59 protein-coding genes, 1 tRNA gene and 2 pseudogenes (2 of these 62 only partly in view) are annotated in these 53,989 nt (G+C 65.6%); 29 read left to right on the top strand and 33 right to left on the bottom strand.

From position 1 onward, the window contains the following. Window positions 1-60: transfer RNA gene (locus ACIBG0_RS24890), tRNA-Ala, on the top strand; it begins 13 nt to the left of the window's first position. A 166-nt stretch (window positions 61-226) separates the two neighbouring features. Here ACIBG0_RS24890 and ACIBG0_RS24885 read toward each other — a convergent pair. From ACIBG0_RS24885 to ACIBG0_RS24870, 4 genes are all read right to left on the bottom strand, one after another. After that, window positions 227-604, bottom strand: a complete 378-nt coding sequence (locus tag ACIBG0_RS24885) for a hypothetical protein (RefSeq protein WP_397035367.1) — start codon at window positions 602-604, stop codon at window positions 227-229. A 48-nt stretch (window positions 605-652) separates the two neighbouring features. After that, a complete protein-coding gene (locus ACIBG0_RS24880; protein WP_397035366.1) occupies window positions 653-1,033 on the bottom strand; it encodes a hypothetical protein in 381 nt (126 codons plus the stop codon). After that, the gene (locus ACIBG0_RS24875) at window positions 1,030-1,701 is read right to left on the bottom strand and encodes a type IV toxin-antitoxin system AbiEi family antitoxin domain-containing protein (protein WP_397035365.1); all 672 of its coding nucleotides are present in this window, start codon (window positions 1,699-1,701) and stop codon (window positions 1,030-1,032) included. Before ACIBG0_RS24875 ends, ACIBG0_RS24880 begins: the two co-directional genes overlap by 4 nt. Before the next feature lie 267 nt (window positions 1,702-1,968). After that, window positions 1,969-2,364, bottom strand: coding sequence for a tyrosine-type recombinase/integrase (locus tag ACIBG0_RS24870; RefSeq protein WP_397035364.1), 396 nt, complete (start codon window positions 2,362-2,364; stop codon window positions 1,969-1,971). Window positions 2,365-2,576: 212 nt separating this feature from the next. Between ACIBG0_RS24870 and ACIBG0_RS24865 the strand changes: the two genes are divergently transcribed. Further along, window positions 2,577-3,458: an aldo/keto reductase gene (locus ACIBG0_RS24865; RefSeq protein WP_397035363.1), complete on the top strand. Its 882-nt coding sequence runs from the start codon at window positions 2,577-2,579 to the stop codon at window positions 3,456-3,458. Continuing rightward, window positions 3,431-4,108 carry a flavodoxin gene (locus tag ACIBG0_RS24860; RefSeq protein WP_397035362.1) on the top strand — a complete coding sequence of 226 codons (678 nt, stop codon included), beginning with the start codon at window positions 3,431-3,433 and terminating at the stop codon, window positions 4,106-4,108. Before ACIBG0_RS24865 ends, ACIBG0_RS24860 begins: the two co-directional genes overlap by 28 nt. A gap of 150 nt (window positions 4,109-4,258) precedes the next feature. Here the strand turns inward: ACIBG0_RS24860 and ACIBG0_RS24855 are convergent, their stop codons facing one another. After that, entirely contained in the window at window positions 4,259-5,140 is an 882-nt protein-coding gene (locus ACIBG0_RS24855) for a helix-turn-helix domain-containing protein (protein WP_397035361.1), read from the bottom strand. Window positions 5,141-5,335: 195 nt separating this feature from the next. Here ACIBG0_RS24855 and ACIBG0_RS24850 point away from each other — a divergent pair, with 195 nt between their 5' ends. Then, window positions 5,336-6,181: an SDR family oxidoreductase gene (locus ACIBG0_RS24850; protein WP_397035360.1), complete on the top strand. Its 846-nt coding sequence runs from the start codon at window positions 5,336-5,338 to the stop codon at window positions 6,179-6,181. Between the two features lie 22 nt (window positions 6,182-6,203). Here ACIBG0_RS24850 and ACIBG0_RS24845 read toward each other — a convergent pair whose 3' ends face one another. Next, window positions 6,204-7,427: an FAD-dependent monooxygenase gene (locus ACIBG0_RS24845; protein ID WP_397035359.1), complete on the bottom strand. Its 1,224-nt coding sequence runs from the start codon at window positions 7,425-7,427 to the stop codon at window positions 6,204-6,206. A 257-nt stretch (window positions 7,428-7,684) separates the two neighbouring features. Further along, window positions 7,685-8,665, bottom strand: a complete 981-nt coding sequence (locus ACIBG0_RS24840) for a zinc-dependent alcohol dehydrogenase family protein (protein ID WP_397035358.1) — start codon at window positions 8,663-8,665, stop codon at window positions 7,685-7,687. Between the two features lie 87 nt (window positions 8,666-8,752). Between ACIBG0_RS24840 and ACIBG0_RS24835 the strand changes: the two genes are divergently transcribed. From ACIBG0_RS24835 to ACIBG0_RS24825, 3 genes and pseudogenes are all read left to right on the top strand, one after another. Beyond that, the gene (locus ACIBG0_RS24835) at window positions 8,753-9,136 is read left to right on the top strand and encodes a winged helix-turn-helix transcriptional regulator (RefSeq protein WP_397035357.1); all 384 of its coding nucleotides are present in this window, start codon (window positions 8,753-8,755) and stop codon (window positions 9,134-9,136) included. A 386-nt stretch (window positions 9,137-9,522) separates the two neighbouring features. After that, a pseudogene (locus ACIBG0_RS24830) lies at window positions 9,523-9,957 on the top strand (EamA family transporter); the annotation flags it as partial. A gap of 310 nt (window positions 9,958-10,267) precedes the next feature. After that, window positions 10,268-10,537 (top strand): EamA family transporter, encoded by a 270-nt coding sequence (locus ACIBG0_RS24825; protein WP_397035356.1) that lies wholly within the window; start codon window positions 10,268-10,270, stop codon window positions 10,535-10,537. 137 nt (window positions 10,538-10,674) lie between these two features. Here ACIBG0_RS24825 and ACIBG0_RS24820 read toward each other — a convergent pair whose 3' ends face one another. From ACIBG0_RS24820 to ACIBG0_RS24805, 4 genes are all read right to left on the bottom strand, one after another. Beyond that, window positions 10,675-11,493 carry a class I SAM-dependent methyltransferase gene (locus ACIBG0_RS24820; RefSeq protein WP_397035355.1) on the bottom strand — a complete coding sequence of 273 codons (819 nt, stop codon included), beginning with the start codon at window positions 11,491-11,493 and terminating at the stop codon, window positions 10,675-10,677. A gap of 187 nt (window positions 11,494-11,680) precedes the next feature. After that, window positions 11,681-12,361 carry a polysaccharide lyase family 7 protein gene (locus ACIBG0_RS24815; RefSeq protein ID WP_397035354.1) on the bottom strand — a complete coding sequence of 227 codons (681 nt, stop codon included), beginning with the start codon at window positions 12,359-12,361 and terminating at the stop codon, window positions 11,681-11,683. 529 nt (window positions 12,362-12,890) lie between these two features. Then, a complete protein-coding gene (locus ACIBG0_RS24810; RefSeq protein WP_397035353.1) occupies window positions 12,891-13,736 on the bottom strand; it encodes an alpha/beta fold hydrolase in 846 nt (281 codons plus the stop codon). A 583-nt stretch (window positions 13,737-14,319) separates the two neighbouring features. After that, entirely contained in the window at window positions 14,320-14,697 is a 378-nt protein-coding gene (locus ACIBG0_RS24805) for an IPT/TIG domain-containing protein (RefSeq protein ID WP_397035352.1), read from the bottom strand. 974 nt (window positions 14,698-15,671) lie between these two features. Here ACIBG0_RS24805 and ACIBG0_RS24800 point away from each other — a divergent pair. Together ACIBG0_RS24800 and ACIBG0_RS24795 are read left to right on the top strand one after the other, a co-directional pair. Further along, complete coding sequence (locus tag ACIBG0_RS24800) at window positions 15,672-16,112, top strand: hypothetical protein (RefSeq protein WP_397035351.1); 441 nt, start codon at window positions 15,672-15,674, stop codon at window positions 16,110-16,112. Beyond that, window positions 16,109-16,414 (top strand): hypothetical protein, encoded by a 306-nt coding sequence (locus ACIBG0_RS24795; RefSeq protein WP_397035350.1) that lies wholly within the window; start codon window positions 16,109-16,111, stop codon window positions 16,412-16,414. Before ACIBG0_RS24800 ends, ACIBG0_RS24795 begins: the two co-directional genes overlap by 4 nt. A gap of 193 nt (window positions 16,415-16,607) precedes the next feature. On the opposite strand, the gene ACIBG0_RS24790 is transcribed toward ACIBG0_RS24795, so the two are convergent. Further along, entirely contained in the window at window positions 16,608-17,222 is a 615-nt protein-coding gene (locus ACIBG0_RS24790; RefSeq protein ID WP_397035349.1) for a class I SAM-dependent methyltransferase, read from the bottom strand. Window positions 17,223-17,621: 399 nt separating this feature from the next. After that, window positions 17,622-18,224 carry a TetR/AcrR family transcriptional regulator gene (locus ACIBG0_RS24785; protein ID WP_397035348.1) on the bottom strand — a complete coding sequence of 201 codons (603 nt, stop codon included), beginning with the start codon at window positions 18,222-18,224 and terminating at the stop codon, window positions 17,622-17,624. A 134-nt stretch (window positions 18,225-18,358) separates the two neighbouring features. Here ACIBG0_RS24785 and ACIBG0_RS24780 point away from each other — a divergent pair, with 134 nt between their 5' ends. Continuing rightward, complete coding sequence (locus ACIBG0_RS24780; RefSeq protein ID WP_397035347.1) at window positions 18,359-19,123, top strand: class I SAM-dependent methyltransferase; 765 nt, start codon at window positions 18,359-18,361, stop codon at window positions 19,121-19,123. Between the two features lie 233 nt (window positions 19,124-19,356). Here ACIBG0_RS24780 and ACIBG0_RS24775 read toward each other — a convergent pair whose 3' ends face one another. The 6 genes from ACIBG0_RS24775 to ACIBG0_RS24750 all read right to left on the bottom strand — a co-directional run bounded on the left by ACIBG0_RS24775 (window position 19,357) and on the right by ACIBG0_RS24750 (window position 23,118). Next, window positions 19,357-19,788, bottom strand: coding sequence for a hypothetical protein (locus ACIBG0_RS24775; RefSeq protein WP_397035346.1), 432 nt, complete (start codon window positions 19,786-19,788; stop codon window positions 19,357-19,359). A gap of 146 nt (window positions 19,789-19,934) precedes the next feature. After that, on the bottom strand, window positions 19,935-20,654 hold the full coding sequence (locus tag ACIBG0_RS24770; protein ID WP_397035345.1) for an MspA family porin: 720 nt from the start codon (window positions 20,652-20,654) through the stop codon (window positions 19,935-19,937). Window positions 20,655-20,689: 35 nt separating this feature from the next. Then, window positions 20,690-21,295 carry an MspA family porin gene (locus ACIBG0_RS24765; protein ID WP_397035344.1) on the bottom strand — a complete coding sequence of 202 codons (606 nt, stop codon included), beginning with the start codon at window positions 21,293-21,295 and terminating at the stop codon, window positions 20,690-20,692. 447 nt (window positions 21,296-21,742) lie between these two features. Continuing rightward, window positions 21,743-22,591 (bottom strand): class I SAM-dependent methyltransferase, encoded by an 849-nt coding sequence (locus ACIBG0_RS24760; RefSeq protein WP_397035343.1) that lies wholly within the window; start codon window positions 22,589-22,591, stop codon window positions 21,743-21,745. A 3-nt stretch (window positions 22,592-22,594) separates the two neighbouring features. After that, window positions 22,595-22,939: a VOC family protein gene (locus ACIBG0_RS24755; protein ID WP_397035342.1), complete on the bottom strand. Its 345-nt coding sequence runs from the start codon at window positions 22,937-22,939 to the stop codon at window positions 22,595-22,597. Window positions 22,940-22,959: 20 nt separating this feature from the next. Then, the gene (locus tag ACIBG0_RS24750) at window positions 22,960-23,118 is read right to left on the bottom strand and encodes a CopG family transcriptional regulator (protein ID WP_397035341.1); all 159 of its coding nucleotides are present in this window, start codon (window positions 23,116-23,118) and stop codon (window positions 22,960-22,962) included. 129 nt (window positions 23,119-23,247) lie between these two features. Between ACIBG0_RS24750 and ACIBG0_RS24745 the strand changes: the two genes are divergently transcribed. Beyond that, entirely contained in the window at window positions 23,248-23,835 is a 588-nt protein-coding gene (locus ACIBG0_RS24745; RefSeq protein WP_397035340.1) for a hypothetical protein, read from the top strand. A 3-nt stretch (window positions 23,836-23,838) separates the two neighbouring features. On the opposite strand, the gene ACIBG0_RS24740 is transcribed toward ACIBG0_RS24745, so the two are convergent. Continuing rightward, window positions 23,839-24,231, bottom strand: coding sequence for a cupredoxin domain-containing protein (locus ACIBG0_RS24740; RefSeq protein ID WP_397035339.1), 393 nt, complete (start codon window positions 24,229-24,231; stop codon window positions 23,839-23,841). A 389-nt stretch (window positions 24,232-24,620) separates the two neighbouring features. On the opposite strand from ACIBG0_RS24740, the gene ACIBG0_RS24735 reads away from it, so the two are divergent. Beyond that, window positions 24,621-25,640: an ArsR/SmtB family transcription factor gene (locus tag ACIBG0_RS24735; RefSeq protein WP_397035338.1), complete on the top strand. Its 1,020-nt coding sequence runs from the start codon at window positions 24,621-24,623 to the stop codon at window positions 25,638-25,640. 24 nt (window positions 25,641-25,664) lie between these two features. Then, entirely contained in the window at window positions 25,665-26,267 is a 603-nt protein-coding gene (locus ACIBG0_RS24730; protein WP_397035337.1) for a vancomycin high temperature exclusion protein, read from the top strand. 3 nt (window positions 26,268-26,270) lie between these two features. Here the strand turns inward: ACIBG0_RS24730 and ACIBG0_RS24725 are convergent, their stop codons facing one another. The 3 genes from ACIBG0_RS24725 to ACIBG0_RS24715 form a co-directional block, all read right to left on the bottom strand. Continuing rightward, window positions 26,271-26,798 (bottom strand): hypothetical protein, encoded by a 528-nt coding sequence (locus ACIBG0_RS24725; protein WP_397035336.1) that lies wholly within the window; start codon window positions 26,796-26,798, stop codon window positions 26,271-26,273. A gap of 236 nt (window positions 26,799-27,034) precedes the next feature. Beyond that, window positions 27,035-27,565, bottom strand: coding sequence for a phenolic acid decarboxylase (locus tag ACIBG0_RS24720; RefSeq protein WP_397035335.1), 531 nt, complete (start codon window positions 27,563-27,565; stop codon window positions 27,035-27,037). Between the two features lie 104 nt (window positions 27,566-27,669). Further along, on the bottom strand, window positions 27,670-28,551 hold the full coding sequence (locus ACIBG0_RS24715) for a LysR family transcriptional regulator (RefSeq protein WP_397035334.1): 882 nt from the start codon (window positions 28,549-28,551) through the stop codon (window positions 27,670-27,672). A 129-nt stretch (window positions 28,552-28,680) separates the two neighbouring features. On the opposite strand from ACIBG0_RS24715, the gene ACIBG0_RS24710 reads away from it, so the two are divergent. Then, on the top strand, window positions 28,681-30,021 hold the full coding sequence (locus tag ACIBG0_RS24710) for an MFS transporter (RefSeq protein WP_397035333.1): 1,341 nt from the start codon (window positions 28,681-28,683) through the stop codon (window positions 30,019-30,021). 164 nt (window positions 30,022-30,185) lie between these two features. Continuing rightward, entirely contained in the window at window positions 30,186-31,139 is a 954-nt protein-coding gene (locus ACIBG0_RS24705; protein ID WP_397035332.1) for a DNA polymerase domain-containing protein, read from the top strand. Between the two features lie 4 nt (window positions 31,140-31,143). On the opposite strand, the gene ACIBG0_RS24700 is transcribed toward ACIBG0_RS24705, so the two are convergent. After that, entirely contained in the window at window positions 31,144-32,181 is a 1,038-nt protein-coding gene (locus ACIBG0_RS24700) for a DUF4389 domain-containing protein (RefSeq protein ID WP_397035331.1), read from the bottom strand. A 283-nt stretch (window positions 32,182-32,464) separates the two neighbouring features. Between ACIBG0_RS24700 and ACIBG0_RS24695 the strand changes: the two genes are divergently transcribed. Together ACIBG0_RS24695 and ACIBG0_RS24690 are read left to right on the top strand one after the other, a co-directional pair. Continuing rightward, window positions 32,465-33,688, top strand: coding sequence for an acetyl-CoA carboxylase biotin carboxylase subunit family protein (locus ACIBG0_RS24695; protein WP_397035330.1), 1,224 nt, complete (start codon window positions 32,465-32,467; stop codon window positions 33,686-33,688). A gap of 16 nt (window positions 33,689-33,704) precedes the next feature. After that, window positions 33,705-34,937 carry an MFS transporter gene (locus ACIBG0_RS24690; protein WP_397035329.1) on the top strand — a complete coding sequence of 411 codons (1,233 nt, stop codon included), beginning with the start codon at window positions 33,705-33,707 and terminating at the stop codon, window positions 34,935-34,937. A gap of 4 nt (window positions 34,938-34,941) precedes the next feature. Here the strand turns inward: ACIBG0_RS24690 and ACIBG0_RS24685 are convergent, their stop codons facing one another. From ACIBG0_RS24685 to ACIBG0_RS24670, 4 genes are all read right to left on the bottom strand, one after another. Beyond that, the gene (locus ACIBG0_RS24685; RefSeq protein ID WP_397035328.1) at window positions 34,942-36,981 is read right to left on the bottom strand and encodes a LuxR C-terminal-related transcriptional regulator; all 2,040 of its coding nucleotides are present in this window, start codon (window positions 36,979-36,981) and stop codon (window positions 34,942-34,944) included. A gap of 221 nt (window positions 36,982-37,202) precedes the next feature. Next, window positions 37,203-38,114 carry a hypothetical protein gene (locus ACIBG0_RS24680; RefSeq protein WP_397035327.1) on the bottom strand — a complete coding sequence of 304 codons (912 nt, stop codon included), beginning with the start codon at window positions 38,112-38,114 and terminating at the stop codon, window positions 37,203-37,205. A 3-nt stretch (window positions 38,115-38,117) separates the two neighbouring features. Further along, window positions 38,118-39,188: a 3-oxoacyl-ACP synthase III family protein gene (locus tag ACIBG0_RS24675; protein WP_397035326.1), complete on the bottom strand. Its 1,071-nt coding sequence runs from the start codon at window positions 39,186-39,188 to the stop codon at window positions 38,118-38,120. A 50-nt stretch (window positions 39,189-39,238) separates the two neighbouring features. Continuing rightward, a complete protein-coding gene (locus ACIBG0_RS24670) occupies window positions 39,239-40,075 on the bottom strand; it encodes an SDR family oxidoreductase (protein ID WP_397035325.1) in 837 nt (278 codons plus the stop codon). A 382-nt stretch (window positions 40,076-40,457) separates the two neighbouring features. On the opposite strand from ACIBG0_RS24670, the gene ACIBG0_RS24665 reads away from it, so the two are divergent. From ACIBG0_RS24665 to ACIBG0_RS24640, 6 genes are all read left to right on the top strand, one after another. Then, on the top strand, window positions 40,458-41,822 hold the full coding sequence (locus ACIBG0_RS24665) for a glutamine synthetase family protein (protein WP_397035324.1): 1,365 nt from the start codon (window positions 40,458-40,460) through the stop codon (window positions 41,820-41,822). Beyond that, window positions 41,803-42,543: a gamma-glutamyl-gamma-aminobutyrate hydrolase family protein gene (locus ACIBG0_RS24660; protein WP_397035323.1), complete on the top strand. Its 741-nt coding sequence runs from the start codon at window positions 41,803-41,805 to the stop codon at window positions 42,541-42,543. Before ACIBG0_RS24665 ends, ACIBG0_RS24660 begins: the two co-directional genes overlap by 20 nt. Continuing rightward, a complete protein-coding gene (locus ACIBG0_RS24655) occupies window positions 42,540-43,898 on the top strand; it encodes an aldehyde dehydrogenase family protein (protein ID WP_397035322.1) in 1,359 nt (452 codons plus the stop codon). Before ACIBG0_RS24660 ends, ACIBG0_RS24655 begins: the two co-directional genes overlap by 4 nt. 13 nt (window positions 43,899-43,911) lie before the next feature. Continuing rightward, window positions 43,912-44,676, top strand: a complete 765-nt coding sequence (locus ACIBG0_RS24650; RefSeq protein ID WP_397035321.1) for a 3-oxoacyl-ACP reductase — start codon at window positions 43,912-43,914, stop codon at window positions 44,674-44,676. Window positions 44,677-44,756: 80 nt separating this feature from the next. Beyond that, a complete protein-coding gene (locus tag ACIBG0_RS24645) occupies window positions 44,757-44,921 on the top strand; it encodes a hypothetical protein (RefSeq protein WP_397035320.1) in 165 nt (54 codons plus the stop codon). A gap of 85 nt (window positions 44,922-45,006) precedes the next feature. Next, window positions 45,007-45,663: a TMEM175 family protein gene (locus ACIBG0_RS24640; RefSeq protein ID WP_397035319.1), complete on the top strand. Its 657-nt coding sequence runs from the start codon at window positions 45,007-45,009 to the stop codon at window positions 45,661-45,663. A 107-nt stretch (window positions 45,664-45,770) separates the two neighbouring features. Here the strand turns inward: ACIBG0_RS24640 and ACIBG0_RS24635 are convergent, their stop codons facing one another. Next, the gene (locus ACIBG0_RS24635) at window positions 45,771-45,977 is read right to left on the bottom strand and encodes a hypothetical protein (RefSeq protein WP_397035318.1); all 207 of its coding nucleotides are present in this window, start codon (window positions 45,975-45,977) and stop codon (window positions 45,771-45,773) included. Between the two features lie 418 nt (window positions 45,978-46,395). Here ACIBG0_RS24635 and ACIBG0_RS24630 point away from each other — a divergent pair, with 418 nt between their 5' ends. Beyond that, window positions 46,396-46,542, top strand: a complete 147-nt coding sequence (locus ACIBG0_RS24630; RefSeq protein ID WP_397035317.1) for a DUF1059 domain-containing protein — start codon at window positions 46,396-46,398, stop codon at window positions 46,540-46,542. Window positions 46,543-46,604: 62 nt separating this feature from the next. Here the strand turns inward: ACIBG0_RS24630 and ACIBG0_RS24625 are convergent, their stop codons facing one another. Further along, window positions 46,605-47,324, bottom strand: a complete 720-nt coding sequence (locus ACIBG0_RS24625; RefSeq protein WP_397035316.1) for an SDR family oxidoreductase — start codon at window positions 47,322-47,324, stop codon at window positions 46,605-46,607. Between the two features lie 169 nt (window positions 47,325-47,493). Here ACIBG0_RS24625 and ACIBG0_RS24620 point away from each other — a divergent pair, with 169 nt between their 5' ends. The 4 genes from ACIBG0_RS24620 (at window position 47,494) to ACIBG0_RS24605 (ending at window position 50,773) form a co-directional block, all read left to right on the top strand. Then, window positions 47,494-48,078 (top strand): TetR/AcrR family transcriptional regulator, encoded by a 585-nt coding sequence (locus ACIBG0_RS24620; protein WP_397035315.1) that lies wholly within the window; start codon window positions 47,494-47,496, stop codon window positions 48,076-48,078. Window positions 48,079-48,185: 107 nt separating this feature from the next. Beyond that, the gene (locus ACIBG0_RS24615; protein WP_397035314.1) at window positions 48,186-48,563 is read left to right on the top strand and encodes a hypothetical protein; all 378 of its coding nucleotides are present in this window, start codon (window positions 48,186-48,188) and stop codon (window positions 48,561-48,563) included. Between the two features lie 470 nt (window positions 48,564-49,033). Beyond that, window positions 49,034-50,302, top strand: a complete 1,269-nt coding sequence (locus ACIBG0_RS24610; RefSeq protein ID WP_397035493.1) for an MFS transporter — start codon at window positions 49,034-49,036, stop codon at window positions 50,300-50,302. Between the two features lie 120 nt (window positions 50,303-50,422). Further along, complete coding sequence (locus ACIBG0_RS24605; RefSeq protein ID WP_397035313.1) at window positions 50,423-50,773, top strand: HPF/RaiA family ribosome-associated protein; 351 nt, start codon at window positions 50,423-50,425, stop codon at window positions 50,771-50,773. A gap of 120 nt (window positions 50,774-50,893) precedes the next feature. Here ACIBG0_RS24605 and ACIBG0_RS24600 read toward each other — a convergent pair whose 3' ends face one another. Further along, on the bottom strand, window positions 50,894-51,256 hold the full coding sequence (locus ACIBG0_RS24600; protein WP_397035312.1) for a hypothetical protein: 363 nt from the start codon (window positions 51,254-51,256) through the stop codon (window positions 50,894-50,896). 37 nt (window positions 51,257-51,293) lie between these two features. Then, window positions 51,294-51,857 carry a TetR/AcrR family transcriptional regulator gene (locus ACIBG0_RS24595; protein WP_397035311.1) on the bottom strand — a complete coding sequence of 188 codons (564 nt, stop codon included), beginning with the start codon at window positions 51,855-51,857 and terminating at the stop codon, window positions 51,294-51,296. A gap of 99 nt (window positions 51,858-51,956) precedes the next feature. Between ACIBG0_RS24595 and ACIBG0_RS24590 the strand changes: the two genes are divergently transcribed. Continuing rightward, window positions 51,957-52,394 (top strand): DoxX family protein, encoded by a 438-nt coding sequence (locus tag ACIBG0_RS24590; RefSeq protein WP_397035310.1) that lies wholly within the window; start codon window positions 51,957-51,959, stop codon window positions 52,392-52,394. Between the two features lie 620 nt (window positions 52,395-53,014). On the opposite strand, the pseudogene ACIBG0_RS24585 reads toward ACIBG0_RS24590, so the two are convergent. After that, window positions 53,015-53,989, bottom strand: a pseudogene (locus ACIBG0_RS24585) (transcription termination factor Rho, short form) (its annotated part continues 132 nt past the right edge of the window); the annotation flags it as partial.

Genomic DNA, 53,989 nt, shown 5'->3' with positions numbered 1-53,989 from the left:
AGCTGGTAGCGCACCACACTGGCAGTGTGGGGGTCAGGGGTTCGAGTCCCCTTAGCTCCACCCAAAATATCCGCAGGCGAGAAGGCCTGCGGATATTTTGTTGTGCAACAGCATCCAAACCGCGTAGTGGTTGCCCTGCCACACCTGCTCGGCCGGCTGACAAAGCCTTCGGCAAGCGAACCGGATGTGCCCGGCTGATCGCCCGGTGCGTGCCTTCTGGTTTCGATCAAAGCCCCAGCGCCGGGTCCTGGTTGGCCAAGATAGCCAAGGCGGTCTCGCCCTGAGTTCGATGCTGGCGTGGCAGCGCGCGCCACGCGGAGTGTTCGGGTACGAGATGGGTGGCCAGCATGGCGATCCGGCCTCGGTCGGAGCCGGCGAAGTCTGCACGTTCCGTGAACGGATCCTCGATGCATGCCAGCAGCGCGGCGGCGTCGTAAAGGTGCCGGTCCCGATCTCGGGAATCCGTCGTGTAAGCCGCTGCTTTGAGGATCACGGCACCGAATGGGCGCGGCACGGAGATGTCGGCGACTACCCCTGCTGATATCTCGATGCGTGCGTTGATGGTTCGGCGCAGTGCTTGGGTACCACCTTCGATGCGAACCATTTCGCGGCCGCGGAGTCGTTCGACGACTCTGGGCCGGATGATCGGAGATCAGGACGTCTTCGTGTTCTCTGTCGGGGTACCCGCGACGAGGTCGACGGTCGTGGTTCCTCGAACGAACCGGTGTGCGGTGTTATTGCGTGGGTCGATGGATGGCTGCAGTCGATAACCGAGGCTTTCGAGTGCGGTCGCCGAGGCGGCCGGAATGCCACGCTGGGTCTCGATGTGCAGCACGATGTCGACGTCGTTGGTCGGGCGGACGATGCCGATACCGTGACGGATTGTGTGCAGCTGGGTCATGAGCCCGCCGACCAGAGTCCAATTGTCACGCGGGAGCGTGTCGGCCAGTTCGGCGACATTGGGCCACGGTTGTGGCCAGCCACCGGGCAGGGAAGCGATGTCGATTGTCGGTCGCCGTGGTTGCTCGCTCATCGGTATGTCTCCAGCATCTCGGTGAGAGCGCGTTGTCCGACCCCCCGGATGCGCGGATCGAGTGCGGTTGCGGCGTCGAGCGCCGCGACGACGGCGCTGGTGGAAACGAGCTTGCCGACCTGGTCGAAGTCGAATCCTGTGACACGCAGGGTGATGTCACCGGAGGGCTCGGTCCGGAGCCCAAGAGTCCGAATCACGTTGTCGAGTTCTCGAGCGGCGATGTAGCCGTCGATTCGGTCTGCGCCGCTGTCGACGATGCCGAGAGCGTTCATATTGGGGCGCAAGACAGTTGCGCGAAGCCGAGGCAGCGCGGCGCGGTGGGCTGTGAATGTTCGCACGCGCGCGCGGTCACGGACCCGTGAAACCAGTTCACTCGGGTCTGCCAGTTCTCGGAGCGTACGTCGGACCCGCGAGATCTGGGTCGGGCCGAGCCAGTCGGCCTCTCCTCCGGACAGGACTGCGATCGCTCCCCACGCCGTATGCTCGGCCCACGAGCGAGTTCGACCCTGGCGCTGCGACATCAGGTAGCGATCCACGGAGTCACGTTCGAGCACTCCACGGGCGACTTGGGTCAAGCTTCCAGAATTCACGAGGCGACGAACGTGCCGAACGGAAATGCCGAGCACGGTTGCTGCTGCTTCCAGACTGACGAAGTCACTCTCGGTCATGACAGATAATGTCCCATTTCGGACCTATTCCGTAAAGGTCATCGTCTGTTCATCGGATCTCACCGTTGACCGGCTTGCCGGGCGCCGACCGCGCGGATCATGATGTCGGCCCGTCTACCAGCACCGCGCGGTTCGTATGCTGGTCCGTCAGGTCCACTTCATTTATGCAGTTCAGGGCCGGTATCCGTATAGGTCCTCTTTCCTATTTCAGAGTCAGTGTGCCAACGGGCGGGAGAACTCTCGATTCTCAACCGGCCCGGATTACCCTCAGACGGCCTTGTCGGCCGGGCCGAACATCGCCGACGCGGCGGCGGTCAGACCTTCGTCGTACACCCGGTTGTAAACGGCGGTGGTCATCCGAACATCGTGCCCGTGCCAGGCGGCGACGGTGGACGCCGGGATGGCCGCGTGCAGCATCACCGATACCGAGGAGTGCCGCAGGTTCCGCAAGGTGATCCGGGGCAACTCGGCCGCGATTCGAGTGCGATGGAACCAGCCGGTGAAGGTCCGGGGCAAGACCGGCTTGCCGTCGATGGTGGAACACATGTGCATGTCGTCGTCCAAGGGTTTACCCAGGGCCAGCCGTTCCCGCTTCTGCCGAGTCTTCAACTCCCGTAAGGCCGTAGCCGATGTATTGCGCGCATGCCAAATCCTCCTCGGCACATCCGTCACCTCCGGTGATCACCGCCGCGAAGGAGCTGACAGAGGGTGTGAACAAGGGATACCGCGGGGTGCATCCTGACGATGTACAGCTATGTCTGGAGGTCGACGCTCACGCATTCGCAATGACCGCAAAAGGCTGCTTTGGACGGCCCGAACTGAGGGGTACTGGCAGACACTCCCACGCATGCCAGTCGGGGTCATACCGTGGTTTCATGACCAAGCGCAAGATCACTCTGAACAACGGTGCGGAGATGCCGATCATTGGGCTCGGCGTGTTTCAGACCCCTCCCGAGGAGACATCCGCCGCGGTCGCGGAGGCGCTGAGGGTCGGCTACCGCCATATCGACACCGCCGCCGGGTACGCCAACGAGCGTGAGGTCGGCGAGGGGATTCGGCGCTCCGGGATCCCGCGCGATGACATCTACGTCGAAACGAAGGTCTGGATCAGCGACTACGGTTACGACGCCACCCTGCACGCGTTCGACAAAAGCGCCGCCAAGCTGGGTGTTGACCAGATCGACCTGCTGCTCCTACATCAGCCGCTGCCGACCCGCTTCGATCTCACCCTCGATGCCTACCGGGCACTCGAGAAACTTCTCGAAGACGGCAAGGTGCGCGCCATCGGCGTCAGCAACTTCATGCCCGAGGACCTCGACCGCCTCCTTGCCGAGACGTCCGTGGTGCCCGCCGTGAACCAGATCGAGCTGCACCCGTACTTCCAGCAGACCGCGTTGCAGAAGGTCAACGCCGCCCACGGCATCGTGACCCAAGCATGGTCACCTATCGGCGGAATCACGTCCTACCGCGAGAGCGAAAAGCGCAGCTTCGACGACCCGACGCTGCTGGACATCGCGCAGGAGCACGGCAAGTCGGCCGCGCAGGTAATGCTGCGCTGGCATCTTCAGGAAGGCCGCTCGGCCATCCCGAAGTCCACCAAACCCGCCCGCATCGCCGAGAACTTCGACGTCTTCGACTTCGAGCTCACCGCCGAGCAGCTCGCCGCGATCGACGCCCTCGACACCGGAGTGCGCGGCGGACCGGAACCGGCCGACATCACCCTCGAATCGTGGGGCCGCGAAATCCCGGAGGCGTGATCGGGCGACGCGCGTTCCTCGCGGGTGCCGTTGGTGTGGCTACCGGTGTCGTGGCGACCGGCTGCGCCACTTCCCCGTCGGCGGGGAACGAGTTCCTGGCCAAGACCGATCGCCCGCCTTCCGGTTCCCCAGTGCTGCTGGCGTACTTCTCCCGTCCGGGGGAGAACTACTACTACGGCGGCCGCAAGCGCCTGACCGTCGGCAACACCGAGGTCGTGGCGGAGATGATCTACCAGTTCATCGGTTGCGACGTGCACCGCATCGAGGCCGCCGACACCTATCCCGACGACTACACCCCGGCGGTCGAGCGCAACGTCCGGGAGCAAGACACCGATGCCCGGCCCGCCATCGCCAACCCGCTGCCGGGAATCGAGCGCTACGGCACTGTGCTGCTGGGCAGTCCGATCTGGAACGTGCGAGCACCGATGATCATGTCGACCTTCACCGACAGCCTCGACCTCACCGGGAAGGTCATCCACCCGTTCACCACCCACGCGATGAGCGGTCTCGGTAACACCGAACGCGACTACGCCGCATCGTGTCCGGGTGCGACGCTCGGGGAAGGTCTCGCGGTTCGCGGCGAAGAAGCCGCCGACGCCAGGGCGGACGTCGAGGCGTGGCTACGCCGCATCGGTCTGCTCACACGATGATCGAAGACCCCAATCCGTTGGACGCCCAAGAGAATTCGATAAATTCGCCGATGCCACCGTGCGGAATACCCAAGCCGGGCACGCTCATTCGCCTGCCAGGGACTGCAGGTCCGTGGTTTGGCCGAGGCGGTGTCGGTCCGTGGCCGCGGATCAGCTGTCTGGGGCCGTGGCACGTGCGGCGTCGTCGACGGTGGCCGCCCATGTGGTGAGCAGTTTGACGGCGTCGTGCGATGGCGACCCAGGTTCGGCGGTGTAGGTCAGGATGGCAAGGTCGGGATCGGTGTCGAGCCGCAGTATTTCGTAGGTGAGATCGAGACGCCCGACCACCGGATGGTTGATCCGTTTGAGGCCGCCGCGATGGAGAAACACATCTTGACTGGCCCATAACTGGCCGAATCTGTCACTGCGAGTGGCGAGTTCGCCGATCAGATCGGTGAGATCCCGATCGAAGGGATCGCGCGCGGCGGCCGCGCGCAGCGAGCCGACAACCTCGGCCGTGATGGCCTCCCAGTCCACCCAGAACGCCGTCGCTCGCGGATCGAGAAAGGCGAACCGGGCCTGGTTCGCCGCGATGTGAGGAGCGTCGAACAGTGGCGCGTAGAGCGCCCGGCCGAGACGATTGGCCGCGATGACCTCCATACGGCCATTGGTGACGGTTACCGGCAGGTCGGCCAGGCCGTCGATGATCGCACGTACGCTCGCGCGTAGCGGCTGCCGTGCTGGCCGGCGGCGCGTAGGCGCACGGCGTGATTCCGCGGCCTGTGCGAGGGCGAACAGGTGGATCCGCTCGGCCTCCTCGAGGCGCAAGGCGCGGGCGATGGCTGCCAGCACGCTCTCGGAGGCGCCGCGCAGATTGCCGCGCTCCAGGCGGGTGTAGTAATCGACTGAAATGCCCGCGAGCAACGCGACCTCGTCGCGCCGCAGGCCCGGCACCCGGCGGTTGCCGCCGTAGTGCGGCAGTCCCACCTGTTCAGGGGTGATCCGTGCACGCCGAGAGGACAGGAATTCGCGCACCTCGCTCCGGTTGTCCACGACACGACGGTACGTCCGCTGATCGCCATCAGACAGGTACTGCCAGTGCCTGTCGCGCGCCGCCTCCAGCCAGCACGCTTGGTGAGGTCGCAAAAGCCACGTATGCGCGCCACCACTCTCGGCCCGTACCGGGGCCGCCGCGATTGCCAGCGACGCGAATCTCACCGAACTCCCACCTTTACCAAAGGACAGACCATGAAGAAGGAAGTAGCCGTTATTGTCGGCGCGGGCAGCATCGGCCTCGCCATCGCTCGTCGCATCGGTAACGGTCGCGCCGTGCTCCTCGCCGACTACAGCCAGAAGACCCTCGATGCCGCATCCGAACTATTCAGCGGCGAAGGCTACGACGTCGCCACGCGGGTCACCGACGTCTCCGAGCCCGCGGCGGTCGCCGCCCTCGCCGACGCGGCCGCCGAGCTGGGTCCCGTCACCCAAGTCGTGCATACCGCCGGAGTCTCCCCCGTGCAGGCGACCACCGAACGGGTCCTCCAGGTCGACCTCCTCGGCACCGCACTCGTTCTCGAAGCGTTCGCCCGCGTCATCGCACCCGGCGGAGCCGGTGTCGTCATCGCCAGCATGGCGGGCCACATGCAGGGCCCCTACGCACCCGAGATCGAGCACGCGCTCGCGAACGCCGAGACCTCCGAGCTGCTCGCCCTGCCGTTCCTGCAGGCCGACCAGGTGGGCGACTCCCTCGCGGCCTACTCCCTGTCGAAACGGGCGAACGCGCTGCGTGTGCGGGCGCAGGCCAACATTTGGGGCGAGCGTGCGGGCCGCGTGAACAGCCTCAGCCCCGGCATCATCCTGACCCCGCTGGCCCGCGAGGAGATGTCCGGCCCCGGCGCCGAGCTGTACCGCAGCATGATCGACAACTCGGCCGCGAAGCGGGTCGGCACGCCCGACGAGGTTGCCGAGGCCGCGGCGTTCCTGCTCGGACGGCAGGCCGCCTTCATCATTGGCTCCGATCTACTGATGGACGGCGGCGTGATCGCGGCGATGAGCGCCGGAAGGGTGTCGCTGCCGGCACCAGCGGCGAGCTGATCCGCAGCTAATTATGTGACGCCTACGGCCTGGCCGACGAGGTGATCAGCGGTCCGGCCGTGGCCCCGGAGTCCGGCACCCCTGCGTAGTCGGGTAGCTCGACGCCGTTGATCGCACGATCGATCAGTTCGGTGAACCATTCGCTTTCGAAATCGATGCTCGGCTCGGCGTCCGGCCCGGGGACGGCGCGGCTGCGCGCGTGCAACCGGCCGATCTCCTGGTTGGCCTCGACGAACGAGCGCATCCGCCGCTCGTAGCCGGCGAACCCGGCTTCCGGGTCCCACTCGGCGGCGGCCAGCTCTCCGGCCAGTATGTAGGCGCCGACCAAGGCCAGCCCGGTGCCCGCCCCGGACATCGGCGACGAGCTGAACGCGGCGTCCCCGAGCAGCCCCACCCGCCCGCTCGACCAGCGGTCCATCACCACCTGGGCGACCTGGTCGAGGTAGAAGTCCGGGGTGTCGTCCAGATGCGCGAGGATGTCCGGGGTCAACCAGCCCATACCGGCCATCCGCTCGCGCAGCAGGCGCTTCTGCGCCGCGACATCGCGGTAGTCGACGTCGAGGTCTGCCGAGGAGAAGGAGAACATGGCCATCGCCCGGGTGGCATCCGGGATGGGCCGCAGCCCGGCGGAGCGCCCGGACTCCTGGTAGTCGATCAGCCAGCGGTCCAGCCCGAACTCGTTGGGCACACTGTAGAAAGCCAGCACGAGCCCAAGGTGGCGGACGAACCGCTCGCGCGGCCCGAAGACCATCGCTCGCAGCGCCGAGTGCAGCCCGTCCGCACCGACCACCAGGTCGAAGCGTCGCCGGTCGCCGCCCGCGAACGCCACGTCGACCCCGTCCGCGTCCTGGGTGAGCTCGGCGATCCAGTCGCCGAAGATGTACTCGACACCGTCGCGGGTGTCGTCGTGGAGCACCCGGGACAAGTCCCCGCGCAGGATCTCGATTTCCGAGATGTATCCGTCGCCGCCGTCGTCGTCCGCGCGGTAGGTCTCCAGCACCTTCCCGTCCACGTCCACGGTGTACGCGCCAGCGGTCTCGGTGCGGGCCGCGCGCACCGCCGCGTCGAGCCCCATGCGCCGGATGACCTCCTTGGCAACCCCGCGCGCGTCCACCGCCTGCCCACCGGGACGCAGCTCGGGGGCCCGCTCCACCACGGTCACCTCGGCCCCCCGCCGGCGCAGCCAGTGGGCCAGCGCGGGCCCAGCGATACTCGCCCCTGCCACCAACACCCTGGTACCGCTCATTATTGCGCCTCCTGCTCGCCCGTCCGGATCACTGTCCGGATCGTTTGCTCGTGCTCTGACCCACCGCTGTCGGTGTATCCAGAGTTATGGACGTCGGATCCACGCGAAAGTCATCGGTGCAGCCGAGATCGTGTCCACGCTCCTGCGAACATCCCGAACTTGGCATTACCGAGCGTTCGAGGTAACTCGCGGTGCAGTCGTTTGGTGGCGGTTCGCGGGTATGGGCACAGACTCGGGCCGGCCCCACGGTTACCCACTTAGACCGTAACGACGATCTTGCCGGCGTGAAGCCCCTTTTCGAGGTGGCGGTGGGCGTCGACGACGTCGTCGAGGGCGAACACCTTGTCGATGGCGGGCCGCAGTGCACCGAGGCGTACACCGGCGTTCAGGAAGGCCGCCATGCGCTTCACCACGACGGTGTCGAGGGTGTGCTCGAAGCTCCGGTAGCTGAAGATCGTCAGTGGCGTGCTTGTCGGGAAGGGTGTGGGCCGAGGGTCCAGAAAGCCTGCGGCGACCAGTGTTCCGCCGGGGCGGGCCGCCTTCAGGAGGTCCTGTTGGCCGGGGCCCATGACAACGTCGAGGACGATGTCGGCGCCGGTATCGCTGGTGTGGTGGCGGACGGCCTCGACGACGTCTACGTCGTCGGTGGCGATGACCGCGGCGGCGCCGGCGGCGAGCAGGTCGTCCTTTTTTGCAGTGTGCCGAGTGATGGCGATGGGCACGGCACCGATTTGATTGGCGATCTGCATTGCCGCGCGGCCGACGCCGCCGGACGCGGCAGTGATGAGGACGTGGTCGCCGGGCCGCATCCTCGCCTTCTCGACGAGCGCGCCGTAGGCGGTGGAGTACGCGACCCAGATCGCCGCCGCCTCCGTGATTGCGAGACCGACGGGCCGGGCGAGGACCCGGCTTGCGGGGACTGTGGTGTATTCGGCGTAGCTGCCCCTGACCCTCGCGTCCGGAATGGCCGTGAGGATGACCGGATCTCCGACCTTCAGCCCGGTGATCTCGGGGCCCAGCGCATCAACGACACCGGTTCCTTCGACGCCGAGGCGAGCGTGTGGCAGGGGAACGGCTGTGGGCGACGTGCCGGAACGCATCATCTGGTCGAGCGGGTTGACGGCGAACGCTTCTATCCTGACCCGTACCTCGCCGGCTGCCGGCTCGACGACCGGTTCCTCGACGATGTGCATGACATCCGGCCCGCCGAACTCGTTGAACACGACGACTCGTGGCATGGTGGCTCCTCCGCATCTGATGCTGGTTTCGTTGCTCGCGGATGACGTTACGGAGTCGTGGGTTACCGCCTGGTACCTTTGATTTTCATGCAGAACGCGGCTGGACCTGCCTTCCTGGCCGACTGTCCCACGCGCTTGGCGGTCGAGATCATCTCCGACAAATGGGCCGTGCTCGTGCTCTTTGGGCTCAGCCATCAGCCTCGCAGGCACGGCGAACTCGTTGAGCTCATCGGCGGCATCTCGCGCAAGGTCCTCACCCAGACGCTGCGCAGGCTTCAGCAGTACGGTCTGGTCGAACGCCATGCCGAGGCGCCACGGCGAGTCGAGTACAGCCTCACCGACCTCGGCCGGACCCTCGTCGAGCCGATCGAGGTCCTGACGAACTGGGCGAGGAACTACGGCGGGGCCATCATCGACTTCCAGGAGGCGGCGGAAGCCGGTACTTCTGCTCGGCCACGCGCGGCGGGGTGATCTCGGCGGGGCGGCCTCGCAGGCGGGGCCGCGACCGTCGATCTCGTGGTGACTTGTCGGCCGGCGGATTGTCAGTGGTGGTCGAGGGCTCGGCGGGCCGAGCCGCCCGTCGGTGGGAGTTGGGGGACAGCCCAACCTCGACAACCGGGATTCCCAGGTTGGTCAGCGACCGGGCGAGGCTCCAGCCCCCGGGCCTTTTTGTGTTCCAGGGTCATCGTGTCTAGTTCTTGGCAACGCAGGAGAACTGCTTAACAGAAAGCCAAAAACTGTCTGTGCCCAGCGGTTTGGGACCGGTCATCCGACACTCACCGCGCCGGGTAGCTCGGCCAGGACCTGGGTAAGGCAAGAGCGTGCCCAGACGAACCCAACTATGGAAGGGGCGTGAGATGCTCGACCGGCGCGATGACGTCGCAAGGCCGGACCGCGCGGACACCGCGCGACGCGGGTCCGGATCGGGCGTCGATCTCCTCAACAAGGTCGCCACGCTGATGCCGGTACCCACCATGCTGGCGGGCGCCGTCTGTGTTGCCCTGTCGTCCGTCTTCGTGCCTCTCACGCACGTCTCGACCGGAACGGTGACCTTATTCCGCAGCCTCCTGTCGATGCCGCTGCTGATTCCGATGGCGCTCTCCGAGGCTCGGACGGCGTCCGCCCGGCCGCCGCGCTCACGCTGGATGGCCATGGCCGCAGGGGTTCTCCTGGCGGGTGACGTCCTGCTGTGGAACCAGGCGATCGCCGACAGCGGCGCCGGAATCGCAACCGTGGTCGTGAACGCCCAGGTGGTCCTGGTCCCCATCCTCGGATGGATCTTCCTCCGGGAGCGCCCGACGGCCGCGTTCGCCGCGATGGTGCCCGTCATGCTCGCTGGGGTGGCGCTGGCCGGCGGCGTAGTGGGTGGCGGCTCCGGGAAGAACCCGACCCAGGGCGTGATCTTCGCCGCGGCGGCGGCCCTGTGTTACGCGGGCTTCTTGTTCCTGCTGCGCGAGGCGAGCGACGACGACCATGTCGTCGTGCCCGTCACCGAGTCGGCGGCTGCCTCCGGCGTCGTTGCGCTGGTCGTCGGGGCCGCTGTGGCACGGCTTGGACCCGCTCCCGGGCTGGCCGGCGTTCGGCTGGCTGTTCGCCATCGCCGTGACCGGGCAGGTGGCGAGCTACCTGCTCATCGCGAGCGCGCTGCCTCGCCTCTCCGCGTCGATGGGAGCGGCGCTGCTGCTGCTCCAGCCGGTCGGTTCAGTGCTCCTGGGCGCCGTCATCCTGGACGAGCGCCCAACGCTGCTGCAGCTCGGCGGCTGCGGGGTCGTCCTCGCCGCCCTCTACCTCGCCACCCTCGCCACCCGCCGCTGCGACCCCAGGGACGAGGAGGCCGACTACTCCGAGGCGGCGTCCCACCAGAGCCCGTGAGCCATGACCGGAACCAGTACAGGGCGGGGCGGCGTACGGGCTGGGCGGTAAGACGCCGAAGCTGGGCGGAGCCCGGTCGCGTGTAGTCCTGATTCCACGGCCACAAGGACTTCGCCATTGTGGCAGGGTGCTGGACGCTACCGCGCTCGGTCCGTGTGGAACTTCGCCAGTCCGAAACCCTTGGGCAGCACGCGATGCAGCACTGGCAGCGCCAGCCGGTAACTGCGCGGCAGAGTACTGCGGAGCGCGGGCGGGGGATCGGTGATCGAGCGGGCATCGGTGACCCGCAAGCCTTGTGCGGCGAACGACTCCGGTTCTCCGCCGGTCCAGGCCCAGCGCGCGTCCATCGCGCCCTTGTCGGCCGCCCGGTTCTGGAACCGCAGCATGCCAGGGCTGTAGTAATCGAGGATGACCGTGGCGTGCGGGAAGCGTGCGGCGAGGTTATCCAGGGCCCGGCGTACGTCCGCCTCGGGTAGGTAGACCAGCACGCCTTCGGCGACAAAACAGTACGGCCCGGGCTGCGCGGAGACGGTGTCGTACCAGCTGTCGTCGAGTACTGAGGCGACCAGCATGCGGCGACGCTCGGTGTCGGTGAAGAAGTGCCGGCGCAGCGCGATGGTATCCGGCAGGTCCAGGTCCAGCCAGTGCACATGTCCGTTGTCGACGCGGTCGAAGCGGGCGTTGAGGCCGGTGCCGATCTCAACGACGGTCCCGTCTGGATGCGCGGCCAGGAATTCCCGCACCCAGGTGTCGACGATGGCAGTGCGCAGCACGCTGGGGTCGGGCCCGGCACCCCTGGTCAGCTTCTTGGACGGATTGTCCAGAGCGGCCATGATGTCGGCGGCTTTCGGGTCGACCAGAATCGGCTTGCGCTTCACCGACTCCCGTGCGCGGCCCGCGAGGGTGATGAGCAGAGTCTCTTGAATGGTGCCGAGTTCCACCGGTATCCGGTCCATGGACAGAATTCAGCCAGAGCCGCACCGGCTGCGCAACGGCCGCAGTGATGATCCCGTCCGTTACGTGCAAGGCTGATGCTGACCCCATGAGCGATCTCGCGCGGAGCGGGCCTTCGGCGTGGCGGTGGGATAGCGCGGCGCTTGTCGCCATCGACGATGCCGGGGCGTCCGCCCTTGGGCGGGCCTTTCACGGCGTGGTGGTCAGCTCACTGATCTGGTAGATGGTCACCCGGCCGCCATCTTCGGCGTCGCCTGATTCGTGCCCCTGCTGGTAATCGCCGACCTGGAAGCGGACCGCCGCATCGTGAAAGTCCTGTGGTACCAGAGCAGTTGCTTGCTTTGTGTCGGTGCCGTACGTCGCGCGGAACACCATGGTGCCATTGCCCATGTCGCTGATGGTGAAGTCGAATCGCTGGTTCATCGGCACCCCGGTGAGCAGCGGGAAAGACAGTGTCTGCGAGCCGCCCTGCAGCTGCCGAGCTACCACTTCGATGGTGCCGGCCCGGTAATGCAGCATCACGTAGGGCACCGAGCTGATGGCACCCGCCCCGTGTATCTGGCCGAGGATGATGTCCTTGGTATCCGTCGGCACCTGAAGGACCGCGGATGCGACCTTCAGCGTGTGCGGGCCGCTGGTCCCGGCGGAGAAGTTGCTCGAGCTATCCAGCTCGGTACGGGCGTGCTCGGAATGCGGCGTGGTGGCGCCTCGAACCGGCGCCCAGAAAGTGAGACTGCCGTCCGGGCCCCCGGTGAGCCACGGCGGCGCGACGGCGGCAGGCTCGATAACAGCGGCATGGCCGCTCTTGTCCTTCTCCGGGATGGTCAGCTTCCAGCCCCGCAGACTGATCCGGTTGGGCGGGACGGACATCAGCTGTGGTGCCGTGCCGAGAGGGTGCTGGTGCCGGCCAGCACCAGGACCGGCGGACACCGACCACACACTTCCGCCGAACAGCACGAGAACAACCACAACAGCCAGTCGATCGCGGTGTAAGCATCTCGGCCGGCCGCCCGTATCCCTGGTCATGAGTACACCCCTCGTCGGTCGGACTCGAGTGCATCACTGCCCGGTCGTGTCCATAGTGTGAGGCATGGGCGAGGACGGCGGCGGCCGACCCCAAGCCCGCATGCGTCGGAAGGCCAGCACGATTGCTTCCACCCGACCAGCAGCCGAACCGGAAACCCCGTTAAAGCGTGTATCCGCCCATGCAGATGGTGTCGTCGAGGTCGTCCATGGCAACCTCGGACGACTGCTCCCCGGGTGCACGCGGGATCGGGCACAAGGTTGACGCCATGGACGGTGAGAGCATCCCGACCGCTCGATATGGAGCCGATCAGCGGATGCCGACGCGGGGGCAAAGGCCGCGGCCTCGCTGATGGTGGTGCTCTCTGCCATGTCGTCAGTGACCTGCGGTGTGGTGCGCGGCGGCGACTTCTCGAACGGCGGCGGCAATAGCGCGGAAGTCTTTGCGCACGATGCCCGTGTGGTTGCTCGCGACTTTCGCGCTCACCCGCACGTTGGGGTTGCGCGCGAGCACCGGATCCAGGGTGGCGCGCATCGCCGCGTGCCCTTCCTCGGTGGCGCCTTGGGCGGCACCGGAGCCCACGATGAACCGCATCGGGAAGGTGACGAGGTCGAAGACGGGGTCGCTGGCGGCGACGATCTCGTTCAGCTCGATGTTGACCTCGGCGGCCTGTGCGGGGTTCATCCGGGCGGCCAAACCCAGCAGGCTTGCCATCGCCATCGGCACGCGCATCCTCCGGAACAGCCGCCGGATCTCCTCTTTGCCGGCATCGCGGTCACCGTTGTCGACGGTGGCCAGGTAGTCCCATGGATAGCCGCCGTCGACCATGATCACTCCGGCGACACGGTCGGGATTGCGTGTGGCCCAATGCAATGCGAGCGCCGCCCCGTATGACCAGCCCACCAGCAGCGGTCGCTGCACACCGCGTGCGGCGAGGACGGCGTCGATATCGCGTAGGCAGCCCTCGAACGAATAGTCCGTCGACTTCTTCGATTTGCCACGGGCGCGTTCGTCGTAGGTGATGTGGCGCCAGTCGGTGCCGAGTTCGGAGATGACGGGCCGCCAGCTGCGTTGGGTGGCGTAGGAGCCGTTGAGGTAGAGCACCGGACGGCCGGGGCCGCCGGTGTCGGTCACCGCTAGTGCGGTGTCGTCGACGGCAACCATGCCGGTCCAGGTCGAGTCGTTCCGGCTGCTGTTCGAGTCGTTCGCTACGTTGTTCATGAGAACACTGTCACCGGCCCGGCTGACAGCGACCTGACACCGATCCGACATGCCTACTGACAAGGTGTTCGACCTGTTCATCCGCCATCTAGCGTCGGCATTACCGAGCATTCGAGGTAACTCGCGGTGCAGGTTGCGTATCGTTTGGTGGCGGTTCGCGGGTATGGGCACTCGACTCGAGCCGGCCCCGGTTGCCCACTCTTTCGTCATCGATGTGACGTCGACGTCGAGTGCCTACCGGGGGAGGACTGTTCGCGAAACAGCAGGGGCATAGTCGGTCGCATGGCCTTTTTCCTGCTCAGTCGCCTGCTCGGGCGTCTTGGACGCAGTCGGCCGGGAGGTTGTCTACTTCTTAGCCGGGCTCGTCTCCGTCAGGGCATACCGAGGGAGTGCTGAGCCCTGGGTTCGGTGGGCAGTTTCCCACTGCTGAGGAATAGCGGAGCGATTGAATACCATCCGGTTGGTTCTCGGTTTGCCGCACTGCCTAACCGCGCCGGGAACCGTATGGGGTCGGAGCCGAGTCTCGTGCGCCCGTCCGGGAAGGACGATCGAGGCTCGGCTCCGCCGGATCCGAATGGTGCCGTCAGGCGTAGGTGAGTCCGGTTCCGGTCAGCGTGACTGTCGTTCCATCAGCGGTCGGCCCGGTGATGGGCGCGTGGGAAGTCGACGAGGGGACTGTCACGTAGGTGTAGGTAGCGCCGTTGCTCGTTTCACCGGTGTTGGAGATGATCACCTGTACCGTTCCCGTTTCCGGCGGCGCGATCGCGGTGATCTGCGTATCGGAATCGATGGTGAAAACCGTTGCGGTCGTGACGGACCGGAGCGTGGTCGGCCCGGTGAACCAGGTACCGGTGATAACCACGGGGTTACCTCCGGACGCCGGACCCGAGGAGGGTGAGACGGCAGTGATAGTAGGGATGATGGTGCCTCCGTGTCGGTCAAGAGGGTGCGCAGTGTGCAACGGGTTGCTCTGCGCTGGGTTCGGCCGACTCTTGCGATGGCGCGGCAATATCCAATAACGCCCCTGAACCGCGATTGGCGCAAGAGATCTCGTGATCAGCTTTGGTTCGCTTGCCGGATGTGCTGCCGGACAGGCGAAGCTGGCGCGGTGACGTGTAATCCGCTGCGCCGGTGTTGATCAGCTGGACGATGAGTCCGCAACAGGTGTAGGGCGTCGATCGTCGCCCGAGCGGGGGATCGACTGTCCCGAATACCGGCGGGTTGCTGTCGATATGAGGGCGGGACGATGGAGGCGCGGTCGGTTGTGAAGCAGTGAACATGGGTGTGGGATGCGGATAGGTGGTCCGGGTGCTTGGCAACATTTGTGCGAAACCGGACGAAAGCGGATCAGCAGATGCGTTGCCCGGCAACCGGTCCAGGAGTGTTAATGAAAGAGCCGGATCTTTCGGCAGGAGTCGGTGTCCCTGGATGCGGAGCAACGATCGAACGCAGCAAGGAGGAGGCAAGCATCATGTCTATCATCGCGTCGCCTTCTTCGACTTCAGGGCCTGTCGTTGGAACGTTCCCGAGTCGCGCTGACCGGTTGCCGATCGGCTCGCCGAACGAAATCAGTTGGTTGTGGAAGTATTTCGGGTGCCAGCAGCACGCGCGGACCGATGTGGTCGTGATCGGCGCGTGTCCGGCGGGCGGCAGGACGTCGGGTCGGCGCGATTCGCGACCGAGGAAACCGCAGCGGCTACGAAACAGTCCCTCTCGCGGAGGACTACCGGCGAAATCCCTGGGGCGCAGGCACCTACCAAGACTTCGACAACGACCGCACCTGCCGGACACCCGCCCGCCGGGGTTAAATGTCAGCTCGTCCGATCCCTCCGGTGTGATCCTCGCCCTACTCGCCGCGGTGCTGGGCATTCCGGCAGTCGAATCCGCACGCGGCAGGGTCAATCCGGCCCCTCCTCCTGGCAGCGGTGAAGCTGTATGAGAAACCCGAAGTCGCCTGCCCGCCACGACCCGTTCGAGGTTGTCCTGTGCGCTGTGTTCGGCTTTTCGGCCCTGCTGCAGTGTTTCTACGGTGCGCCTCCGAACTCCGCTGTCGCGACTCTGCCGCCGGGATTGCGGATACTGTGGCTGGGGCTGACGCTGAGCGGTTGTCTGATGACCCTTGTCGGCGTATTCGCCCGGCGGGTGTGGGGTTATCTGGTGGAGCAGATCGGTTTGGGGGCGCAGGGCTGGTCACTGTTCGCCTTCGGCACGCAACTACTGATGATGCAGATCCATCAGCAAACCATCAGTGCGGCCACGGTCCTTGGCGGTCCACTGCCCATCGCGTTGGGTGTCGCGTTCCTGTGGAAGCGCCGACAGGTTTTGCAGGATCTGAAGACGCTGCGCGTGATCCGAGCCAGGAGGACCGCCTCGTGAGCACGCTCGCGTCCTCATCCCTGTTCTCCATACTCGTGCTGCTCGCCAGTTCCTCAGCGCTGTCAGCCGCGGTCACCGCATGGTTCAAACGAGGCGATGTCGACGCCACCATGACCAAGACGAAAGCTGACGCCGCCAAGGTGCTGAGCGACCTCGCCATCTCCGAAACCCAACGGATGTCCGAACAAATGGGCGAATTCCGGATGGCGCTGCGAGCGCATCGGGAGTGGGACCGGAAAATGGTTACCCGCGCACGCCAGGCAGGCATCGAAATCGACGACCCTCCTGAGCTGTACCTGTAACACAAGCGAGGTCCGCTCCGGACCCGCTACTCCGTCACCCGCCGAAATCAGCGCTGCGACTATGCAGTGGAGTTTCACTTGCCCGGTGCGCCCAGACCTGAGCGCCTGACGATTCTGACATCGCATTTCGGCGGTCGCAGTGGAATGGGCAGAGCCCAATCGGGTTCGGGGGTCCCTCGGGGCTGGGCAGGCTTCACTCTGCGCGCGAGAGCACCGCCACTAGAAAGTCGGATTCGTCGGTGAATGGACGTAGATCCCAGGTCGATAGCCGCAGGTCTACCGTAAGTCCGGCGCCCTCGGTGTCGGCCAGGAACTGCGGGAATTCGTAACCGCGACCGGCGCCGAAGCCCACAACCACCCGACCGGATCGGGCGAGATGGCGGGCGAACCCGGCCAGCACCGCCTCCCTGGTGGAGGGCGCCAGAAATGTCATCACGTTGCCCGCGCACACGATGACATCGAAGTCGCCGGCGACCCCTCGGCCCGGCAAGTCCAGTTCGGCGAGATCACCGACTATCCAGGTCGGACCGGGATAGTCCTGCTCCGCCGCGGCGATCAACACCGGGTCGACATCGACGCCGACCACGACGTGGCCAGCTCGGTGCAGATAGGCACCCACACGCCCCGGACCGCATCCCGCATCCAGGACTCGGCTACCGCGGTCGAGCATCGCGTCGACCAGTCGCGCCTCCCCGACAATATCGGTGCCTTCGGCCGCCATCGCCCGGAACCGTTCCACATACCATGTCGAGTGCGCAGGGTCCGCGGCAGTGAGCTCTTCCCACTGGCTGGGGGTACGTCCGTTCATGGTCTGTTCCTCTTCGCTCGGTCCCGCCTCTGGTTCACTGTGCCACCGCCGTGCCGATAGTGAGCGCGCGGCCTGATGGTGCCCGCCGCTGATGCGGCCCGCCCATCGACACCGCACTTCAGGCGGATGACGACGCCCGAATTTGCACACGTACACCGCTCAACCAGAGCACGCCATAGCTACCTGCTTCGCAGAATGTTCGAGCCGCGGCAGGTCTCGCCCACAGCTGCATGCCGGGCGGATCAGTTCTTGTCCAGACGCTTATCGACAAGTGCGGTGGACGCGAGATGTCCCGGTGTAACGGGCGAGATGGGCGGCCGAGGCCAGCCGAAGCGCGAGATCGTCGCGGGCTGGTGATCGGCAAGTTGGTTGGCAACTGTTGTCGACGCTGATGGATGCTCAGGCCGGTCGTCGTTGCACGGCATCGGAGATGACCGATGTCACGAATTTGTCGACCGCTGCTGTGGTCGGCGGGCCCGAATCGCGGTCTGTGAACAACAGATGCCCGCCGCCGACGAGGGAGAGGGTGAGCGAGTCGATGTCGGCGTCGGCGGCGATGCGGCCGAATTCGCGCTCGGCGGTCAGGTAAGTGGAGATCGCGGTCGTCGCCTCGGCGAGGATCGCTATGCCGCCGCCGGTGCGCGCTCTCCGTAGTCGAGCGCGCACCTCGTCGCGGAAGGTGATGAGCGGGATGATCGCCACCGGAACCGGTCCGAACAGAACGGTCAGCGCGCCGGTCAGATTGGCGGCCACCGTGCCGGTGCCGGCAGTGGCATACAACGCATTCGCCTGTGCCTCGAGCTGGGCGGCCCGGTCGAGCACGAGGTCGGTGAGGAAGGCGTCGAAGTCGGTGAAGTGCCGATGCAGAACGCCTTTGGCGCAGCGCGCCTCGTCGGTGACGGCACGGCTGGTCAGTCCGTTCGGCCCGTCGCGCAGCAGCACGCGTTCGGCGGCGTCGAACAGTTGCTGTCGAGCATCGTGTAGGTGCACTCCGGTCGGCACTCGCAGATCCTTTCGTACCTCGATTCACCGCAATCGTTGCGCAGTGGGCACGTGCCCACTAATGTGGGCGCATGCCCATATTACCGCGAGAGCAACCAGAACCGCCCTCAGCGCATCCGGGGGAGTCCCAGCGGATGGCCACGTCGTTCGGCGTGCACGCACAGCGCTATGACCAGGCCAGACCCGCCTACCCTGACGCATTGGTGGCGCGTATCCTCGCCGGGATCTCCGGGTCGGACGTGCTCGACGTCGGCTGCGGTACCGGCCTCGCGGCGCGCCAGTTCCAGTCCGCGGGGTGCACGGTGCTCGGCGTCGAACCCGATGCGCGAATGGCCGACTTCGCGCGAGCCCGCGGCCTGCGGGTCGAGGTGGCAACCTTCGAGGCGTGGGAGCCGGGCGACCGGATGTTCGATGCGGTCATCGCCGCTCAGTCGTGGCATTGGGTGGATCCGGTTGCCGGTGCCGCGAAGGCGGCCGGCGTGCTGCGTCCAGGGGGACGACTGGCGATCTTCGGTCACGTGTACGAGCCACCCGCCGAGGTGGCAGAACCGTTCGCCGCGGCCTACCGGCGCGTGGCACCGGACTCCCCGCTCAGCGGCCAACCAGCTCGACGTCCCCTGGAACTCTACGAAGCCGGCTACGGGAAATTCGCCGACCGGATCCGCGAGACCCAACAATTCGGAGATCCCGAACAGTGGCGATTCGACTGGCAGCAGTCCTATACCCGCGACCAATGGCTGGAGCTGCTCCCCACCACAGGCGGCCTCACCCGGCTCCGTCCCGATCAGCTGGTCGAGATACTGGACGCGACCGGCAGCGCCATCGACTCGCTGGGCGGATCCTTCACGATGGACTACACCACGCTGGCCGCGACCGCCGTACGCGCAGGCACCTTCTGACAACCGCGCTCGATCTCGCCCCGCGCGGGCGGAATCGGCTCCCCGCTGCCGGACCCGGTGACGAGACGACTCGACCGAGCAGTGAGGCCGGCAACAGGATCAAACGCAGTCGAGCATGTGGCACGCCTGGAATCTCCACCCGCGCACACCCATCGGATATTCGAGATGGCCTCAGCTTGAAGGAAACTCACCGGTACGGACCGCTGCGGCGTCCAATGCCGACAACTGCCCCGCTAACCCTGGTACGGGTGGTTGGTGAACTTGACTTCGCCCGACTCCGGGAAGTGGGCCGCGTTGAGTGTGACGGTGCCGACAAAGTTGTCGTGGCCGGGGCTGAACAGGGCCGAGTAGCCGCTGTTGCCCCAATATCCGGGGCCATTGGCATGTGCGGTGAAGCTACCGGTTTCGCCGGTGTCGACATTGCGGTAGTGCAGAGTGATGTCGAGTGAGCAAGCGCCGACGCCGATCATCTGGGCGGTGACGGTGAACGCGGCCATGCCCGGATAGGCGTTGCCGTTGACCGACGAGTCGACGATCGCGACGCACGGGCCGTTTGTCAGCGAGTAGATCGTCGCGAACTTGCCGCCGCTCGAGTCCGCGGAAGCTGGTGCGGCCGTGGCGGTTACGGCCGCTACGGTCATCGCGGCGACGGAGAAAGCAGTCACGGATCGGATCGAACGCATCATTACCCCCAGCGTTGAATGGTGGTCATGCCGACGTTATGCCGTGCGACGGTACCAGTTTTCGCGTCATCCCATGACCGTTCGCGCGGAACAGAGCTGACACCAACGGCAGATCTCGCGCGGTGAGGTCAGCCGAGGCTGAAGGGTTGGCCCCAAAGGGTTTCGGAGTCGTCCATGACGTTGTCGTGCACCGTGACCGTCGTGTAGGCCCGAGCTTCGGCGGCGCCTGCGCAACCTTCTACCGACAGTGTGTGGTCCACGTACTGGGTGATGCCCGATGTGCCGGTGAAGGTGTAGTCCTCGATTTCCTTGGTGGCCACTTTGCCGGGCTTCAACTGGATGCTCAGAGATGGATCGGCGTAGGGCGAGATCCCTGAATCGCCGGCGGTGCCACCGGCGTATCCGCCCGCGGTGGCGCCGCTATCGCCCCCGCCACCACCGTCGCTGTTGTCGGTGCCCGCGGGCGCGTCTGTTTTCGGTTGGGGCGGCGGCGTATCGCCACTGCCGTCCGCGTGCGTGTTACTGCCGAGATCGACCTGGCAGCCGACGAGGTAACCGGTCTCTATCCGACCGCCGGTGACGGTGATAGCGGCGGGCACGGTGATGTGCACCGAGGTCACACCGGAGACCCATGCGTTGCGGGAGAGTGGGCTCGCGGCCATCGACCCGGAGATCGTCGCCTGTTCACCGGTGCGGTCGACCGCGACGACGAGGCCATCGCGAGTGGTGAACTCGTCGTGGCCATCGGGCAGGGGCACGGCGGTATCAGCTTGTGCCGCACCGGATGTCAACAGCACGAAGGGCAGCAAGGCGCAGGTCATGATCGCGGCGCCGACTGACCGTCGCATCGCGCTTTTCCTCTCGTTCGGTCCCATTACGCCGCTCATCCGACGCTGAAGGGGTCGCCGTACAAAGTTACTTCGGCCGATCCCTGATCGTTGGTCACGGTCAGGGAGCTGAACGCGCGCGCCTGCGCGTATCCGCCGCACCCGTTCAGCTGGATGCCACGATTGCGGTAGGCGATACCGACGGCACCCGCCGCGGGGTCGAGCTTCTTGGTGCCGAACTTCACCACGGCGACGCCACCGGGCACCAGTTTGATACTCGGAGTCAATTCCGGCGATACCGAGCCCGGCGACAGATAGACATCACCGCCGAGAGACAGCCCGCCGGACAGATCTACCTGGCACCCGACCAGATAGCCGGTCTCCAAATTGCCCGCCGTCGCGCCCGGGGCCGTTGCGTACGCGGTCGCCGATAGCTGCGCCGTGCGTGACATGCCATTGGCGGCGAGGGACTGGGAGATGATCGCGGTCTCACCGGTCCTGGTCAGATCGACAGGAATACCCGTTGCCGTCGTGAAGGCCTGCTTGCCGTCGGGCAGTGGCAGCACAGTATCCGCATGCGCGAGTCCAGCTCCGAGCATCAGCACTGCCAATCCGGCGCTGATACCGGCCCACCACCGGCCGACGCCATCGCTCACCCTCATCGAACCTCATCCCAATCCGCCAGCAGCTACCGGAGAACCTCGCACGCAAACCTGAGCCTCAGCTGGGAAGCAGCAGTGTGGTTGCTGTCGAACGCGACGGGCCGCGTGCCCGCGATATCGCAACTATGGTGTGGGCGTGCGGATTCGACGGCGCGGTGCGTATTTTTTCGCGGTGCCGTTCCGGTGACGCGCGTCCAGCGTTCAGGCGTGGCGGCGTAGGGCATCGATGACGGTGCGCGCCGCATTGGACGGGGTGCGCCGGATCTGGCCGCCCGCAGCAGGCTGACCGCCGCCTATGGTGAGCTTCTTCCTCGGCGGCGTCGCGGGTTCGGTCGTTGCCGGAGCCGCGTACCAGTCCGGCGGTTGGGCGCTGGTATGCGAAATCGGGCTCAGCGCAACAGTTCTGGGTCTGCTGCTGTGGGCGGTCTTCGCACGCCGCGCGGGTCGTCAAGTCGTCGCGACCAGGAACTGCTCCGCGCTCGGGGGCCGGAGGCCGTCCGTTCGGTCGGCGAAGTAGCGCTGTGTCAGAGTGGATGTCGAAATGTGTTGCGCCGAGGCGAAACCCGCTGCATCGGCCAGCTCGATCAATTCATCGGGCCTGAAGAGGCTGAGGAATGGCACTCCACTTGCTCGTGCGGCATTCTCGACGGCCTGGCGTATCGCGCGTTCCTCGACATTCAGTAGGTCCAGCGGCAGTTGGAAGGTCATGGCCAAGGTGGAGCCGGATGCGAGGGTCGAGATCCGCTGCAGCGTCTGAATATTCGCCTCGCGGGTGAGATACATCGAGACGCCGGTTTCGGCGACGACCGCGGGACGTGACGGGTCGAAACCCGCCGAAATGAGCCGGTCCCACCACGATTCGGCCTCGAAATCGACCGGGACCAGCCGTAGCCACGGTGGAATTCCGAAGCCGAGTTCGTCCAACCGCTGCCGCTTCCACGCTTGCGGCCCGGGCTGATCTACCTCGAATACGGTTAGACGGGAAGCGATTTCGGATCGACGCTGAGCGAATGTGTCGAGTCCGGCCCCGAGGATGACGTACTGATCGACACCGCGCGCTGCCTGCTCGGCCACCAGGTCCTCGACGAAACGGGCGCGCGCCACGACGCACGCGCGTGACAGGCTCGTTGTCTCGGGATCCATATCCGCTCGGGCGCGCCATCCGGCGTCGGGGTCGATCAGTCGCAGCCCGATCTCGTCTTCGAGCACATGCGGCACCGGATCGATCTCGACATGCAAGGCCCGCCACAGCGCCACGCGCTCCGCCGTGCTCTCTGGACCGATGACCTGTCGCATGAGTCAGCCGACCTTTCCGACCTGCAGACTCCACACCCGGCCATCCGGGTCGCGCACCGTCATTTCCTTTGTCCCGTAATGGGTTTCCTCGAACGGCGTGACCACCTCGATGTCACCGCTCGGCCGGAACGCATCCGGTTCGGTGACCGTAAGCACGAGCTGTGTCTGTGGGGTCTGACTACGCGGGACCTCGGCGATGAATACATAGGGACCATCGCCATTGCGGAACAGTCCGGAGTTGTGGTCGGTGGTGAATTCGGGTTCGAAGCCGAGCGCCTGAAAGAACCGCGCCGACTTGCCCCAATTGTGCGTTTCGACGAATACGCCTTCGATGCCCTGCGTCGTCATATCGTCTCTCCTTCTCGCGTTCACGGTTGCTGTTCGTGGGTGTCGTCGAGGTATCCGCGCAGCGCCTCCGCGACCAATGCCGACAGCGACATCCCGGACTCGATAGCCCGGAACTTGACCTGCTTGATCAAACCCACCGGCAAATACACGTTGAACTGCTTCACATCCTCGTCACCCACGACGCGATGCTAGCATCCTAGGAAGCTAGTAACAAGATCATCGTCAAGTGCGCTGCCAGGTGATCTTGATCAGGCCCCGGATTGCGGGGGCATTCGGCTGGCCGCGGGACGGCGCGATAACTTGAGCGGGTGATCAAGAGTGCGGTATCCACGACGGCGGGGGCATGGCGGGCAGGTGACGGCGTCCCGGTGACGTTGCGGGAGGCGACGGTGGCATGGGCCTTCGCAGCACATGCGGAGCTGTCGGAGATCGCCACGGGGTACGGGAACTTCATCACTGTGGATGAGTTGGCCGGGCGGGTGCAGGAAGCGTCGGGGGTGCACACGGGTGCGCCGACGCGGATGTGGATGGCGGCGATTCTGCGCAAGGTCGCGCGACGTTGCCACAAGGCGGGCGAGCCGCCGCTGACCTCGCTATGCGTGCAGGAGAACCACACCGTCGGCGACACCTACAAGTACGTGCTGGAATTGGCCGGGCTGCCGATTCCGAAGGACCTCGAGTTGCACGCCTCCTACGCCAGGTGGCAGTGCTACGAGCACCACGGCGCCACCATGCCCGCCGAGCCGACCGCTCCGCCGCTCACGCCCAAGGTCGCGGGCCGCCGCTCGGCGAGCGCCACCACGCAGGAGGCCAAGCCGGAACCTGCCCGCGCGGCGGTGTGCGGCCAATGCTTCATCCAGCTGCCTGCCAGTGGGACCTGCCAGTACTGCGTGTAGGCGTCACGGCGAAATGGACCTCCGGACGCTCAACGCACCATCCATGTTGGCGTGATACCGGCAGTAGAAGGGGTGCGACCCGACTTCATCGGGCGCGGTGAAAGTGATGCTCTGGCCCGGGCCGATCTCCCGATCGAAGAGGCCGGGACGCTTGCTGGTGATGCTGTGTTTCACCGAATCGTGGTTGACCACCGTGAGCACCGCACCCGGCGTGATCGGGGGAGTGCCGCTGTAGTTCTGGTGTTCGATGGTGATGGTGACAGTGGGTATCGGCGCGGGGCCGGACCACGTGGGCGGGGCGCTCTCCTGCGAGGAGCCGCACCCTGCCGCCCACGCGACGGTGAGCAAACCGATCGCGATCCGATGTCGCAACGGCGAGGTTCGAGTGCTGTTCACCTAGACCGGCTGCCCACAATTCGAGCCGCCATGCCCATCGGCTATAACGAGTTGACGACTGGTTATATCACCCTGCTCGACGGTGTTTAGGCCACGGCCGAAACATGGTGGGGGTAGCGCCCGCTGATTCCTAGGCTGCTGAACAGTGCGGATTCGGGAGTCGAAGATGGTGAACGAGGTATCGGCGCGCCCAGTAGGTCTGGTGCTGAGATGGCCGAACGTAGTCGGGTGGCGGAATCGGTGGCGGCCGAGCTGGTTTCGTTGGACGGCCCCGCCGTCGGCTACCGATCAGATCCTGAGTATGGATCCGGTCCTCGCGGTAATGCTGCGAGGACCGCGGTGATCACGGGTACCGTGAGGTACCTCGGTATCACGATGCGGGGCAGCCTATGAAGCGGATCTATTGCACAATCGAGGATCTGACGCGCATCCGGATCGGAGCGCCGCTCGGCGCGATGGGCGAGACGATGCTGGCCACCCGGGTGGTACAACGCACCGACGCGACGTTGTACGACGGTTGGCGCGGACAGGTGCGGCGCGCGATGCCGGACAACTTCGGCGTGCTCGCGGATATCTTCCCCGGCGTGCACCATTTCGTCGACCTGATCACACCGACCCGTGGTGCGCGGTCGATGTCGGCGGGGATCGAGGCATTGCATCTGGCCTCTCGTGACGAACTCCGCCGGGAGGTGGAGCACGCGGGTCGCCAGCGGGCGCTGACCGACCATCCGCTTCCGGCCTGGACGCGAAATCTGTCCGACCGCGACAGTGCCGCCCGCCACGATGTCGCGCTCGCTATCGAGGCATTCCACGCGGTGGCATTTGCCGGTCGGTGGGCGCATGTGCAGTCGTATCTGGAGGTGGCGGCCGAGCGGATGGCGCGCACAATCGCCACCGAGGGCGTCGAACGGTTCTTCGCCGGACTGGCGCCCTTCGCGCGGTGGCGCGCGCCCGCCCTCGAAGTGCTCACCCCGACCGAATGCCACGACGAATATCTCGACGGGCGCGGCCTGATCATCATTCCCTCGCTGTTCATCTGGCCCGGACCGAAGCTGCTGAAGTCCACCACCGATAAGGACGCGCCGATGACGCTGGTGGTTCGGGTGCTGCGCGATATCGCCGATTTCGCCAGGGCGTGGGGTCCCCGCGCGGCCAACGAGGCGCTGACCGCGCTGCTCGGTCGGACGCGCGCCGCCGCGCTCCAGGAGATCGCCGAGGGCTGTACCACGACCGAACTCGCTCGCCGACTGGGCATTTCACCCGCGACGGCCAGTGAACACACATCGATACTGCGCGAGGCGGGGCTCATAGAGAGCTGGCGGCACCGCAATGCGATGCGGCATCAGGCAACCACTTTGGGTATCGCCCTGCTCGACGGCGATCTCGACAGCGGTGTGCGCATCGCTTAGTGCGGCGCCAGTATCGTCGGGCGGGTGCAGCTCATAACCGACCGGAAGACAACGCTTCGGCTGGGCGTCGGAGTGGCGGCCGCAGCGGCGCTGATCGTCGCGGGTGCCAATGTCCGATTGCGGCTGGTGTCGGCCGGATATCGCTTCGTACCCGCGGCCGCGCCGACGGTTCCGGTGGTGATCGTGCCGGGCGCGAAGGTCGGGCCCGATGGCGCGCCGATGGCCTATCTGCGTGGACGACTCGATGTCGCGATCGAACTGCTGCGAGCCGGAAAGGTGCGCGGGATCCTGGTGTCCGGTGATGCGGCGGGCACATCCGGCGACGAAATCGCGTCGATGACAAGCTATCTCGCGGACCACGGCGTCGATCCGGCGGTTGTGCGCTGCGATGGCGAAGGGTTGTCGACCCGGGCGACATGTGAGCGGGCGAAGAACTTGTACGATGTCGATCGCGCGATCATCGTCACCCAATACCAGCACCTGCCACGCGCGGTCGCATTGTGCCGTGGCGCGGGCATCGATGGCTACGGCGTCACGGCCTACTGCGAATGTAAGCGAAAAACACTGATGCGCAACACTATTCGTGAATGGTTGGCCGCACCTCGAGCAGTCGCCGCGCTGATTTGAGCGCTACCGTGGGTCCGGCAGCGCCGGATCCATCGGATCGACCGGACCGCCGGGATTCGGGATCGGGGGCGGTCGCATCGGATCCGGACTCGGCCGTGGATCGGGCATCGGCGGCTCCGGCGTCGGGCCGGGGGCCGGCGGTGGTACCGGCTCGGGGTGCGGTACGGGACCGGGCACGGGCGGTATCGGATCCGGTGAGGGGCCGGGCACTGGCTCAGGACCGGGCACCGGCGGTGCCGGATCCGGTGAGGGGCCGGGTACCGGCTCAGGACCGGGCACCGGCGGTGCCGGATCCGGTGAGGGGCCGGGCACCGGCTCAGGACTGGACACCGAGTCCGGACCAGGCTTCGGCGGAATCGGTTGCGGTGCCGGACCGGGGATCGGTTCCGGCTCCGGATGCGGTTCGGGCTCGGGCACCGGTTCGGGGCCGGGTTTCGGTGGTACCGGATCCGGGATCGGTGTCGGTGGCACCGGCTCTGGGATCGGCGTCGGCGGGACGTGGCTCGGATTCGGTGGCACGGGACGAGTCATGCGCATACCTCCTCGACACAGCGGTACCCATCCGATTGCGGGTGAATCAGCCCGATGTCGGACGCCGAGCGTCGACCAACGTCCGCAATGAGATGTCCTCCTCCTATCGGGCGATTCCGCTCGTTCGGAAGACCGAAACCGCTTGATGACTGGAGGTTTCGCGATACCGCGGTGCGCAGCAGCGGTGCCGACGACTTCGACCTGGCCGTATTTCCGGTGTACCTCGCCTGACGCACTCAGTTGGTGCGCGTGGCGTACCACGGCGGTAGTTTGTGCGGCGGACAGTCGATCACGGTGTCGTCGTCGAGATCCCGGGATTCCAGGAAGGTAATGCGTCCGGATGCGGAGACCAGGGTCAATGGATAGGTCGGTCCCCGGTCGCGCTCGGCGATGATCGCGTCGAGATTCTCCTCGTAGCGGGTGAGGGTGCAGTCGGGATAGTCGAGCATCCATTGCGGGTAGGAGATCGTGGTGTGCACCCGACGGTCGCCGAGCCAGACGATGAGCACGGTGGTGGTTCCGGTCGCCTCCACCCAGGCGATTTTGTACATATCGTCGCTTAGCTGGACCAGTTTCGCCGCCTGATTCTTGGCCCAGCGCCCGAACATCGGCCCCATCAGACTTCGCGATTCGATCGTCTGCTCATCGCGCACGTACAGCTCGTATTTCCAGCCGTTCTCGTAGGCGTAGATGAGGTGTTTGCCGACAATGCCGGTCAGGTCGCCGTGTAACGCCAAGTGCGTGGTCGCCAACCGCTGCGCGCTCATCGCCTGGCTCCTCTCGGTCGACCTCCGACGCCGGGACCTGCGTCTTGTATGTCAGCCTAACCAGTGGCGCGGGTATTGCGGCCGGTTTGCGGGGAACGCCGAAATCAGGGCCGCGCGGCCGCGTAGAGGACCTCACGCATCCCGGGCAGCGATTCCTGATCGGCCCGCCACACCAGCCGCAGACTCAGCTCGGGCATCGGAAAGTCCAAGCGGACCAGCGTGCCGTGCGCGAGGCCGTCGGCGACCGCGAACTCCGGCAGCAGGGATATGCCGAGTCCGTGTTCGGTCCAGGCCCGCATGACCGGAACCGCACCGGCCTTGATGCGCCGCGGACCCGAGCCGAGTGCCTTCTCGCCCGCCATCCAGAACGAGCATTCGGGCACATTGACCAGCAGCCGTTCATCGATGAGGTCGGCGGGCGTCAAGCCGGACCGCGTCGTCAGCGGATGCGTCGGCGCGGCGACCAGGGCCAGCGGCACCGGATCCAGGTCGAGGAACGCCAGCGGTTCGGCGGGAGCCGGGAAACCCAGATCACCGACGGCGCCACCGGAATCCAGCAGCAATGCCGCATCGAGGTCGCCGCAGACCACGTCGGCGAGCAGTCCGTCGCGGGCTCGATCCGAGCGCACCTCGACCTCGATATCGGGCCGTCGTTCGGCCAGCCGCGCCAGCACCTGCGGCACATAGGCACCCGCGAGGGTTTCCAACGCGCCAAGTCGCAGGACGGGCCGTTCCTGCCTTACGTCGCGCGCTGCCTGTTCGGCCTGTTCGAGTAGTCGCCGCGCCCATCCGGTCAGCCGCTGACCCGCGGGGGTGAGCCGCATGCCCTTGGGATCGCGTACGAAAAGTGTCACCCCGAGTGCGGTTTCGAGCGTGCGGATCTGCTGGGACACCGATGACGGCGCCAGCTCGAGCGCGACCGCGGCGTCGGTAACTGTGCGGTGGCGCACGACGGCCTCGAAGGTCCGCAGCTGACGTAACTCCATGGCCTGGCCAACAGCGTCGCAGCATTCGGATATTCCGAATGCGGTATGCGCCTCGGCCGGTAGAGCTGAGGTGCCCGTCCGAGGAGAGTCGATCGCGTCATCACCGAGCCGAGGAGCTGTCGCAACCGGATGAGCATTCTGCAATCGCGGGCGAGTACGTCCGCATCAACCAGGGCACTGCTGGGGATATCACTCGGATACTTCATGGTGCTGTTGGATATGACGGTGCTTTCGGTCGCCGAGCCGGATCTAGCGGCGTCCCTGCACACCTCGGTCGCCGGACTGCAATGGGCGACCACCGGCTATACCGTCGCCTTCGCCGCACTCCTGCTCTCGGCGGGCGCGGTCGCCGATCGCCATGGTGCACATCGGGTATTCCGTTTCGGCACAGCGGCTTTCGGGTTGATCTCGCTGCTGAGCGCATTCGCCCCGAATCTGTGGGTGCTGGTCGCGTTACGGGTGCTGTTGGGCGTCACGGCGGCGGCATGCGTCCCGTCATCAATGGCGATGATCACCCAGCTGTACCCGGATCCGGCTCGGCGCGCGCGGGCGATTTCGACGTGGGCGGCGATCAGTGGCGCGGCGGTCGCGGCCGGGCCGATCGTTGGTGGCGCACTGGTCGGGCTGGCCGGTTGGCGGTCGATATTCCTGGTCAACGTCCCGATCGCGGTGGTCGTATTGGGGCTGAGTATGGGATCTGCGGTGACCTGCGGGCGCGGTGATCGCCGCATCGACTGGGCGGCGCAGTCGACCGCGGCCGTCGCGCTGGCGCTGTGCACGGACGCGTTGATCGCGGCGGGCGCGCAGTCGTGGGAGCATACGGCGTGCTCGCTCGGCGGCGCGGTACTCGCGGGAGGTATTTTCGCATTTCTCGAACGACGCAGTGCCGCACCGGTATTGAATCGCGACCTGTTGCGCACGGGTCGGGTGCGGGCGGGGTTGCTGGTGGGTGCCGCGGTGAATTTCGCGCTCACCGGGGCATTGTTCGTCCTGCCATTGCTGCTGCAGCGACAGCTGAATCCACTGCAGACCGGGCTCGCCTTCCTCCCGCTGACCGTCCCGTTCGCGATCATCCCGCCGCTCGCGGGCAAACTCGTGGCCCGTGTCGGACCGCATCGCCCGATCCTGACCGGACTCGCCCTGCTGAGCGCGGGCGGTGTGGTGCTTGCCGCAGCGGTATTCGCGGGGCTCGCCTATCCGGTCCTGGCGGTCGGCCTGCTGCTGTCGGGATTCGGTGTCGCCTTCGCCCTTCCAGCGCTGGTCACCGCCATTGTCAATGTGGCACCACCGGGAACTGCGGGCGCGGTAGGCGGCCTGCTCAACGCCGTCCGCCAAGTCGGCGCGACCCTCGGCGTCGCAATCATGGGCGCACTCATCACCCCGGGCATCGGCTGGTCCTTGCTGACCTCAGCGGCTGCCTGCGCACTCGCCTTCATCGTCTTCGGCTACCCCCGCGCCGCCGAATCCTGATGCTGGCGAGGCGAATCGGGCCGGCGAACGACTCGTTGTCTGCCCTGGCTCGGACGCCGAATCGGTGTTCGCGACGCGCAGACGCAAGCCTCGCGAGCGGACGGTCGGCGACCCGCGAGCATCGAAGGTTGACCATGCGCGGTTCGGCGGGGCATGGTTGCCCGATGAGCGGGGAAGAGGTTCGTGCGGGCGTCGAGCTGACCAATCTCGACGCGCCGCTGTTCGATGGCGCCGAGGCGACGAAGCGCGATTTGATCGACTATCTCGAATTCGTCGGTGATCGGCTGGTCGGGCAATTGCGTGACCGTCCGCTTTCGGTGGTGCGCATCCGGCCGGGCCAGGAACCGTTCATGCAGAAGAATCTGCCGAAGTACACACCGGAGTGGGTGCGCCGGGTGACGGTGTGGGCCGAGACGTCCAAACGCCAAGTGACCTACGCCCTCTGTGACGACGTGCGCACACTGGTGTGGTTCGGCAATCAGCGCGCGGTCGAATATCACCCGACGCTGCTGCTAGCCGACCACACCGCGGGGCCGACCCACCTGATCCTGGATCTCGATCCGCCCGAGGGCGGCGACTTTCGACAGGTCGTACTGGCCGCCGAGTTGATCAAGCAGGCGCTGTCCGATGACGGACTCGCTGGCGCGGTGAAAACCAGCGGTGCAAAGGGCGCGCACATCTTCGTCCCGATCCAGCCGCGCATCCCGATCGAGGATGTCGCCGCCGCCACCCGGGCGATCGCGGCGAGGGCCGAACGGATCGACCCGGATCTGGCCACCACCGCATTCATCCGTGAGGACCGGGCGGGGAAGGTGTTTCTCGATTCGACGCGCGCAGGCGGTGCGACGGTGGTCGCGGCCTACAGTCCGCGCGTGCGTCCGGGGGTACCGGTGTCCTTCCCGATCGAATGGGCCCAGCTCGCCGACATCAGCCCGGGGGATTTCACCGTGCGCACCGCACCGAAGCAGTTGGGCGATCAGGATCCGTGGGCGCAGGAGATGCCCGCACCGCAGGCCTTGCCCGCCGATCTCATCGAGGAAGGCCACACCATCCCGGTGGCCCGGGTCCAGGCGATGCACGAGGGCAAGCGCCGGGCCCGAGCCCGCAGGCAGAGTTAGCCTTTCAGTGCTCGATGACGGTGCGGAAGTGTGCCGCCCCGTCGGTGATCGCGTCGACAGTCACCAGGGCCCGGAACTCCATCCCGTTATCTGTCACCGTGCAGACCTCTGTCGCGCCGATATCGGCGTCGAGGGAATCGGGGCAATGCACGTGCTGCGGGGTGTGCCCGGTCTGGTCGGTGAAGTCGATGGCGACCGACCGGGCGAGCTGGGAACCGGAGATCGCATCCCTATCGTCGTCATCGTCATTGCTCCAGCCCATGGAGGTTTCGCCGAAGCTGCCGAGAATGCCGACGATGAGCATGACGATCAGCAGCGCCCGGCCGCCGCCGGAGAGCACAAGCGGGCGGGTCGGCGACTGCGCAACTTCCGGCCCACCTGTCACCCGACCGGCTCCACCCATCGGACCGCTCGGCGATCCGGTATATATCGGACCGGGTGGGGGCGCCTGCCTATCGCCGAAAACGCCCTTCAGGTATGTCGGGGTCAGCAGGTACGCGTAGGCGGACACTCGCATTTCGGTGCGCAGCACCGCCGAAGTGGCCTCGAAGATCGCATTGGGCATCCGTCCGGTGATCAGGACGATCAGCCACAGAATGAACGAGATGATTCCCCAGCCGGTGGTGAACCATCCCGACAGCACCAGGATCGGGAAGGCCAGGATGAGCCGGAACAGCACCGCGAGTCGGTTCAACGGCGTGGGCGCGGGGAACAGCAGGCGGATCGGATAGTCCGGCGCGTGCCACGCGAACGGCGGATAATTGTCGACCAGCAACATGACATAGCCGTGCACCCGCACGGTGTAGCCGTAATATCCGCGCAGGAATTCACCGCACCACTCGGGCAATCGGCCGAGCACCAGCGCGGCGAACCAGCCGCAGACGATCACCACGAAGGCGGCGATGCTCAGGAACCAGAGCACGATCAGCTGGGGTATGGCCAACAGCAGCCGCAGCAGAACGGTCCAACGGCGGTGTTGCTCCGGCGGAAAGACATCCAGTTCGACCAATGCTTCGCGACTGGTCGGTGATCCCTCGCTCATTACCACGGCGATCCACTCACTTCCTTCGTCCAGCGGAATTGTCCAGAACTCGGATGAGTGAGATCGAATGTAGCCGGTGGGTTACCGATATGTCGGTAACCGCGCCGTCCGTGGCGAACTCGAGCGTTCTGTTAAGGGATTTTAAATAGCCGTCTCCGAACAGGCGCCACCGGCGGGCGCGGCGCACAATTCCGTTGTCGGAGAGAACGATCCACTCCTGACGGTACGGGTCCTCAGTGGATCTGGTGAGATAGTTGTCAGCGGAGGAACAGTGCCCCCACATGTGACCGTAATTCATCGAGTGCGCGGCGTCGACGTCCCCTACCTCGAGCGTATCGACCACAATGCCAATGCCGTCACCTACGTTTGTGCGAGGGATCTGATCGACGGAATACCGAGGCATGCGGCCGCCGCCGTCGAATTACTCGAGGATATGAACAACGCGGCCGAGGCCGTGCACATATTGGCGGCTCGATTCGGTACGCCGTACCGTATTGTCGCGCTGCATGAATTCGATTTGCTGACCGCGGCTCGATTACGGCGGGAGTTCGGTATCGCGGGTGACAGTCCGGACTATGTGCTCCCGTTTCGCGACAAATTGGTGATGGGTGCGATTGTCGCCACCGCTGGGGTGCCGACACCGGCCTTCACCCATGTCGGCGATATCGAGTCGATCACAGATTTCGCTGAGGTGCACGGCTTTCCACTTATCGTCAAACCCCGTCTCGGTGCCGGAAGCAAGGACGTTATCCGGCTCAATTCCATCGATGACTGCGCGACACTGCCCGACCTGAGCGCGGAACCCTTTCTGGTACAAAGTTTCTGCCCGGATGAGGTCGGCGCCGTCGACGGCGTGTGGACCGGCAGCGAACTCGGTCCGTGGCGGGCCTCGCAATATCTCGGCAACTGTCTCGAATTCGCCAGTGGCGGCACAACTCTCGGTTACGTAGAGCTCGACGAGCCGGAATTGCTGGCGGCGCTGACGAACTTCGTCGAGGCTGTGCTGGGCGCGCTGAGCGCCGACGTGCCGACGGTTTTCCACCTCGAATTCTTCCTCGGTCGCGACGGCGCCGCACCGCGTATCCAGTTCCTCGAAGCGGCCGCGCGGGCCACGGGTGGCGAAACCACCCATATGTGGCGGGAAGTGCACGGCTACGACCTGCTCGGTGCGGCGGTCGATATCCAACTGGGCCGAATTCCGGCTGCCGACCCACTGACCGATGCATCCGTGGTCGGTGAGTTGCTGATCCATCCGCAGGTGACCCCACCGTGCACCGTGGTGGACGTCCAGCTGCACGTCCCGCAGCAGCATGCGCCATACCATGTCTCGGTCCCGGAGCCGGGCACGACCATCACTCAGACGTTCGGCTATGCCGAAATCGGTGCCGCCTTCCGCTTCCGGGGGAACTCGACGGTGGAGGTCATCGACTCCTTGCGACGCACTGCGGCGGGGTTCCGGATGGATTGTGTGGCTTACGACCCGGCCGTCGACCCGGCTGTCGCCTGAATCGCGGGATCGGATCGTGTCCCGGTTCTTCGCTGCCCTGCCGCCGGTCGGCCCGCAGCGCGTGCTGACGCTGATCACTGCGGCCTCCGCCGTTTTCAGCGGGATCTATCTGTCCACCGTTGTCCTCTATTTCACGCGAATCGTGCACATTTCGCCGATGCGGGTCGGTATCGGCCTCAGCGTCGCGGGGGCCGTATCCATCGTCGTCTCGATACTGGCCGGCAAGTTGTCGGATCGACGCGGTCCGCTTGGTGTGCTGCGGGTCAGTCTGATCTTCGCGGCCTGTGGCACCCTCGGCTTCCTCACCGTCGGTGAATTCGCCTGGTATCTGGTCGTCATACCGGCCACGGCCGCCGCACAGACCTGTGTGCAGCTGATGATCTCGACAATCATCAACCGCGTCGTCACGGAACGGGCCAACGAATTCCGGGCCTACATCCGCTCGATTCTGAATGTGGGCATAGCCATCGGCATCGGCCTTTCCGCGGTTGCCGTGCAGTGGGATTCGGCGAATTTCTATCATGCGGCCATTGTCATCGGTGCTGGCTGCGTCGCCGGGGCCGCGCTACTGGTCGGGCGGCTACCCGCATTGGGGCCGGTTGCGCTGGAACCCGAGGCGGGCGGACAGCGCTGGGCGGTGTTGCGTGATCGGCCGTATCTGGCGCTCACGGTATTGGATGGGGTGTTGTCGCTGCAGTACCGGATTCAGTCGGTCGCGATTCCGCTGTGGATCATCGGTGCGACGACGGCTCCGCGCTGGTCGATCGCCGCGATCGACATGCTCAATATCGTCATCGTGGTGTTCTTCCAGGTCCGCGCGAGCCGCAACGTCGCGACCGCTCGCGCGGGCGGTGCCGCGCTCCGACGCGCCGGATGGGCCTTCCTGCTGGCCTGCATTGTGCTGGCGGCGGCCGAAGGCCAGTCGGGCTGGCTCGCTGTGCTCACCCTCGCCAGCGGTGCGGCGGTTTTGAGCGTCGGTGAATTGTGGCAGACGGCAGGCGGTTTCGAGGTATCCAATGCCTTGGCGCCACCCGAGGCCATCGGTGAATACCTTGGGGTATTCGGCACCGGACTGCGGTTGGCCGATGCGCTCGGCCCGGCCTTGCTGACGTGGTTGTGCATCGGGATCGGGGTCGCGGGCTGGTATGTCGCGGGCCTGATCCTGCTCGCCGCCGGTCTGCTCGCGCCGGTACTCGTCGCCAAGGCGGAGTCCCGGCGAGACCGGCACACACTCGTGGCGGCATCGTAGGCCGCTACCCGGTGGCCGAGACCGCGGTATCAGCCGGACCGATCGGTAGGACGAAGTACAGCTCACTGCGCCGAGCCACCCCGAGTTTTCGATAGACGCGGGTGAGATGTTGTTCGACGGTGCTGGTGGTGATGGCGAGTTCGGCTGCGATTTCGCGATTGGCCTTGCCGCTGGCCGCTAACTCCGCCACCCGTCGCTCTGCGGGACTCAACGTCGCGAGCTCGCCCGGAATCCGGCGCAGTGCGGGCATCGGTTGGGTCGGCTGCGTCGCGGTGTGGGGTTTGCCGTCGAGCAGATCACGCAACAGCACCTCTGCGCCGCAGGTTTCGGCGATGCGCGCCGCATCGCGGATCAGCGTGCGGGATCGCTCGTGATCGCCGACAGCACGGTGTGCCTTGCCGAGTTCGCCAAGGGCTGTGGCCAATTCGACATCGTCACCGCCGGTGCGGGCGATCGCGGCGGACTCACGCAGGAAGCGGAAGGCCTGATAGCGATCGCCGGCGGTGGCGAGCAGCCGGAGTGCGACGCCGCCGGAGCGGTGCCGGTCGGCGGCCCCGAGCAGCTCCAGATGTCTGGTCGCGAATTCCTGTGCCTGTCGATACTCGCCGACTGCGAGATGCGCCGCCGCAATGTCATTGCGCCACGGCACCAGCCAGGGGAAGTCCATATTCCAGCGGTCCATGAGATAGCCGCAGCGGCGGAAACTGCGCAATGCTTCGTCGGCGCGGCCGACCGCGAGTTGATGGTGGCCCTGTGCTTGCAGATACGGCAGTCCGAAGCGAGATTCGAAAATCGTTCGGGGCACCGGCCTTTCGAGTTGGGCTGCGGCCTCGGCATGCCGACCGGCGATCGTCAGTGCGTGCACCATCGCGGCGATCGGCGTGCCGATCCAGAGTCCGAGGTGTTCGGCGGGCACGTAATTCAGCGCCAGCGCCGCATCACTGATCGCCCCGCGAATATTGCCCTTGCGCAGCATGGTTTCCGCGCGCAGTCCAGCGAAGATCGACTGCCAGGTCGGGGCGCGGCGGGCATCGGCCTCGGCGAGCAGCGATTCGCACCAGGCCGCCGCGGTATCGAGCCGATTGCTGTAGATGAGACATTGCACGGCCGCGACCAGGGTTTCGATGGTGGTCGAGGTGAGGCGGTGACTGGTGAGCAATCGCTGTGCGAGCGTGGCGATCTCGTCGAGCGGATGGGTGAATAGGCCGGTGAGCAGATCCGCGCCGTGGCGATGCGGTGAATGTTGGTCGGCGCGCACCTCGGGCGGCCGGGCCGGGGCCGCGAACAGTCGCGGATGACGTTGGACGTGTGGGGGATAGGAATATCGCAACCAGGCGCGCAAGAAGTCGATCTCCGGCGTCGCGGCATCGGGCTTACCGCTGTTGAGCCGACCGAGTGCGTAATCGGCCTGCTGCACCTGGCCGTGCCAGAGCAGATACATGACGGCGGCGGGCAACTCATCATGCGGCACCCGGCCCGCGCGCAGCGCGGCCTTCAATCGGGTGAACTGGCGCGAACGGGTCGACGGGTTGATCCGCCATTCCAGGCAGACCAGCCGGATCGCGATGGTGGCCCGCTCGCCCGCATCCCGGGTGGCGCGATAGGCCAACTCCAACCGATCGACCGCGGGTTCGATCTGGTCACTGGTTATCGCATCCTCGGCGGCGGTGCGCAGTACCTCGACCGCCCACGGGTACCCGGCGGCACCGGCGTCGACCAGATGGTCGGCGACGGTGCTCGCCGGAAAACCCCGATGGTGCAGCAGTTCCGCGGCCCGGCTGTGCAATTGCCGCCGGACCTCGTCGGGGGTATTGCGCAGAATCCGCGCACCGACCTGCGCATGTTCGAAGCGCGCGGTTTCGGCGAGTTGTCGAACGACCACCCGCACCGCGACCTCGTCCACCTCCAGCAGTTCGGCGACCAGGCCGACCGTGCTCGCGGTGCCGAGTACGGCCATGGCCTGACCGACCCGGGATTTGGCGAAATCGGCCCAGTGGTCGCGGTGTGCCGGGTGGTCGCTGTGGGGCGGGACAGGCTGACACATACTCGCAAGGCCCTTCGTCGAGGTGGTGAGCCCGACTGTGGGAGAGCACCATCGAAAACGAGCAGCTCGGGTGCACTGAGGATGCGGCATCGTCGCAGCGGGAAGGACGCGTCAACGCGCCCGATGATCCAGCCGGTGAACCCAGGTTAATTCGCCCGCCCGATCCTGTCACGACAACTGATGACACCTACGTAACATGAGGCGCTTCAATGCCTTTCGTGTCATTGACTCGCGGCGTGCGCGAATACGTGCTGGTGGTAGACCAGACAGGCGGCCGAGGTGTCATCGGCGGCCAGGAACAGCACCGTGCGTGCCGCGGCGAGGGCGCCGCTGTCGCGCGCGCTCACATACGCGTGCACCGGAGCCGCGGAGTACGGATTGTCCACCGAGGGATCGACCCCGACGATCGCTTCCGGCGTGAACCCGAGCGCCGATGCCAGACGGGCGCGGAAGGCGAGAGTCCAGGTCGGTGCGAGTAGCACCGCGCGACCTTCGGCGAAATCGTCGACGTCCAATCCGTCGGCGGTCAGGCAATCGCGCACGGCAATGATGGCCAATTCGACCGGATCGTCGGCACCGGCCTTGGTGCTCATGGCCGAGCGCCCGTTCGCGCCCACCTCGCTCATCGCTACCCAGGCGGTCGGATCGGCGGGCCCGGCGGTATCGGTGGTGTGCAACGCACCGAATCCGCCGGTGGTGCTCGATGTTGCGAGCAGGATCGCGGCGGCGCTGGTGCTATAGGGGAAACCCTCGACATGACGTTCGGTCGACGGATGCGTATCACCGGCGACCAGCAGCGCATACGACACTTCGCCGCTGACCAGAAAACATTCGGCGGTCGCGATCGCGTGTAGGAGACCGGTCCCTCCGTTCATCAGATCGAAGGAGAATGCGGGTACCCGGCCGGGCGCGTATTCGAGGCCGATGCCGATGCGCTTCTGGATCAGCGCCGATACCGCGGGTTCGCAGATGTTCTGATCGCGGAAGACTCCGGCATTGATGAGCATTCCGACCTGCTCCGGGGCGACGCCTGCCTGTTCGAGGCAGGAGGTGGCCGCCCGGGTCGCCAGTTCGAAATAGCTGCCGGTATCGAGATCGGCATTGATCGCGGCCGCGAGGATGGTGGTCGGCATGGGTCAGGCCTCCAGACGGGAGATGGTGGCGGCGAGGTGTCCGGAGACGATGCCGGATGCCTCCGGAATCATCAGCACCTTGGAACCTTTGGGGATCTTCTGCTGCGCCAGGTGTTCGTGCAGGACCACGAAGTGCGAGGTCGACGCGGTATTGCCGAAGTCGTGCAAGACATTCAGGGCCTGCGGCATCGGGGTGCCGAAGTGGCGTTCGGTGAGGTGCGAGATGTACTCGATGGCGGGTGCGCTGAACTGGTGGTGGATCCAGTAGTCGAACTTCTCGCTCTCCCAGGTGCGCCCGGTCTCCTCGAGGAAGGTGGACATGCGGTTGATGGCCTGCAGATAGCGGCCCTCGTTCTGCATCGCGCGGTTATCGGTGTAGAGCGCGATTCCCGGGGCCTGGTCGCTGGGCATGCCGATGCAGTGTTCGGCGCCGTCGGCGGAGGTCATCAGTTCGACGTAGTGGATTTCGTCGTCATCGTCACCGCGGTCGTCGAGCATCACCGCGACCGCCGCATCGCCGACGGTCAGCGCCGCGAACTGCGGGTCGTAGGGCTTGTTGATCTCGCGCGCCGCCGTTTCGGCGATCGGGGTGATCTGTTCGCCACTGACCACCAGCCCATTGCGCACCACACCGGCCTTGATCATCCGATCCAGCACCAGCACCCCGGTCATCATGCCCGCGCAGGCATTCGACACATCGAAGTGCCTGGCCTTCGTCGTGCCGATCTGCTTGCCAAGCATGACCGCGAAAGACGGTGCGTAGCAGAAGATTTCCTTACCACGAGTGCGGGTAATGGAGGCCGAGATAACCACGTCGATGTCATCGGGGGCGTAATCGGAGTGCGCCAAGCAGTCCTCGATGGCGCGCAGTGCCAGATCGAAGGAGGATTCGTAGCCCTCGTCACTGGAGTCGTAGACCCGCCGATGCTTGATACCGGTAATCCGTTCCAGATCAAGGGATCTCGGTACCGCGAGTCCAGCGATGATCTCCTCGGTAGAACGGACGGTGGATGGTGTGTACGAGCCGATGGACTCGAAACGCGTGCGCAGCATTACCCCTGCTTTCTGTGTCACGTGATTTCCCTGTGTTGCCAGGAGGTTCGACGGCGCTGTCGTGGGTCGCCTTATAGGGGCAGCCCGACCAAACTCGCGCTCACCTCGCACAATCGGCGGGCCAACGCATCATCGCGTGCCAGCCGCGACGGTTCGCGCTCGCGGGTCTTACGGAAATAGGCGCCGGTCACCTCCGCGACACTCGGATCGGTGGCGAGGAAGGTGAGCGCGGCGGCGCCCTCGGCCGCGGTGATAAAGAATAGGCGCTTGCCGAGCGCGATAATCGGTTGCCCGAACCACGGCAGCGAATTCCAGATACCGGTCGCGACCGCGCCGGGATGGAACGCATTGACCGTTACGCCGGTGCCCGCGAGCCGATCGGCCAGTGCGCGGGCGTAGAGCACATTGGCCAATTTGGACCGGCTGTAGGCCTTTTCGCCCGAATAGCCTTCGCGGAACCCGAGATCGTCGAAATCGAGGGTCGCGCCGTAGTGCATCACCGAGGAGGTGAACAGAATGCGCGCGGGGGCGCTGTGCACCAGCAGATCGATGAGCAGTTCGGTGAGTAGGAATCCACCGAGATGGTTGGTGGCGAAGGTTGCCTCGATACCGTCCTCGGTTTCGGTGCGCGTCTGGTGGTAGCCACCCGCGTTATTCGCCAGTACATCGATGTGGTCATAGGCGGCTTGGACTGCCTTGGCGAGTTGGCGCACCGAGGACTGCGATGCCATATCGCATTCCAGCGTATCGACCCCTCCCGCCCCTGCGGCCCGTACCAATTCCGCGCTGGCGGCAAGCTTCTGCGGATTCCGGCCGACCAACACCAGCCGATCGCCCCCCGCGGCGAGCTGTTGTGCGGATTCCAGACCGATGCCCGAGGTGGCCCCCGTAATCAGGATCGTCTTCATGTTCGATCAGCCTGCCACCAATCGCACGGCCGAAATCCGCTCTCCGGGTTCCTTCGGCGAGTTGCCCGCTGTGTGCCGAAGGCCTGGTGGCCGCGCGCGATCGATCGATCATGCAGATCAATACGCGCGTGCCGAATTCGTGCGGATGATGCTGTACGCGAGTTGTAGCCATCGCGCATGACTGTGGATAGGGGGCGATAGGGGTAGGTCGTTCCACGTGGGCCGGTTTCAGGGTCAGCGCACTTGGTACACACCGATGCATGACGATGCCTTGCCAGCGCGGCCGTTCAACACCAACCGACCATTGGGTTTTGTGTGTCGGGACACGCACTCGACCCTTTTGCTCTAGCGTTGGCGAAGTTGCTGCCGAGAGGGGTTGTCGATGCGTACGGGGATGCTGGAGCTGGTGCAGTTGCGCGCGCTCGTCGAGGCGGGGGAGATCGACACGGTGCTGGTAGCAATGACCGACATGCAGGGCCGTTTACAGGGAAAGCGGTGTGCTGCCAGGTTTTTTCTGGACGAGGTGATCGGGCATGCCACCGAGGCGTGCAACTATCTGCTCGCGGTGGATGTCGATATGGCCACGGTGGACGGGTACGCGATCTCCTCCTGGGAAACCGGTTATGGCGACTTCGTGCTGCGGCCGGATCTGAGTACCCTGCGGCTGGTGCCGTGGCAGCCGGGAACCGCGCTGGTGCTGTGTGATGTGGAGCACGTGGAACCGGCGCACACGCCGGTGACAGTTTCGCCACGGCAGATATTGCGGGCGCAATTGGCGCGGCTCGCCGAGCGTGGACTGCGGGCTTATGTGGGGACCGAACTCGAGTTTCTGGTCTTCGACGACAGCTATGAGGACGCGTGGAATTCCGGCTATCGCGATCTGCGGCCCGCGAACCAGTACAACGTCGACTATTCGATGCTCGGGACCGCACGCATCGAACCGCTGCTGCGCCGTATTCGCAACGAAATGGCCGGTGCGGGACTGTATGTCGAATCAGCGAAGGGGGAATGCAATCCAGGACAGCACGAAATCGCCTTCCGCTATGACGAGGCGCTGGTGACCTGCGACAACCACAGCATCTATAAGAATGGCGCCAAGGAAATCGCCGCCCAGGAGGGGCGCAGTCTCAGTTTCATGGCGAAATACAATGAGCGCGAGGGTAATTCGTGCCATATACATATCAGCCTGCGCGGCGATTCGGGCGCCGCGGTGTTCGCGGGCGACGGCCCGCACGGCACCTCGGCGCTCATGCGGCATTTCCTTGCCGGACAACTGGACTGCCTACGCGAATTCACCTATCTGCTCGCGCCGAATATCAACTCCTACAAGCGATTCGTGCCAGGAAGCTTCGCCCCGACCGCACTGGCCTGGGGACGCGACAACCGGACCTGTGCGCTGCGCGTGGTGGGTGAGGATCTGTCCCTGCGGATGGAGAACCGGATTCCGGGCGGCGATGTGAATCCGTATCTGGCCGTCGCCGCGACCATTGCCGCCGGATTGCACGGTATCGAGCACGCGCTCCCGCTCGAGCCGGAATTCCATGGCAATGCCTACCGGTCCCAGCGCCCGCGAGTGCCGCGTACGCTGCGGGAAGCGGCGCAATTGTTCGGCGAGAGCAAGGTGGCACGAACAGCGTTCGGCGACGACGTGGTCGACCATTACCGGAATGCGGCACAGGTCGAGCTGGACGCCTTCGACGCCGCGGTCACCGATTGGGAGCGAATCCGTGGTTTCGAGCGGCTCTGAGCAGATCCGTCCGGTCATCGGCCTGCCGACCTACCTGGAACAGACCCGGTTCGGCGCCTGGGATGTGCCGAGTGCGGTACTGCCGCACAATTACCTGCAGCTGGTCGAGCGTGCGGGCGGCATACCGGTGCTGCTGCCACCCACCGGCGTGGCGCGCGCGGAGCTGGTGGATCGGCTCGACGGGCTGGTGCTGACCGGTGGCGCCGATATCGATCCGGCCCGCTACGGTGCACCACCGGACGGGGCCCTCGGCCCACTCCGAGCCGACCGCGACGATTCCGAATTCGAGCTGTTCGCCTTGGCGCGCGCGGCCGGTTTGCCGATTCTCGCGATCTGTCGCGGCATGCAACTGGTCAACGTCGCCTTCGGTGGCACGCTGATCCAGCATCTGCCGGATCAGCTCGGCCACGACGACCATTCCGGTACGCCGGGCGGCTTCCACCCGAACCGGGTCACGACCGTGCCCGACAGCCTGGTCGCCACGATCGCCGGGCCCGAGGTAAAGGTGAATTGCCACCATCACCAAGCAGTCGCCATCCTCGCCGACGGCCTGGTCGCGACCGCACACGCGTCGGACGGCACGATCGAGGCGGCCGAGGCGCCGGACGGTCCGTTCCTGGTGGGTGTGCAGTGGCATCCGGAGGCGGATGCGACCGACACGCGGCTGATGCGAGCGCTGGTCGAAGCGGCGGCCAACTATCGAAAGGAGCGGAATTCGTGACGACAACACAGGTGGTCAACCCGGCGACCGAGCAGGTCGTCACGACACTCGAGCTGGTGAGCGCGGCCGAGACCGATGCGGCCATCGAGCGGGCGCAGCGGGCCGGGGACGATTGGCGCGCGGTCGCGCCGGGGGATCGGGCTAGGCTGCTGCGTCGATTCGCCGACGTCGTCGACGCGAACATCGAGCAGCTGGCCCAGCTCGAGGTCACCAATGCCGGACACACCATCGGCAATGCGCGCTGGGAGGCGGGCAATGTCCGCGATGTGCTGCATTTCGCCGCCGGGATTCCGGAACGCCTGCTCGGCAACCAGATTCCGGTCGCGGGCGGGGTGGATATCACCTTCCACGAACCGCTCGGCGTGGTCGGGGTGATCGTGCCGTGGAACTTCCCGATGCCGATCGCGGCATGGGGATTCGGGCCTGCCCTTGCCGCCGGGAATACCGTGGTGCTCAAGCCTGCCGAGCTGACCCCGCTGACCGCTGTTCGGTTGGGTGAACTCGCGCTCGAAGCCGGTATGCCGGACGGGGTTTTCCAGGTGTTGCCCGGCAAAGGGTCGGTGGTGGGTCAGCGGTTCGTGACCCATCCGGCTGTCCGGAAGGTGGTGTTCACCGGGTCCACCGAGGTGGGCAAGGAGATCATGGCCGGATGCGCGCGTCATGTGAAGCGGGTGACGCTCGAACTCGGTGGGAAGAGCGCGAATATCGTGTTCGCCGATGCCGATTTGGAGCGCGCGGCCGCGACCGCGCCCTACGGTGTTTTCGACAATGCTGGACAGGATTGCTGTGCGCGATCGCGAATTCTGGTGCAGCGCAGTGTTTTCGACAGATTCTTGGAATTGCTCGAACCGGCGGTTCGCGGGGTTCGGGTCGGTGATCCGGGCGATGAGTCCACCGAAATGGGGCCGCTTATTTCGGCCGCCCATCGCGTCCGGGTGGCATCGTTCATCGAGCCGTCGACCAAGGTCGCCTTCACCGGCACACAGCCGCAGGGACCCGGATTCTGGTATCCGCCAACGGTTGTGCTTCCCGACACGCCCTCGGATCGGGTACTCACCGAGGAAGTGTTCGGGCCGGTGGTCGCGGTGGTGCCGTTCGAGGACGAGGCCGATGCCCTTCGCATTGCCAATGACACCGAATACGGCCTGTCCGGCTCCATATGGACCAATGATGTGGGCCGGGCGCTGCGGGTGGCACGCGGTGTGGAGGCCGGGAACCTGTCGGTGAATTCGCATTCCTCGGTGCGGTATTGGACGCCGTTCGGCGGATTCAAACAGTCCGGTCTCGGGCGCGAACTCGGACCCGATGCGGCACTCGCCTTTACCGAGACCAAGAACGTCTTCATCGCCACCTAGTTAAGGAGATGTGTTGCAGCGCTTACAGGATCGAGTCGCCGTCGTCACCGGTGGCGGAAGTGGTATCGGCTTGGCCACGGTGCGCCGATTCGCGGCCGAAGGCGCCAAGGTTGTCGTCGCCGATGTCGATGCCGCCGCGGGCGAGGCCGCGGCCAGTGCCGTGGGCGGCCTGTTCGTGAAGGTGGACGTCACCGACGAGGCCCAGGTGGAGGCCATGTTCCAGACCGCCGTCGACACTTATGGCGGACTCGATATCGCCTTCAACAATGCTGGAATCTCGCCGCCTGACGACGATTCGATCCTGACCACCGGTATCGAGGCCTGGCGGCGGGTGCAGGAGGTCAATCTGACCTCGGTGTATCTGTGCAGCAAGTACGCCATCAATCACATGCTGGAACGGGGTAAGGGCTCGGTGATCAATACCGCGTCGTTCGTCGCGGTGCTGGGTGCGGCGACCTCGCAGATCTCCTACACCGCATCCAAGGGCGGTGTGCTCGCGATGAGCCGTGAACTCGGAGTGCAGTTCGCGCGCAACGGGATTCGGGTCAACGCGCTGTGCCCCGGACCGGTGAATACGCCGCTGCTGCAGGAGCTGTTCGCGAAGGATCCGGAGCGCGCCGCGCGCCGTCTGGTGCATATCCCCGTCGGGCGTTTCGCCGAGCCGGAGGAAATCGCGGCGGCCGTCGCATTTCTGGCCAGCGACGACGCCTCGTTCATCACCGCATCGCAGTTCCTGGTGGACGGTGGCATCTCCGGCGCGTACGTCACACCGTTGTAAAGGTACGGTTGATGCGGGCGGACCGCTGAGCAGCAAGCCAGGGTTCGCCATAGGTCGCCGATCAGAGGGAGGCTCGTGATATGAGTACGGAAGATGGGCGATCGCCCGGGCTGTTCAGCCACGACGCCTTGGCGACGGAGTCGTCCGTCCAAGCCGACACCAGCGGCGGCGACTTCCGCCCGGTGTTCAGCCGCAGTGACGGCAGCGCGCCCGGATCGTATCCACAAGTGGATCAAGGGAATTGAGTATGCGTAGCGCCGGATTCAATGCGGCGCTACGCCGAAAGCGATAGCAAGGGCATGGGTAACGTTACGGCGTTACCCTGCACATATGGTCGACGACGGACAACTCCCGAGCGCACAATTATCGGGCACCGCCCGGGTGGAGGCATTCAGCGATGGCGTGATGGCCATCGCGATCACCCTGCTGATCCTCGAGATTCGGGTGCCCGAGCACGAACCGGGCCACCTGCTCGAAGCGCTCGGCCACATTTGGCCGTCGTATGTGGCATATCTGGCTTCATTCCTGACCATCGGCATCATCTGGATGAACCACCACAGCTTCTTCGGCCGCCTGCGCCACCTCGACCACGTGATCCGGTGGTGGAACCTGATGCTGCTACTCGGCGTCTCCGTATTGCCGTTCCCCACCGGCCTTCTCGCCGAATACGTGGTACACGGCGAACAACGCGACGCGGCCGCGGCCGCCGCCGTCTACGGCATAGCGGGCGTCGTGATGACCATCCCCTGGGCCCCATTGTGGTGGCGCCTTGTCCATCACCCCGAACTCTTCGAACCCGGCTACGACGCCGCCTTCGCCCGCCGCGAAACCACCCGCGCCTACCCCGGCATCCTCATCTACGCCCTCTGCATAGCCATAGGTCTCCTCTGGCCCGTAGCCGCCCTCATCCTCTACCTGCTGACCGCCATCTTCTACGCCATCACCAGCCAAGGCTGGGGGAAGCAGTCCGCGCAGGACACCGAATAGGTTGCGGTCTGCGTTGGGAGGGAACCGATCTGCCGGTGCGTGCAAGACCGTCGCGGCACGTGGAAGCTCGGCGGCGCGTCCGGCGTCGAATAAGCCGAGGACCGTCCTCAGGGAAGGTGCATCAGCTGCCCGGCGAGCGTGAACAGGCGGCGGCCGAGCCGTGTGACGGGGAGCCCCAGTGGAATGAGGAGCACTGTCACGCACAGCACCGCGCCGACGAGCCAGACCACGGCCGCGAGGATCCCGACTACCGTGCCGAGCACGGCTGTCCCGATCCCCAATACCACACCGAGCAGGCCCTTGAGCAGTTGCATCATGACCTCCTGGTCCCATTCTGCGCTCTTTCGAGCGCGGTGCCGAGGTCGAGATTGTCGGATTTGTCCGAGCCGCAATGAGGCGTTTCGTCCGGTATCGGCCGCCACCGATCGCCGCGCGAGCGACGACGAATCAGGCGTGTCCGTCTCGGCCGAACCACACGAGAGGGCCTACGACTACTGGCTGGTGTTGTGCCGGGTGGAGTTGGTAGTGACGCGCGAAGCTCGCGCCGTCGCCGTAGGCGCGGTGCACGCCATTCCCGTCTGGAGTGATCTTTTACGAGGTACAGCCCGCAGCATGCGCGCAGATCCACGTGCGTTGAGCCGTGGCAGTGCGCAGCCTGGCCCGGATGGGGTATGCGGCGGCTCGTGTGTACGGCGCGTGCTTAGACTGGCGGGGGAGAAGGAAGGACCGCTGATGAAGCGAAATCTGAACTGCCCCTGCGGCGAACGGATCGTCGGGACGGATGAGGATGACCTGGTCGAGAAGACCAAGGCGCATCTGGCCGAGAACCACCCGGGGCACGACTATTCCCGGGATGAAATTCTGTTCATCGCTTACTGAGCACCACACCCGGCTTTTCGTCACGCGAACACGCTCGTGACGAAAAGGCCGGCTGCGGTGGGTTATTTGGGGGAACCGAGGCGAGCACCGCCGTCCACCCGAACCACCACGCCGGTGGTGAAGGTGTTGTCGGTGAGGAATTCGATGGCCTTCGCGATATCGTCCGCGCTGCCGATCCGGCCGACCGGAGTCTGCGCCGCGATTCCGGCGAACACCTCGGCGCGGGCATCCTCGGGGAGGAAGCTCCACCATTCGGTGTCGATCACACCCGGCGATACGGCATTCACGCGCACAGGTGCGAGTTCGACCGCGAGCACAGGAACGATGGCCTCGACACCGGCATTGACGGCGGCCAGTGCGGCGGTTGTCGGCATGGCGCCGCCCGCGGATGCGGCGGAGACCAGCGTGATCGATCCGTCCTGCGCGAGGTGCGGTAGCGCCGCCTGAATGGTGGCGACGTGCGGCACAAGTTTGCCGGAGACATGGGCTTGCAGATGGTCCAGACCCAGCTCGCGGAACGGGGTGGTGCCGGACGGTCCGGTCACGGTAACCACCACATGGTCGACCGGTCCGACCTCCGAAAACAGCTGTGCCAGTTCATTTTCGGCCCGCGCGTCCACGACCTTGCCGGTGACCTGCGGGCCGAGGTCGGCAAGTGCCGCGGCGAGTCGTTCTTCGTTGCGTCCGGCGATGACGACCTGGGCGCCGTGTGCGGCGAGTCGGCGAGCGGTCGCCAGGCCGATTCCAGAGGTTCCGCCAACGATGACGACTTTATTGCTCACGGCTACGCCTCGCTGGCGCTCGGCTCCGTCGTGCGCAACGCGCGCTGTGACATGGTTCGCTCGCTGACGCTCGCTCACAAGATCCTCCTGAAGTTCGAATCACGATGATTTTCGAACCACCGTGCCTCGTTAATATATTCGAGGCACGGTGTCTTGTAAAGTGACGCGCATGACAGGAACCCGCGGTCGACCCCGCAGTGAGGACGCCAGGCGCGCCATCCTGCACACCGCGCTGCAGCTCTGCGAGCGGGACGGCTACCAAGACCTGACCATCAAGGCCATCGCGGACGGGGCGGGCGTCGGGCGACAGACGGTCTACCGCTGGTGGCCCGACAAGGCCTCCATCCTGATCGAGGCACTGATCGGATTGGCCGAAGAACATGCGGCACTGCGGGTTTCGGACGAATCGGTGGATGTGCTCGTCGCGGTCGAGCGCCTGCTCACGGCCACATTCGAACTCGCGCGGAAAGTGACGGGTCAGGCGCTGGTCGGATTGATGGCCGACGCACAGCGTGATCCGGCCCTGTCCAAACGATTGCAGGACAGCGTGATCGGCCCGCGACGAGCGACACTGCGTGAACTGCTCCAGCGCGGTATCGACGCCGGAACACTGACCCCGTCGGTCCCGCTGGATCTCGTCGTCGATTTCGTCTTCGGTGCGATGTGGTATCGACTGCTCAGTCACCACGCACCGGTGAACGCCGCGCTGGCGAAGGATGTCACGAGCAGTGTCGCGACCATGCTCGCGCCGTGAGATCCTTTGTAAATCCGCCCATGTGGGGTCGGTCCCCGCTGCGCCCGCTCTGCCTAAGCCGGCGCCGGACAACCATCGGGTGAGGCGCCCGGGAACCAGGCGGCCATGTGAATGCCACTATCCACCTCCGGGGCAGTGTCGGGTACGGCATCGATGACCCGATGAGCCCAGGTGACGGCGTCGATGCGAAGCTCATCACGCTGGTGTTGCCTGCCGCCCTCTTCGATCAGATCAAGCAGGCGCTGGCCATGTTCGGCGTGCGTCGGATGGTGGTGTGCCAGATCTACCGGGTGGACGACCGCGCCAGTCGAGTCGAACGCTATCGGGGCCAAGAGTTCGTCAGCGATGTCGATCCGGGGCTGCGCATCGAGTTGCTTGCCAAGAATGACGATGTCGCCGATCTGGTCCGGTTGATCGATCGGATCGGTGAGAATGCCAGGCCGTCCGGAATTCAGATCTGGATGATCGACGCGCGCTCGTTGTGAATCGGCATCGCTCGCGCGGATGAGTGTCGAGTCATCCGCGCGGGGGAGGCGGGGTATCCGGGTGTGGTGCTGGATTCGCTATGAGTTCTCTCAGTGGTTCGCATGGATGTCCGTGGCTGTGTTCGCGGCACCCTCTATCGGCTCGTTTCGGCGGCGAGCGCGCCCAGGAGTCGGCCGCAGCGACGGGTGATAACGAACAGCATTCGTCGCACAAAAAGGCAACTGTGACCATGCTCACATTTGCCACCGATCCCGCAGGTGGCGACGGGCCGGTCACCGGCTCAGCGGGCCCGCCGCTTGTTTGCCCAGTTTGGAACGTGGGTACCGGTTAGTTCCGGGTCTGCACTCGGAAATCCGGAGCGGGCCGGTCGAACGAATCGAGGCCCCGGACCGGGGCTGGTGAGGAGGCGCACGTGACGGATCGCGAATGGGGGAAGAAGACGCTACGCCGATCGGTCGCCGCCTCCGCGATGGGTAATGCCACCGAATGGTTCGACTACGGCGTCTATGCCGCGACCGCCACCTACCTCACCGACGCATTCTTTCCGGGTGAACTCGGCACCCTCGGCACCATGCTCGGCTTCGCGATCTCCTTCCTGCTACGCCCGCTGGGCGGCATGGTCTGGGGACCGCTCGGTGACCGACTCGGCCGAAAAGCCGTGCTGGCCACCACAATTCTGTTGATGGCTGGTGCGACCGGATGCATAGGTCTGCTCCCGACCCATGCCCAGATCGGTTGGTTCGCACCTGTTCTGCTCATCGCCCTGCGCGTCGTGCAAGGGTTCTCGACCGGTGGCGAATATGGCGGCGCCGCGACATATCTGGCCGAATGCGCCAACGACCGCAGGCGCGGATTCCTCGGCAGTTTCCTGGAATTCGGCACCCTCGGCGGATTTGTCGGCGGCTCGGCAGTGGTGCTGCTGTGCCAGGTGATCTTCGGTTCGGATGCGATGCACGACTGGGGTTGGCGCCTGCCTTTCCTGTTCGCAGTGCCGCTGGGCCTGATCGGCTGGTACCTGCGCTCACATCTGGACGAGTCGCCGGTATTCACGGAGGTGGCCGATAAACCGCACCCGCCGGGCGGCGTGTGGGAGGTGCTGACCACCTATCGTCGCGAAACCCTGACGCTGATCGGCTTGGTGGTCGCCCTGAACGTGGTGAACTACACCCTGCTCACCTATCAACCGACCTACCTGCAGAAAACCATCGGCGTCGGCGAGTCGACCACCACCGCCATGATGCTGATCGGGCAGTTCGCGATGATGATCGTGCTGCCGTTCTTCGGCAGGCTGTCGGACCGGGTGGGCCGCCGCCCGCTCTGGCTGGTCTCGCTGGTCGGACTCGCGGTGCTCGCGCTGCCCATGTACTGGTTGATGGGGCAGGGAACTGGGTGGGCCATCACCGGATTCGTCGTGCTCGGCCTGCTGTATGTGCCGCAGCTGGCGACCATCAGCTCGACCTTCCCGGCGATCTTCCCGACACATGTGCGCTATGCGGGGTTCGCCCTCGGCTACAACATTTCCACCGCCGCATTCGGCGGCACCGCTCCGCTGGTCAATGAGGCCGCGATCGAATCAACCGGCTGGTCGCTGTTCCCGGCCGCGTATATGGTCGGCGCCAGCCTGGTCGGACTTGTCGCTTGGTCGTTCTTGCGCGAGACCGCTGGAACATCGTTGCGCGGCACCGTGGTCCCCGATGCCCAGGAATTGAAGCCATCGATCGCGGCGCAGCCCGCCTGAACTCAGGGAACTGCTGAGCACGCACCTGTGCGAGTAGTGTCGGCATTGCCGATGGATTGCTGAGTTCGCGCTCCGCGAGTCGGTAACCATAGGCAAACACCTATCGGATTGGAGAAGCTCGTGCAGATCCAGGTCAACACCGGCAGCAATATCCACGGCGGCGCATCACTGGCCGAGCGTGTGGAATCGACGCTCTCTGCCACACTCGACCGCTTCAGTGAGCAACTCACCCGACTCGAAGTCCACCTGACCGATCTGAACGCCGATAAAGGCGGGCCGGATGATAAGCAGTGCGTAGTGGAGGCTCGGATATCGGGTCAGCCACCGGTCGCCGTAACCCATCGCGCAGCCACCGTCGAAGAGGCTTACACCGGCGCCGCCGACGCCATGGCGAATCTCCTCGACAGTCGCTTCGGCCGCCTACACCACACAAAGGGCGGCGAAACCATCAGGCACTCGACCGCCAAATAACAACCGCCGAACCGCCGCCAGTTGCTGCGCACGAATTGTCCCGCCGCGCAAGGATATCCGGGCAAAACCGTGCGTGGCGTGCTGAATCGTGCGCGGCACACATTATGGGTGGGGGACAGTTCAGTCGCCTTCGGGCGAGTCCTCTTCCGGCCAGCTGTCTTCGATGATGAGGCGGCCGGATTGCATTGCCTGGGTGTACAGTTCGGCGACTGCGGCGGCGGGGTAGGTGGGCCAGTAGGAGATGGCGCCGGTGGGTTTGTCGATGACGCAGACCGAACCGCCGATGGTCGGGGGGAGTGGGGGTTTGTGTGGGTCGATACCCGGTGCTGGCGCGATGATGGCGACGACCGTGAAGCCCGCGTCGAATTCGGTGAGCAGGTTGCTGATGCCGTCATCGGTGGACAGGTAGTGGTCGGCGAGGCGTTGTGCCTCGGCGAGATCCACCGGTGTGTTCGCCTCGGTGGGGTAGGCATGGATGTCCATGCCTACGAACTTACGGCCAAAGGCGAACGGGCCATATTCATTCGAAGTGGACGGTGGCGATCATCCGGCGGGCCAGGGTTTCCGGATCGGAGCTGTCCGCCGAATCCTGTAGTGCCCCGTCGCGCCACAGTGCCGCGAAGCCGTGGACCAGCGACCAGGCGGCGAGGCGAGTGGCTTGTTGCTGCTCGACGGTGCTGTCGGGCTGCATGACCGAGACTCCGGAACGCAGCGCCGTACCCGCCGCGGTGCGGGCGGTGACCAAGCGCTCGTCGTCGGCGTGCAGGAGCTCACGTCGGAACATCACATCGAAATGACCAGGATGTTCGCGGGCGAAGCGGGTGTAGGCGACCGCGACCTCGCGAAAGTCCGGTCCGGCCGCGGCCAGCTGTGCGGCGAGCAGGTCGAAACCCTCGATGGCCAGTGCGGTCAGTAGTCCGGCGCGATCACCGAAGTGGTGCGCGGGAGCCGCATGCGATACATCGGCGCGGCGTGCCAGCCCGCGCAGGGAAACCGCGTCGACGCCATCGGTCGCGATTTGGTCGGCGGCCGCGGCCAGGATGGTGGCCCGCAGATCGCCGTGGTGATAGCCGCTCTTCGCCATGTCTCGATGGTCGCCGAAAATCTAGTCATTGACAAGTTTCCCGCTCAAACGTAATCTAGTCACTGTCAAGATTAGGTGTTCGACCCACAGGAGACTCTGATGGCACCGCTGGTTGTACTCATCGTCATCGCCGGACTCGCTCGGTTCATCGGCTGGCTCGGCAACCTCGGTTGGCTCGACTCCTGGCCGCACGCCGCCGCACTCGGACTGGCCGCGATGTTCGCCCTCACCTCGAGCGCGCACTTCGTCGAGCCGAAGCGCGGCGCACTGATCGCCATGGTTCCGCCGCGGTTGCCCAATCCGGCGGGCTGGGTGACCTTCACGGGCCTGCTCGAAATCGGCGGTGCGATCGGCCTTTTGATTCCGCCCGTCGCCAAACTCGCCGCCGCGGGCCTGATCCTGCTGCTGATCGTGATGTTCCCGGCGAATATCCGTGCGGCCCGGTCGGATATCGGCATCAAGACCATGCCGCTGCCGCTGCGCACCGTCGTACAGCTCATCTTCCTCGGCGCAGCAGGACTCGTCCTATTCAGCTGATCCCAAAACAAATGTCGGCATACCGAATTCGGGTGCCGACATTGTCGTGTCTGCCCACCGCTATGGCATCGGTCGGCTCGGACGAGCCGACTCCGACCCGTATATAGCGGCCGCCCGCGTGCGGAAATCGACGCCGAGGCACGGGAATTGCTCGCGCGGGTCGGTATCGGCGAACGCTCGGGACTCGGCGACCGCCGATCCTGGTCTCGATGGTGCCGATCGGCGCCGTGGACAGACCGGCGGCGGCCAACCCGGCTCTCCGTCGGACAGCCGCCGCGGATACGCGGCTCACCGCGACAGCTCCGATCTCGATACCGGCCAGCGGTAGTTTCCGGTGTGGTTCGGGTCCGCCCGCGGTGCGCGTCGGAGCGCGATAGGGCCGGTATCCTGCGACGGGCACGAATTCCGCGGCCGTACGACGAAGCCGCCGCTCAGGATTCGTGGCAGCGCGCCACCGAGCTTTTTGCCACCGAATTGAGCTGAACCCGAACCGAATACGTCGAGAACCCGACCGGCCCTGTCTCCCCCTCCGAAGACAGGCCCGATCGGGCTGCAATAAATATTCCTCGGAGAGCTTGACAGGGCCTTAAAGGAGCCTTAATAGAGGCGCGGCAAGCGGATCAATGCCGCTTGGCGCCGAGTTGGGTCAGGAATTGGGCATTGGTCGGAGCCTGACGCAGCCCCTCCAGCAGCAGGTCGATGCTCTGCTGGCCGTCCACCGCGGCGAGGGTGCGGCGCAGCAGGTGCGTCGCCGCCAATTCGTCCGGGGTGAGCAGCAATTCGTCCTTGCGGGTGCTGGATTGTACGATATCGATGGCTGGGAAGACTCGGCGGCTCGCGGTCGTGCGATCCAGTTTCAGCTCGGCATTGCCCGTGCCCTTGTACTCCTCGAAGATCACGGTATCGGCCAGCGAACCGGTCTCCACCAGCGCGGTGGCGATAATGGTGAGCGAGCCGCCGTTCTCGAAATTGCGTGCGGCGCCGAGGAATTTCTTCGGCGGCGCGAGCGCGGCGGCATCGACGCCGCCGGAGAGTACCCGCCCGGAGGACGGAGCGGCGTTGTTGTAGGCGCGGGCGAGGCGAGTCAGTGAGTCGAGCAGCACGACGACATCTCGGCCCATTTCGGCCAGGCGTTTGGCATGTTCGATGGCGAGTTCGGCGAGCGCGATCTGCTCACGCGGAGTTTGGTCGAAGGTGGCGGCGGCGACATCGGCGGCAACCGACCTGGCCAGATCCGTAACCTCCTCGGGCCGTTCGCCGACCAGTACGAGCATCAGTTCGCACTCCGGGTGGTTCTTCGCGATACCGTGCGCGATCGCTTGCAGCACAGAGGTTTTGCCCGCCTTGGGCGGTGCGACGACGAGTGCACGCTGTCCTTTGCCGATGGGCATGACCAGGTCGGTGATCCGGGTGGTCATGGCATGCGGTTCGGTTTCCAGCCGCAACCGCTCATTGGGATAGATGGGGACGAGATTCTCGAAATTGGGCCGGGCCGGGGCCCGCTTGGGGTCCTGTCCGTTGACCGATTCGATGCGGGTCACCGGGTCGAGTTTGCCGCTGTGCGTGGGCTCGGCGATGCCGACGATGAAATCGCC

The sequence above is a fragment of the Nocardia sp. NPDC050630 genome, from assembly GCF_044457245.1.
In the GTDB taxonomy this organism is placed as follows: Bacteria; Actinomycetota; Actinomycetes; order Mycobacteriales; family Mycobacteriaceae; genus Nocardia.
This window is presented reverse-complemented; position numbering and strand designations above follow the sequence as displayed.

Bases quoted from the DNA above. Each gene is read 5' to 3' on its own strand.
- ACIBG0_RS24840 (WP_397035358.1), bottom strand. From the start codon at position 8,665: ATGCCACGAGTCGTCGTGTTCAACGAGTTCGGCGGGCCGGATGTCATG.
- ACIBG0_RS24800 (WP_397035351.1), top strand. From the start codon at position 15,672: ATGAGAAACCCGAAGTCGCCTGCCCGCCACGACCCGTTCGAGGTTGTC.
- ACIBG0_RS24770 (WP_397035345.1), bottom strand. From the start codon at position 20,654: ATGCGACGGTCAGTCGGCGCCGCGATCATGACCTGCGCCTTGCTGCCC.
- ACIBG0_RS24835 (WP_397035357.1), top strand. From the start codon at position 8,753: ATGCAGAACGCGGCTGGACCTGCCTTCCTGGCCGACTGTCCCACGCGC.
- ACIBG0_RS24710 (WP_397035333.1), top strand. From the start codon at position 28,681: ATGAGCATTCTGCAATCGCGGGCGAGTACGTCCGCATCAACCAGGGCA.
- ACIBG0_RS24635 (WP_397035318.1), bottom strand. From the start codon at position 45,977: ATGCAACTGCTCAAGGGCCTGCTCGGTGTGGTATTGGGGATCGGGACA.
- ACIBG0_RS24665 (WP_397035324.1), top strand. From the start codon at position 40,458: ATGCGTACGGGGATGCTGGAGCTGGTGCAGTTGCGCGCGCTCGTCGAG.
- ACIBG0_RS24760 (WP_397035343.1), bottom strand. From the start codon at position 22,591: ATGCGACAGGTCATCGGTCCAGAGAGCACGGCGGAGCGCGTGGCGCTG.
- ACIBG0_RS24600 (WP_397035312.1), bottom strand. From the start codon at position 51,256: ATGGACATCCATGCCTACCCCACCGAGGCGAACACACCGGTGGATCTC.
- ACIBG0_RS24685 (WP_397035328.1), bottom strand. From the start codon at position 36,981: ATGTGTCAGCCTGTCCCGCCCCACAGCGACCACCCGGCACACCGCGAC.
- ACIBG0_RS24700 (WP_397035331.1), bottom strand. From the start codon at position 32,181: ATGAGCGAGGGATCACCGACCAGTCGCGAAGCATTGGTCGAACTGGAT.
- ACIBG0_RS24720 (WP_397035335.1), bottom strand. From the start codon at position 27,565: ATGAGCGCGCAGCGGTTGGCGACCACGCACTTGGCGTTACACGGCGAC.
- ACIBG0_RS24790 (WP_397035349.1), bottom strand. From the start codon at position 17,222: ATGAACGGACGTACCCCCAGCCAGTGGGAAGAGCTCACTGCCGCGGAC.
- ACIBG0_RS24755 (WP_397035342.1), bottom strand. From the start codon at position 22,939: ATGACGACGCAGGGCATCGAAGGCGTATTCGTCGAAACGCACAATTGG.
- ACIBG0_RS24620 (WP_397035315.1), top strand. From the start codon at position 47,494: ATGACAGGAACCCGCGGTCGACCCCGCAGTGAGGACGCCAGGCGCGCC.
- ACIBG0_RS24630 (WP_397035317.1), top strand. From the start codon at position 46,396: ATGAAGCGAAATCTGAACTGCCCCTGCGGCGAACGGATCGTCGGGACG.
- ACIBG0_RS24885 (WP_397035367.1), bottom strand. From the start codon at position 604: ATGGTTCGCATCGAAGGTGGTACCCAAGCACTGCGCCGAACCATCAAC.
- ACIBG0_RS24865 (WP_397035363.1), top strand. From the start codon at position 2,577: ATGACCAAGCGCAAGATCACTCTGAACAACGGTGCGGAGATGCCGATC.
- ACIBG0_RS24765 (WP_397035344.1), bottom strand. From the start codon at position 21,295: ATGAGGGTGAGCGATGGCGTCGGCCGGTGGTGGGCCGGTATCAGCGCC.
- ACIBG0_RS24640 (WP_397035319.1), top strand. From the start codon at position 45,007: ATGGTCGACGACGGACAACTCCCGAGCGCACAATTATCGGGCACCGCC.
- ACIBG0_RS24715 (WP_397035334.1), bottom strand. From the start codon at position 28,551: ATGGAGTTACGTCAGCTGCGGACCTTCGAGGCCGTCGTGCGCCACCGC.
- ACIBG0_RS24875 (WP_397035365.1), bottom strand. From the start codon at position 1,701: ATGACCGAGAGTGACTTCGTCAGTCTGGAAGCAGCAGCAACCGTGCTC.
- ACIBG0_RS24595 (WP_397035311.1), bottom strand. From the start codon at position 51,857: ATGGCGAAGAGCGGCTATCACCACGGCGATCTGCGGGCCACCATCCTG.
- ACIBG0_RS24725 (WP_397035336.1), bottom strand. From the start codon at position 26,798: ATGACTCGTCCCGTGCCACCGAATCCGAGCCACGTCCCGCCGACGCCG.
- ACIBG0_RS24680 (WP_397035327.1), bottom strand. From the start codon at position 38,114: ATGCCGACCACCATCCTCGCGGCCGCGATCAATGCCGATCTCGATACC.
- ACIBG0_RS24705 (WP_397035332.1), top strand. From the start codon at position 30,186: ATGAGCGGGGAAGAGGTTCGTGCGGGCGTCGAGCTGACCAATCTCGAC.
- ACIBG0_RS24820 (WP_397035355.1), bottom strand. From the start codon at position 11,493: ATGGACCGGATACCGGTGGAACTCGGCACCATTCAAGAGACTCTGCTC.
- ACIBG0_RS24810 (WP_397035353.1), bottom strand. From the start codon at position 13,736: ATGAACAACGTAGCGAACGACTCGAACAGCAGCCGGAACGACTCGACC.
- ACIBG0_RS24780 (WP_397035347.1), top strand. From the start codon at position 18,359: ATGGCCACGTCGTTCGGCGTGCACGCACAGCGCTATGACCAGGCCAGA.
- ACIBG0_RS24850 (WP_397035360.1), top strand. From the start codon at position 5,336: ATGAAGAAGGAAGTAGCCGTTATTGTCGGCGCGGGCAGCATCGGCCTC.
- ACIBG0_RS24590 (WP_397035310.1), top strand. From the start codon at position 51,957: ATGGCACCGCTGGTTGTACTCATCGTCATCGCCGGACTCGCTCGGTTC.
- ACIBG0_RS24880 (WP_397035366.1), bottom strand. From the start codon at position 1,033: ATGAGCGAGCAACCACGGCGACCGACAATCGACATCGCTTCCCTGCCC.
- ACIBG0_RS24735 (WP_397035338.1), top strand. From the start codon at position 24,621: ATGAAGCGGATCTATTGCACAATCGAGGATCTGACGCGCATCCGGATC.
- ACIBG0_RS24610 (WP_397035493.1), top strand. From the start codon at position 49,034: ATGGGTAATGCCACCGAATGGTTCGACTACGGCGTCTATGCCGCGACC.
- ACIBG0_RS24845 (WP_397035359.1), bottom strand. From the start codon at position 7,427: ATGAGCGGTACCAGGGTGTTGGTGGCAGGGGCGAGTATCGCTGGGCCC.
- ACIBG0_RS24670 (WP_397035325.1), bottom strand. From the start codon at position 40,075: ATGAAGACGATCCTGATTACGGGGGCCACCTCGGGCATCGGTCTGGAA.
- ACIBG0_RS24645 (WP_397035320.1), top strand. From the start codon at position 44,757: ATGAGTACGGAAGATGGGCGATCGCCCGGGCTGTTCAGCCACGACGCC.
- ACIBG0_RS24815 (WP_397035354.1), bottom strand. From the start codon at position 12,361: ATGTCCGTCCCGCCCAACCGGATCAGTCTGCGGGGCTGGAAGCTGACC.